We start from the raw sequence: 55,164 nt of genomic DNA, 5'->3' as shown, positions 1-55,164 counted from the left end.
CGCAGCATTGCATACATAAAACTGCTATTTAGTATTTTTATCTTGAGATGCTCTCGCGGATCGGTTCTTGTCGGCGAAGATGCTTTCCCGGCGCGGCCCGCCGGGATCGCCTTTTCCAGCGGAGGCCCCATGCAGCGAAGCCATCACCATGCAGTCGTCATCGTCGGGGCGGGGCAGGCCGCCTGCCAGCTGGCGATCAGCCTGCGGCAGAAGGACTATCCCGGCCCCATCGTCCTGGTGGGGGACGAGCCGTTCCTGCCCTACAGCCGCCCGCCGCTGTCCAAGACCTATTTCAACGAGGGCGAGCCCCAGCGCCTGCTGCTGCGCAAGGCCGAGTTCTATGAGATGAACGGCATCACCGTGCTGACCTCCAGTCGCGTGGAAAGGATCGAGCGTGCCGACCATGCCGTCGTGCTGTCGGACGGCCGGCGGCTGGGCTATGGGCAGCTGGTCCTGGCCACCGGCGCCCGCAACCGGCTTCCCCCTGTCGAGGGCGCGGACCTGCCGGGGGTGATGGCGCTGCGCGGCCTGGACGACGCCGACCGGATGCGCAGCCTGGCCGCGGCCGCGCGACATGTGGTGATCGTCGGCGGCGGCTTCATCGGGCTCGAGGCGGCGGCGGTGTTCCGTGCCGCCGGCCTGCGGGTCACGCTGCTCGAGGCGGCCGGGCGGCTGATGGCGCGGGCGGTTTCGCCGGCGGTGTCGGACCATTTCCTGCGCGCGCATCGCGACGCAGGGGCCGAGATCCACCTGGACGTCACGGTCCGGCGTATCCTGGCGCGGCCGGACGGTGCTGCCGGCGCGGTGGAGCTGGCGGATGGCCGGACGATTGCCGCGGATGCGGTGCTGATGGCGACCGGGGTGGTACCCAATGCGGAACTGGCGCGCGAGGCCGGGCTTGCGGTGGACAACGGCATCCTTGCCGATTGCTTCCTGGCGACCTCGGACTCGGCCATTTCGGCGATCGGCGATTGCGCCGCCGTGGCGCAGGGGCCGGGCGGGCCGCATCTGCGGCTGGAATCCGTGCAGGCCGCCGTGGATCAGGCGAAATGCCTGGCCGAGCGGCTGGCGGGCCAGCCCGTGCCCTTTGCCAGGACGCCCTGGTTCTGGAGCGACCAGGGCCCGCACAAGCTGCAAATCGCCGGATTGCGCGATGGCGCCGACCGGACCGAGATCGAGCCCTCGCCCGACCCGGCGCGGCTTCTGGTGCGCAGCTATCGCGGCGAAAGGCTGGTCTGCGTCGAGACGGTGAACCTGCCGGCCGAACATATGCGCGCGCGCCGGGCGCTGGAAACCGAAGCCGCGGCCGCATAGCGGCGCGGGGACAAGGGCAGGGCGGGCTAATGCCCGCCGGTGCCCAGGTAATGCGCGATCACGCCGTCGTCCTGCGCCAGCCTGCGGCTGGGCCCCTCGGCCACGACATGGCCGTGTTCGATGACATAGGCGCGGTCCGAGACCTGCAAGGCCTTGCGCGCGTTCTGTTCCACCAGCAGGATCGTCATGCCGTCGCGGCGCAGCTGCGCCAGCGCGTCGAAGACCTGCTGCACGATGACCGGGGCAAGCCCCAGGCTGGGCTCGTCCAGAAGCAGCAGGCGCGGCCCGCCCATCAGCGCGCGACCGATGGCCAGCATCTGCTGCTGGCCCCCGGAAAGCGAGCCGGCCAGCTGTTCCTGCCGCTCCCGCAGGATCGGGAACAGGCGGAACACCGCCTGGATGTCATGGGTGGGCCGGCGGCCGTGCAGGGCGTTGGCGCCGACCCGCAGGTTCTCGATCACCGACATGTCGGGCAGCACCTGCCGTCCCTCGGGCGATTGCAGGATGCCCATGCGCGCGATGGCCCAGGCGGGCTTGCGCACCAGCTCGGCCCCCTCGACCCGGATCTGGCCGGCACCGGGCCGGACGATGCCGCTGATGCAGTTCAGCAGCGTCGATTTCCCGGCGCCGTTCGGCCCGATCAGCGCCACCATCTCGCCCTGCGCGACGTTCAGCGAAACCCCGGCCAGCGCGCGGATGCCGCTGTAGGAGGCATGGAGGTCCGTCACCGTCAGCAGCATCATTCCTCTCCCAGATAGGCGGTGATGACGGCGGGATCGGCAACCACGTCGCGGGGCTTGCCCTCGGCGATCAGCCGGCCGCCGTCCAGCACATAGACGTGGTCGCAAAGCTCCTGCACGAAGCGCATGTTGTGTTCGATCAGCAGGATCGCCTTGCCCTCGTCGGCAAGCTCGCGAAAGATCCGGCCCAGTTGCAGCGCCTCGACGTCGTTCATGCCGGCGACCGGCTCGTCCAGCAGGATCAGGTCGGGATCGGTGGCGAGCGCCCGCATCATCTCGACCTTGCGCTGGTGGCCATAGGCCAGGCTGCCCGCCGGGCTGTCGGCATGCCCGGCCATCCCGAACCGCCCGAGCAGCGCCATCGCCTTTTGCCGCAGCAGCGCATCCTCGCGCCGCGACGAGGGCAGGCCCAGGATCGCCGCGACCAGCGAACAGGTCTCGTGCCGGTGAAAGCCGACCATGACATTGGCCAGCACGCTCGCCTCCTTCTGCAGGCGGATGTTCTGGAAGGTGCGGCCCATGCCGGCGCGCGCCACCTTGTCGGCCGGCTCGGCCGAGATGTCGCGCCCCCCGAACAGCACCCTGCCCGAACTGAGCGACAACATGCCGGTGATCAGGTTGATCAGCGTGGTCTTTCCGGCGCCGTTCGGCCCGATCAGGCCGGTGATCCGGCCCGCCGGCACCCGCATGCTGACATCGTTCGAGGCGATGACGCCGCCGAAATTCTTGTGGACATGCTCAAGGACAAGATCGGTCATCCCTTCACCTCTGCCTGGCGGACCTCGGGGTTGGCGGCGCGGGCGCGGCGGGCGACCAGCGTGTCGACGATGCCGCGCGGCATGAAGTTCATCACCGCTATCAGGATCAGGCCATAGATCATGATCCGCGCATCGGCGAGCGGACGCGAGATCTCGGGCAGCGCGATCAGCAGGGCGACGCCCACCAGCGGCCCCCAGACGCTGCGCCGCCCGCCCAGCACGACATAGGACAGGATCACGATGATCAGGTGAAAGCCGAACTGGTTCGGCTCGACCGCATAGGAATGCAGCGCCTCGAGACTGCCGAAAAGCCCGGCCAGCAGGCCTGAGATCATATAGGCGATGGCCTGCGTGTGCGCGGCGTTGATGCCCAGCGACACGGCCATGCCCTCGTCCTCGCGCACGGCGTCGAAGGCCCGGCCCAGCCGCGAGCGCGAGATCGCCAGCATCACATGGATCGTCGCCAGGGCAAAGACCAGCAGCGTCCCGGTGCCGACCAGCTTGGGGATGCCGGAAAAGCCCATGGCGCCGCCGGTGACGTTCTCGGCATAAAGATTGGCCGACAGCACGATCTGCACGAAGGCCAGCGAGGCGATGGCCTGGTAGACCCCGCGCAGCCGCGCCAGCGGGATCGCCAGCAGCGCGCCGAAGGCCAGCCCGGCAAAGGCCCCGGCCAGCAGCGTCACCGGCAGCGGCAGGCCGTAGTTCACCGTCAGGATGGCCGCGGTATAGGCGCCGATGGCCGACAGGCCGACATTGCCGATGGAAAAGGCGCCGGCGCGCAGCACGATATATTGCGAATAGGCAAAGCCCAGGTGGATCAGGAACAGGTCGAAAAGCGGGCGAAAGCTCAGCAGCGTGTCCATCAGCGGCGCCCCCTCAGCACGCCGGCCTCGTCCTGCCCGAAAAGGCCGTTGGGGCGCAGCAGCAGCACAGCAAAGAGCAGGCCGAAGATGATGATGTCGGACAGCCGCGAGGACAGGTAGGCGACGCTCAGCGTCTGCAGCACGCCGAAGCCCAGCGAGGCGACCAGCGCCCCCGCGACCGAGCCCAGCCCGCCCAGGATCACCACGACGAAGCCGCGCAGCAGGAAGGGGTCGCCCATCATGAAATGGATCGAGTTGAAGGCCAGCCCGACCAGCACCCCCGCCGCCCCTGCCAGCATGCCCGACAGCATGAAGGTCTGGAAATAGATGACGCTGGGCCGGATGCCCGCCAGCAGCGCCGCGCGCTCGTTCTGCGCCACGGCGCGGACCTGGCGGCCAAAGCCGGTCCGGTAGAGATACCAGGAAAGCCCCGCCACCAGCAGGATCGCCAGCACCGCCATCGCCAGCTGCAACGCCGAGACCCGCAGCCCCCAGACCTTGAAGATCACCACCGGGAAGGTGTCGAAGGGAAAGCGCAGCACCTGAGTCTTGGACAGCATCTGCGCGATGGACACCAGCACCAGGTTCGCCCCGATGGAGGAGATCAGGGCGCTGAACTCGACCTCGCCGCTTTGGCGCAGGCGGCGAAAGGCCGTGACCTCGATGATGACCGAGACGAGGCCGGCGCCGATCATCGCCAGGATGAAGGCCAGCCAAAGCGGCAATCCCGCCTGGACCGAGTAAAGGCCGATGAAGGCCCCGGTCATGAAGATACCGCCATGGGCGAGGTTCATGATCTTGTGGATGCCGAAGATCAGCGTGAAGCCAAGCGCGAACAGCGCATAGACCCCGCCGATCACCAATCCGTTGACGATTTGTTGCAGGAACACGAGCCTCTCCCTTCCCGGCCGGGGTTCTTCGGATTCTTCCGTCCAATAATTCATAGGCACATATTTTTGTATACAACAACTGTGAATTTGTGTTCATTTACCGATATGCACGAATCGACGACCGCCCGCCGCTTTGCCGGCGCGGCCGTGTCGGGCGCAGGTTTCAACAGGGGCAGCCGGATTGCCGCGCCAGGGCGCGGCGGCAGCGCGCCCAAGGACGGGAGGAACGAATGTCACTGAGAATCCTGATGGGCACCGCGCTTGCCGCCTCTGCCGCCTTTGCGCCGATGGCCATGGCCAAGGAGGTCAAGGTGGCGATCATCCAGTCGCTGACCGGCAGCCCGGCCTTCATCGGCCGCGGCATCGCCGACGGCGCGGTCATGGCCATCGAGGACATCAACGCCAAGGGCCTGGCGGGCGAGGGCGTCACCATCCAGTATACGCTGGACGACGACGCGGGCGACCGCGGCCAGGCGCTGGGCCTGATCGGCCGGCGCGCCGCGGATTCGGAAAACATCGCCATCATCGGCCCGACCACCGGCGCCATCGCCCCGGCGGCTGCGGCCGCGGCCAACGATCTGGGCATCCTGGCCTATATGCAGTCAAACAACGACGCCGTGCCGCAGGCCGGGCCCTGGTCCTTCCCGTTTTCGCAGCCGGCCTCGATCGCGACGCCGCCGATCGCCGATTATGCCGCCGAAAAGCGCGGCGTGCAGGACTGCGCGGTCATCACCGTGCTGGACAACGAAGCCTATGTCGCCATGGCGAATGTGTTCATGGAGCGGGTAAAGGAACACGGGGTGAAGGCGCAGCTCGACGGCGTCAAGCTGTCCGACATCGACTTCTCGGCCCTGGCGGTGAAGGTGGCGCAAAGCGATGCCGACTGCCTGTTCATCGCCACCCCGGCCGCGCTTGGCGCCAATGTCATCATGCAGTTCAAGCAGGCGGGCCTTGACCCCGAGGTGCAGATCTTCGGGCTGCAATCGCTGGCCTCGCCCGAGTTCCTCAACACCGGCGGCAGCGCGGTCGAGGGCGTGACCGTGATCGGCGAATGGACCCCCGGCGGCTTCGACGAGCCCTCGCGCGCCTTTGCCGAAGCCTACAAGGCCAGGCACGGGGTCGAGGCCGACAACTGGGCGCCGCAGGGCTATTCGACGATGATGGTCTTTGCCGACGCGCTGCGCCGCGCCGGGCCGGATGCCACGCGCGAGGAGATGCGCGACGCCCTAGCCAATATCAAGGACGTGCCGGTGATCGTAGGCGAGGGCGTCTACAACTTCACCCCGGAACGCGCCGCGACCTTCGGCATGGGCATCCTGACCGTCAAGGACGGCAGCTTCGCGCGCCCCGAGGATCTGTAAGGCACCGCAGGCGCGCGCGCCGGCAGGGGCGCGCCCGTTGCGCAAGGAGGACGCAATGCGTTTCGACAGCGAGTTCGACTTCATCGTCTCGGGCGCCGGTTCCGCGGGCTGCGCGGTGGCCGGACGGCTGGCGGAATCGGGGAAATACCGTGTCCTGCTGCTCGAGGCGGGCCCGCGCGACAGCGCCTTCTGGATCAAGGTGCCGATGGGCTATCCCATGCTGTTCACCAATCCCAAGGTGAACTGGATGTTCGAATCCGAGCCAGAGCCGGAACTGAACGGGCGGCCGATGTACAACCCGCGCGGCAAGGTTCTGGGCGGCACCAGCTCGATCAACGGCATGCTGTATATCCGCGGCCATCCGACCGATTACGACAACTGGGCGCAGCTGGGAAATCCCGGCTGGAGCTGGCAGGACGTGCTGCCCTGGTTCAAGAAGGCCGAGGACCAGGCGCGCGGTCCCGACGATTATCACGGCACCGGCGGGCCGCTGGCCGTCTCGGACCAGCCCGACCCGTCGCCGGTGGCGCTGGCGATCATCGAGGCCGCGAAACAGGCCGGCATCCCCGCAAACCCCGATTTCAACGGTGCCCGGCAAGAGGGGGCGGGCCTGTTCCAGACCACCACCCGCAACCGGCGGCGCTGCAACTCGGCCCGCGCCTACCTGTCGGCGGCGGGCCGCAACCTGCGCATCGACACCGGCGCCCATGCCACGCGGCTGCTGTTCGAGGGTCGCAAGGCCGTCGGCATCGAATACCGCCAAGGCGGGCGCATCCTGCGGGCGCGGGCGCGGCACGGGGTCGTGGTCTGCGGCGGGGCCTTCGGCTCGCCCCAGCTCTTGCAGCTTTCGGGGATCGGCCCGGCCGATCATCTGCGCGACCACGGCATCGAGGTGCTGCACGACCTGCCCGGCGTCGGCGCCAACCTGCGCGACCATTTCTATTGCTCTCTGATCTTTCGCTGCCGCGAGCCGGTGACGATCAACGAACTGGCGCGCAGCCCGCTGCGCAAGGCCATCGCCGGGGCGCAATATGTGCTGGCCCGGCGCGGGCCGCTGGCCGCGAACGGCATCTTTGCCGGCATCTTCACCCGCACGGACGAGACGAGGGACCGGCCCAACCTGCAGATCAACACCAACATCTGGTCGGTCGCCTCGCGCGACAGGCGGGGGATGCGGGTCCACGACTTTCCCGGCTTCACCATGAGCCCGGTGCATCTGGACCCGGTGGCGACCGGCGAGGTGCGGCTGCGCGCGCCCGACCCCTTTGCCGATCCGGTGATCCGGCACAATTTCTTTCGCGACGAGGTGGACCGCATGGCCATGGCCAATGCCGTCCGCATCACGCGCCATATCGCCGGCCAGCCGGCGCTGGCCCGCTATATGGCCGAAGAGATCCGCCCCGGCCCCGCGGTGCGGACCCAGGCCGAGATCGTCGACTGGCTGCGCGGCAACGGCATCGCGAACCTGCATCCCGTGGGCTCCTGCGCCATGCTGCCCTTGGCCGCGGGCGGCGTGGTCGATCACCGGCTGCGCGTGCATGGCATCGGCGGGCTTTACGTGGCGGATGCCTCGATCATGCCGCGGCTGCCGGCCGGCAACACCAACGCGCCGTCGATCATGATCGGCGAGAGATGCGCCGCCATGGTCCTGGAGGACATGGCCCAGGGCGCCGCACCGGGGATGAAGGGAGCAGCGTGATGGACAGGGATTACGACGTCATCGTGGTGGGCGCCGGCGGGGCCGGGCTTGCGGCGGCGCATATGGCCGCCCAGGCCGGCGCCCGCGTGCTGATGGTCGAGGCGGGCGACAAGGCCGGCGGCTCGACCGCCCTGTCGGGGGGCGTGTTCTATGCGGCGGGCACCTCGCTCCAGCGCCGGGCGGGGATCGAGGACACGCCCGAGGCGCTTTACCGCTATTACCTGCATATCAACCAATACAAGCTCGACCCGGCGCTGGTCAGGCGGCTGTGCCACGACGCGACGCCGGCCTTCGAATGGCTGGTCGGGCTGGGCGTCGATTTCCCCGAGGAGAACCTTTATTGCTCGGGCGTGGACAAGATCCGGCGCGGCCATCGCGCCCGCGGCCATGGCGCCGAGATCGCCGAGGTGCTGGAGGGCTCGCTGAGCGGCCTTGCCGTGGACATGGCGCTGCGCAGCCGGGTGCAGGAGCTGCTGGTCGAGGATGGCCGCGTCGCCGGCATCCTGGTCGAGGGCGACCGGGTGACGGCGGGGGCGGTGGTGCTGGCCAGCGGAGGCTTCGGCGCCAACCGGCAATTGCTGGCCGAGCTTTACCCCACGGCCGCGGCGCAGGGCGAGCTGTCCTGGTATATCGGCTCGCCCCATTCCCAGGGCGACGGCATTCGCATCGGCCGCCGCCTTGGCGCCGGCATCACCCGGCCGGATCGCGGCCTTCTGCTGATGACGCCGGGCTGGGAAAAGGAGCTGGAGACCTATCTGCCGCCCTGGCTGATCCATGTCACGCATGAGGGGCGCCGCTTCGTCGACGAATCCTGCGAGTATTCCATCCTGTCCGAACTGCTGAACGAACAGACCGCGCGCGAATGCTTCGCGATCTTCGACGAGGCGGCGCGGCGCGAGGCCCGCTCGGCCACCGCGCCGAACTGGTCGGCGGACCGGCTGGCGCATTTCGCCGCCCGCGGGCAGGTCGCGCAGGCCGATACGCTGGAGGGGCTGGCGGCGCAACTCGGCATCGACGCGGCGACGCTGGCCACCACCGTCGCCGCCGCCAACCGCGCCGCCGAAACCGGGCGGGATGCGCATTTCTTCAAGCCGGCCGAGCATCTGAAGCCGATTTCGACCCCGCCCTTCTACGGCGCGCGCATCCGGCCGGCCATCGTGTGCTGGACCGGCACCGGGCTGAGGATCGACACCGAGGCGCGGGTGCTGGACCAGGCCGACCGGCCGATTGCCGGCCTCTATGCCGCGGGCGAGACGACGGGCGGCATGTTCGGCCCCTGCTATGCCGGCGGCGGCGCCTCGATCGGCAATGCCATCGTCTTCGGCCGGGTGGCGGGCAGCAATGCGGCGGCCGAGGCGCGGCCATGATCCTGGGCATCCACCACGCCGCCATCTCGACCCCGGACCTGGACCGGGCGCTGGATTTCTATTGCAACGTGCTGGGCTTCACCGTCGCCTCGCGCATGGACTGGGCGCAGGGCGCGGCGCTGCCCGACACGATCATGGGCCTCAGGGGATCGGCGGCGCGCCAGGCCAAGCTGCGCGCCGGCAACTGCTTTCTGGAGCTTTTCGAGTTCTCGAGCCCCGCCCCCAGCCGGCCGGACCGCGGTATCCAGGACCACGGCATCACCCATCTTTGCCTGCATGTCCGCGAGTTGGCGGCCGAGGTCGCCCGGCTCGAGGCGGCGGGCATCCGCTTTCGCTCGGCCCCGCAGCGCCGGGCCAGCCATGCCTCGGTTTACGGCCACGATCCCGACGGCAATGTGCTGGAACTGCTGGAGGTGACGGATGACAGCCACCCCTTTTCCTTCGCCACGCTGGGGCCGGGCCGGGATGGCCGGCCGTAGCGCCGCCGCGGCGCAGATCGCACCAACCACCCGCCACCAAGGAGGAAAAGCATGAGCCGCCATTACGGAACCCTGTTCCAGCACGGATATGTGGTCCCCGATGCCGATGCCGCCGCCCATGACTGGGCCGGGCGCATGGGGGTCGGGCCCTTCTTCGTCTATCCGGTGCCGATCCCGTTCCAGGTGCTGAAGATCTGGGACGAGCCGGTCTCGGTCCAGATCCACAGGCGGGTGCTGATGGGCTATACCGGCCCGGTGCAGATCGAACTGATCGAGCCGGCCGACGCAGCCTCGCCCTATCGAGACTTCCTGGAAAGGCGCGGCGCCGGGCTTCAGCATTTCGGCTTTCTCTGCGACGATTTCGACGCGCAGCTGGCGGCGGCCGAGGCGCGCGGCATGGTCCGCGCCATCGAGGGCCGCCAGGCCCTGTCGCGCATGTGCTATCTGTGCGACCCCGCCGATCCCGATGCGCCGATGATCGAACTGGTCGATCTGAAGCCCGAGCGGCGGCAGATGTTCGACCGCATGCGCCTGCCTTCGGTGGGCTGGGACGGGCGCGACGTGATCCGCGAACTCTAGAAAGGTGCAAGCATGGACTATCGCAAGCTGGGCCGCTCGGGCCTGACCGTCTCGGCGGTCGGGCTGGGCTGCAACAATTTCAACTGGACCACGGACGAGGCGCAATCGCGCCGCGTGGTCGATGCGGCGCTGGATGCCGGGATCACCTTTTTCGACACCGCCAACATCTATGGCCGTTCCGGCGGCTCGGAAGAGTTCCTGGGCCGCGCGCTGGGCCCGCGGCGCGGCCGGGCCGTGGTGGCGACCAAGTTCGGCATGCAGATGGCCGACGGCAGCCGCGGCGCCGACCGCTCCTATATCATCCGCTGCGTCGAGGACAGCCTGCGCCGGCTGGGCACCGACTGGATCGACCTTTACCAGCTGCACGAATCGGACCCGACCACCCCGATCGAGGAGACGCTGGACGCGCTGGACCGGCTGATCGCCCAGGGCAAGGTCCGCTATATCGGCACCTCGAACATGGCGGATTGGGAAATCGCCCATGCCCACCACCTGGCGCGGGAACTGGGTGTGCAGCATTTCATCTCGCTCCAGGCGGAATATTCGCTGATCCGGCGCGAGGCCGAGGCGACGACGATCCCCTGCCTGAACGCGCTGGGGCTGGGGTTGCTGCCCTATTTCCCGCTGGCCTCGGGGCTCTTGACCGGCAAATACCGCGGCGGCGACACGGGCGAGGGGCGTTTCGGCAAGATCGCGCGGCTGGCCGACCGCTATCTGACGCCCGAGAACCTGGCCTGCGTGGACCGCATCGCCGATTGGTGCGACCAGAACGGGCTTGCCATGACCGAGGTCGCCTTTGCCTGGCTGCTGTCCAGGCCCGTCGTGGCCTCGGTCATGGCCGGGGCGACCAAGCCCGAACAGGTGATTGCGAATGCGAAGGCCGCCGAATTGCGGCTGAGCGAGGCACAGATCGGCGAGCTGGAGGCGCTGCTGCAAGATGAATGACACGCGGGACAAGGTCGCCGTCGTCACCGGCGCGGGCTCGGGGCTGGGCGCGGCGACCGCCCGCCGCTTTCACCGCGACGGCTGGAGGCTGGTCCTGGGCGACCTGCGGCCCGAGGGCGTGCAGGCCCTGGCGCAGGAGCTTGGCGCGACCGCCCTGGCCTGCGACGTGGCCGACGAGCGCCAGGTCGAGGCGCTGGTGCAGGCGGCGCTGGACCGTCACGGCCGGCTGGATTGCATGATCAACAACGCCGGCATCCTGGGCGCCATCGGCCCGATCGGAACGACCGCGGCACGGGATTTCAACCGCGTGCTGGAGGTCATGGTCAGCGGCGTTTTCCATGGCACCAAGCACGCCGCGAACGCCATGGGCAACCAGGGCGGCGTGATCCTGAACACCGCCAGCCTGGCGGGGGTCGGGGCCTGGGCCAACCATTCCTATACCGCCGCCAAGCACGCGGTGGTGGGGCTGACGCGCTCGAGCGCGGTGGAGCTGGCGCCGCGCGCGATCCGGGTGAATGCGCTGGCGCCGGGCAATGTGGTGACGGGCATGACCAGCAGCCTCAGCGGTGGCGAGCAGGCGGCCTATGACCGGGCCTTGGCGCGCAATCCCATCCCCTATGTCTGCACGGCCGAGGACATCGCCGATGCCTTCGCCTATCTGGCCGGTCCCTCGGCCCGCGGCATCACCGGGCAGGTTCTGGTGATCGACAGCGGGCTCGACGTCGCCGTGGTCCCGCCCGCCTATCACCAGGCGCCGGGCCGTTTCGTCGAATGAAGCAGGGCGCCGCGGCCGTTCAGGCCGTGGCGTCCAGCACCATGGTTTCGACCTCTTCGCGGATGATCTTGCCGCTGGTGCTGCGCGGAAAGCGCTCGACCGGGACGAAGACCACGTCCTTGGGGCGCTTGTAGCCGGCCAGGCTGGCGCGGCACAGCGCGATCACCCCGGCCTCGTCCAGGCTGTCGTCGCAGCGCGCCACCACCGCCACCGGCACCTCGCCCCAATGCGGATCGGGGCGGCGCACGACGATGGCGTCGGCGACGCGCGGATCGGCCAGGATCACCCGCTCGATCTCGGCCGGATAGATGTTCTCGCCCCCGGACTTGATGAGATATTTCGAGCGCCCGGCGAATTCATAGCCCGCGGGCGTGCGGCGGAACAGGTCGCCCATGTGGAACCAGCCGCCGCTGAAATTGTCGCGGTTGACCTCGTCGGCGTTCCAGTAGCCGCTGAAAAGCGTCGGCCCCCTGACCCAGGCTTCGCCGGTCTCGCCCTGGGCCACGTCGCGGCCGTCGGGGCCGACAAGGCGCAGCTCGGTCAGCACGCTCAGCTTCTTGGCAAGGCTGCGCGGCATCTCTCCGGGCCGGATCAGGTCGCCGGAGAGCGGCGGCATCCCGGTCTCGGTCGCGCCGAAGGAATTGAGATAGGGCGCGTCGAGACGCCGCGTCACCTCGTCGATGACCGCGGCCGGCGTCATGTCCGCCATGGCTCCGACCACCCGCACGCCCTTGATCCGGGGCCGGCGCGTCCGCAGGCGGGCCAGCAGAAGCTCGGTGGTGGCGGGCACGATCATCAGCCAGCCGATGCGCTGCTGCTCCAGCGTGTCGATGATCCGGTCGGCGTCGAACCCGTCCATCACGGTGACGGCGCCGCCGATCAGCAGGGTCGAGAACAGATGCTCGGTGCCCCCCATGTGGAACATCGGCGCCCATGAGATATAGCCGTCCTCGCGCGCGAGCCCCAGGTCCAGCCGAAAGGCGCACATGCGCGCGATCTGCGCCCGCTGGCTGATGACGGCGGCCTTGGGCCGGCCGGTGGTGCCCGAGGTATAGATGATGATGAACCCGTCCTCGGGCCGGGCCTGGTCGGGGGCCTCGCCCTCGCATCCCAGGCTGCGCAGGTCCAGGGCCTTGCGGTCGGGGCAGGCGGCGCGGGCCAGGTCGCGGTGGCGGGCCGAGCAAAGCATAAGCCGCGGCTGGACCAGGTCGATGCACCAGGCCAGTTCCGGCGCCACCAGCCGCCAGTTCAGGCAGGCGACCATTGCCCCCAGCTTGGCGCAGGCCAGCTGCGTCAGGCCGTATTCGATGCAGTTCTCGGACAGGACGGCCACGCGGTCGCCCCGCGTCACGCCCCGCGCCGCCAGGTCGGCGGCGATGCGGTCGGCGGCGGCGATCATCCCGGCATAGCTCAGCACCCGGTCGCCCTCGATCAGCGCCGGCGCCTCGGGCCGGTCATGGGCGCGCCCGGCGATCAGGCGCCAGACCGTCGTGCCGCTTGCCGTCAGGATATCGGACATCAGTCATGCTCCTTGAAGCTGAATTGGACCCGCAGGACCGGCGCCGCGCGCCCCTCGGCGTAAAGTGTGCCGCCGGGCTCGGGGGTCAGCCGGGCGGCAAGCCGGTCGCCCTCGAAGACGTTGTCGGCGAAGAAGGCGGCGATCTCGGCGAACTCGGCCTGCGGATGGGCGGCCATGGCGGCGCTGATGACATAGGCCAGGTTGGCCGGGCCGGGATTGACGCGCCGGGGGCCGAAGCCCGCCGCCTCGGCGGCCTCGCGCCGCAGGTGGATGGTGTTGTCGTCGCGCAGAAGCGCGCACCATTCCGCCATGTCGGGGCCGCTGACCGGGCCGAAGCTCCAGCCGGTTTCGTCCTGCCTGTCAGTCATCGGCCACCACCGGGGTAATCATCCTGAATTGCAGCACGCTGGCCGGGCTGGCCTGGTCCGACAGCGTGATGGCCAGCGCCAGATGGTCGGCCTGGCCAAAGCGGCGGCTGGGCTTGCGCGTCAGGTCCAGAACCTCGACCGTGGCGTCATAGGCTTGGCCAACCCGCAGCCGGCCGGGAAAGGACAGCCGGCATTCGCCCAGCACCGGACCGGCATCGAAGGCCAGCCCCAGGTTGCGGCTGAAATCGCCGATGGGCGCCGGCATTGCCGCCAGCGCGCCCAGGTAGGCGTGGATCGGATGCGCCAGGTCGCCCTGCCGCGGCGGGGCGGCGCAAAGCGCGCGCACCCGGTCGTCCAGCGCGGCGGTCAGGTCGTATCGCCTGCCGGGGATGGGGGGCTGGCTTGCCATCAGCGGCCGATGCGCGCGAAGCGGCGCTCGATCTCGGGGCCGATGCGGTCGAAATAGGTGGTGTCGGCCAGCGCGTCCATCGCCATGACCTTGAAGAGCGCGCGGGCGTTCATCACCGGCCGGTCGCCGACGCTGCATCGCATCTGGGCAAAGACCAGGTTGCGGGTCTTGCGCGTCACCTCGATGTCGCCGCGCACCCAGTCGCCGAGGTGGACGATGGACAGGAAGTCGATGTTCATCGAGATCGTGGGCACCACCGCCGCCGCATAGCCGACCAGATGCTGCACGCCGTAAGCCTGCATGTCGGTAAAGGCCGCCAGCGCCGCGCCGTGGCAATAGCGCGATGGGTTCAGGTGGCGTTCCGCGCAGCGAAAGCCTACCGCGAATTGCCCCGCCCCGTCGCGCGTCGCATGCACGGGGCCGAAGGTGTCGCAGAACCCGCCGGGCGAGGGCAGCTCGATCCAGCCCTCCGGTGCGGGCGGGGTGCTTTCCGAGGCCTTGAGAGGGTGGAACGCGTCAAGGGTCATCAGCGGATCCCGAACTGGCTGCGCGATATATTTATACACAAACAATAAAACTATATAATGAAAACCGAGTCAATGTGTGCAATAACAGTTTTACTGCTGTAAGGGAGAGACAAGTTGACCGATCTGGAAACCCGGCTGGACCGCCTGGAATCGCGCGCCGAGATCCTGGCGCTGATTTCGCATTACTGCAAAGCCTGCGACGACCGCGACGTGCCCCTGTTGCGGTCGCTGTTTCGCGAGGATTCCTGGGTGCGCTCCGCCGACGGACGCATGAAGGGCGAGGGGCTCGGGGGCATCATGCAGATGTATCGCAAGCGGTTCGAGGTGCTGGGCCTGTCGGTCCACTGGACCCATGACACGGTCGTCACCTTCGATCCCGCCGACCCGGACCGCGCCACCGGCGAGGTGTTCTGCCATGCCGAGGCGGTGCGCAACCAGCAGGTGCTGGTCGGCTCGCTGCGCTACGAGGACGAATACCGCCGCCGCGACGGGAAATGGTATTTCGCCTCGCGGCTGCTGAAGTTCCTGTATTACGTCCCGGTGCAAAGCTATGCCGAGGCGCTGGCCTCGCCGCTGCGCCAGCGCGGATACGAGGCGCCGATGCCCGGCGACTATCCTGAATCGCTGCCCAGCTGGACCGGCTGGCTGCGGCATTACCAGCCCGAGGAACAGCGGGCGTGATCCTGGGGGTTCATCACGCGGCGATCTCGACCCATGACATCGAAAGGCTGATCGGCTTCTATACCGAGGTGCTGGGGTTCGAGCTGGTCCACCGCCAGTCCTGGACCGCCGATGCCGAGGTCCAGAACGCGCTGCTGGGCGCCAGCGGTTCGGCCGCCCAGCTGGCGATGCTGCGGCACCGGAACTGCTATCTGGAACTGTTCCAGTTCGAGGCGCCGGCCCCGGAACGGCGCAGCCCGCATCAGCGCCTATTCGGGGCCGGGCTGACGCATCTTTGCCTGGCGGTGCAGGATCTGGACGCCGAATACGAACGGCTGCAGCAGAAGGGCGTGGTGTTCCATTCCTCGCCCCTGCCGCGGCCGACCTTCAACGCGGTCTATGGCCATGACCCGGACGGCAATGTCGTGGAACTGCTGGAGCTTTACGACGCCTCGCATGCCTTCGCGGCGCATTGGCCCGTCCCCGAATAGGAAAGGCCCCCGAAAGGGGGCCTTTGCCGCGCCGGGATGCGGCGTCACATCACCAGCGACATCGGCGCTTCGATCCGGGCCTTCAGGGTGGACAGGAACTGCGCGGCGACCGCGCCGTCGATGCCTCGGTGATCGGCCGACAGCGTCAGCGTCGCGACGCTGGCGAAACGCAGCCCGCCATCGGCGGTCTCGCGCGCCTCGCGCCGGGGGCCGCCCACCGCCAGGATCGCGCCCTGGGGCGGGTTGATGATCGCATCGAAACTGTGCACGCCATACATGCCCAGGTTGGACAGGGTGAAGGTGCCGCCGCGCAGATCCTCGGCGGTCAGGCTGCGGTCGCGGGCGGCGGCGATCAGCCGGCCCGCTTCGGCCGAGATCTCGGTCAGGGGCCGCTGGGCGGCATTGCGGATCACCGGCGTGACCAGCCCGGCGTCGATGGCGACCGCGACGCACAGATCGACCTGGTCGAAGCGGGTGATGCCGCTGTCCGAGACGTGGATGTTCACCTCGGGATGGGCCGCCAGGGCCAGGGCGGCGGCGCGCAGCAGGAAGTCGTTGACCGAAATTCTCGCGCCCTCGCGCCCGCTGTTGAACTGGCTGCGCAGCGCCATCAGCGCGTCCATCTCGACATCCATGGCGGTGTAGAAATGCGGCACGGTCTGCTTGGAATGGCGCAGCGCGTTGGCGATGGATTTGCGCATCCCGGTAAAGGGCTGCTCGACCCCCTGCGCCGCAGCCGTTGCCGGCGCTGCCCCAGGCGCGGCGGGAATCGCGGCCGCTGGCGGCGACCACAGGCCGGCCGCCTGGACCGCTGCCTGCACATCGGCCAGCGAGATGCGCCCGCGGTAGCCGCTGGGCTTCAGCCCGGTCAGGTCGAAGCCAAGCGCATTGGCGAAATTCACCCCGACCGGGCTGGCATGGGCGCCCGCATTCCGCCTTGCCGCCTCGTCGGGGGCAAGCGCGGCGGGGCGCGGCGGCAGGTCGGCCTTCCTGATCTTGCCACCCCAGCCCGAACCCTCGACCCCGGCCAGGTCGATGCCGTCCTGCTCGGCGATGCGGCGCGCCAAGGGGGAGGCCTTCGGCGCGGCGCCGGCATCCGCAGGAGCATCGGCGGCGGGGGAGGGTTCGGGCCCTGCGGATTCCGCCCGTCCCTCGTCCTTGGGTTCGAACGAGGCATCGACGGGCACATAGGAGGCGATGAATTCGGCCAGTTCGGCCTCGCTGGCATCGGCTTCGGCCAGCACGGCGATCAGCGCGCCGACCGGGGCGGTCTCGCCCTCGGGTACCAGGATGCGGCGCAGGGTGCCGCCCCTGTCGGTGTCCAGCGTGTTGACGATCTTGTCGGTCTCGATGTCGACCAGCTCGGTGCCCGGCTCGACGCTGTCGCCCTCGGCGACGATCCAGCGCGAGATCTGGCCCTCGGACATTTCAAGGCCCCATTTCGGCAGGGTGACGGGGTGGATCCGGGCCATGCTCACTCTCCTTTCACGGCTTTGCGGATGGCCGCTTCGATCCGGTCGGGACCGGGGACATACATGCGCTCCAATTCGCGGGCGAAGGGCACCGGCGTATGTGGCGCCGTGACCCGCACCACCGGCGCATGCAGCGAGGCGAAGCCTTTCTCGGCCGCGATGGCGGCGATTTCCGAGGCGATCGAGCAGACCGGGTTGGATTCGTCCACGACCACCAGCCGCCCGGTCAGCGACAGGCTTTCCAGGATCATCTCTTCGTCGATGGGCGAGGTGGAACGCAGGTCGATCAGATCGACGGTGATTCCGTCCCCGGCCAGCTTCGCCGCCGCCTTTGCGGCAAAGGAGACCATGCGGCCCAGCGTGACCACGGTCGCATCCTTGCCCGATTGCACCAGGCTCGCGCCATGCAGCGGCGCCACGTATTCGTCGTCCGGCACCTCGCCCTTGCTGGAATAAAGCGCCTTGTGTTCCAGGAAGATCACCGGGTCGTCGTCGCGGATCGCCGCGGCCAGCATGCCCTTGGCATCGGCCGGGTTCGACGGCACCACCACCTTCAGCCCCGGCACGGCCGAAAGCATGGAATAGATGGTCTGGCTGTGCTGTGCGGCGGCGTTCATGCCGGCGCCCATGGACATGCGCACGACGATGGGCGCCTTGGCCTTGCCGCCGAACATATAGCGGAACTTGGCCATCTGGTTATAGATCTGGTCCATGGCGACGCCGACGAAATCGGCGAACATCAGCTCGGCCACCGGGCGCATGCCGGCCAGCGCCGCGCCATTGGCCAGGCCGATGATGGCGCTTTCCGAAATCGGCGTGTCGATGACGCGCTGGTCGCCGAACTCGCCCATCAGCCCCTTGGTCACGCCGAAGATGCCGCCGGCCGCATCGCGGCTGCCCGACGACCCGCCGGCGCCGCCCGACACGTCCTCGCCGATGACGATGACGCCGGGATCGCGGCGCATCTCCTGAAACAGCGCCTCGTTCAGCGCCTCTCGCATAGTCTTCACGGTCATGATGCGGTCCTAGTAATCGGCATAGACGTCAGAGAGCATGATCTCGACCCCCGGCGCCGGCGCCTTGCGGGCCGAGGCCACGCAATCCTCGATGAAGGCCGCGATCTCGGCGTCGATGGCATCCAGCTCGGCCGCCTCGATCAGCTTGGCCTCGGTGACTTTCCGGCGGAAACGCAGCAGGGCGTCCTGGGTCTCGCGCAGGGTCTTGACCTCGTCCTTGGCGCGGTAGTTCTGCGGATCGCCCTCGAAATGGCCGAAATAGCGCGTCGCCTCGGCGATCAGGGCGCAGGGGCCCTTGCCTGCGCGCACATGCTCCAGCGCATCCGCCATCGCCTGGTGGACCGAGAAATAGTCGAAGCCATCCGCCTCGAAGACCGGCAGGCCGAAGCCTCGCGTCCGCCCGGCCAGGTCCGAGCCGATGCCATAGCCTTCGCCGGTATGTTCGGAATAGCCGTTCAGTTCGAAGACGAAGATCTTGGGCAGCTTCAGCACGACGGCCATGTTCATCGCCTCGAAGACCGTGCCCTGGTTCGACGAGCCGCCGCCGCCGAAGGACACCGCCACGCTGCCGTCGCCGCGCGCCTGGCAGGCCAGCGCCGCCCCCACCGCGATGGGCGGGCCGCCGCCGACGATGCCGTTCGCGCCCAGCATCCCCTTGTCGATGTCGGCGATGTGCATCGAGCCGCCGCGGCCCTTGCACAGCCCGTCGGCGCGGCCATAGATCTCGTGCATCATCAGCCGCGGGTCGCAGCCCTTGGCGATGCAATGGCCATGCCCGCGATGGGTCGAACTGATATAGTCGCGGTCGGTCAGATGCTCGCAGATGCCGACGGCGATCGCCTCTTGCCCCGCATACAGATGCGTGAAGCCGGCGATCTCGCCGCTGCGATTCTCGATATGCAGTCTTTCCTCGAATTCCCGGATCATCCGCATCTGCCGATAGGCCTTCAGGATGTCGGTGCGGCTTTGTTGCATGGCCCTCTCCCGCTCGTCTTGCCCCCGGAAACTGGTCGATTCTTGCGGGCGTGTCAATTTATATATGTTCAAACGATGGCCTTTACGTATACTAAGAAAGCATAAACTGTATTTTTGGAGGAGAGGATGGATTTCCGGCTGACCGAGATCCAGCGTGACCTGCAAGAGGCGGCGCGCAAGTTCGCCCGCACCGAGCTGGTGGATCTTGCCCGCGACCTTGAAGAGAAGGCAGAGCCCGTCCCGCATGAATGGGTCAGGCGCTATGCCGAGCTGGGCTTTCTTGGCATCAACGTGGCCGAGGAATACGGCGGCATGGGGCTTGGCAACCTGGAGGCGCTGCTCGTCGTCGAGGAGTTCGCCAAGATCAGCTCGGCCGTGGCGTTTCCGGTCTTCGAATCCTGCGTCGGCCCGGTGCGCGCCATCGAGCGTTTCGCGCCCGAAAGCCTGAAGGCGCGGGTGATCCCCGCCGTCTGCCGCGGCGAGAAGGTCGTCGCCATCGGCATGTCCGAACCCGATGCCGGCTCGGCCCTGACCGACCTGAAGACCCGCGCCCGCGTCGAATCGGACAAGGTGGTGCTGAACGGCGCGAAGCGCTGGTGCTCCGGCGGCGGCCATGCCCAGGGCTACCTGGTCTATGCCCGCTTCGACGACAGGCCGGGCGCGGGCTCGATCGGTGCGGTCTATGTGGAAAAGGGCACGCCCGGCTTCAGCTTCGGCCCGCAAGAGCGGCTGATGGGGTTCCGCGGCGTGCCGTCGAGCGACCTGTTCTTCGACAATGTCGAGCTGCCGCTGGAGAATGTCGTCGTGCCCGGCGGCGGCTTCAAGCGGCTGATGGAAGCCTTCGACCTGGAGCGCTGCGGCAATGCCACCATGTCGCTGGGCCAGGCTTCCGGCGCGCTCGAGGATGTGCTGGGCTATGTCCAGGAACGCCACCAGTTCGGCCGGCCGCTGGTCGATTTCCAGGCGGTGCAGATCAAGCTGGCCGAAATGCGGCTGCGCGTCGATGCGGCGCGGCTTCTGATCCATCGCGCGGCGCAGAACGCCCAGGACGGGATGCCCTCGATCCTGGACAGTTCGCTGGCGAAATGCTTTGCCAACGAGATCTCGCGCGAAGTGACCGGCAATGCCGTGCAGCTGATGGGCGGCTACGGCTATTCCAAGGAATATCCGATGGAACGCCGGCTGCGGGATTCCTGGGGCTGGGGCATCGCCGGCGGCGCGGTGGACATCCAGAAGGTGAACATCACCGCCGCCATGATCGGCCGCCGCTTCGACCAGCGCCGCGCCTGAGCCATGCGCCGGGCCGGTTGACCGGCCCGGCGTTTCCCTTGAAACCTGCCGCAAGAAGGGAAGGGCAGAGAATGATCCCCAGAGGATTTGGCGCCGATGCCGAGGAATTCGTCGATGTCGGTGCGGTCATGCAGGTGCCGAGCATGGGGCCCTGGTTCGTCACCGCGGGCGGGCGCGAGGTGATCCTGTGCCGCCGCGACGGCGAGATCGTCGCCTTCTCGGGCAATTGCACGCATAACTTCGCCCGCCTGTCCGAGGGCGAGGTGGAAGGCAACGTGGTCATCTGTCCCAAGCACGGCGCCCGCTTCGACTGCTCGACCGGCAAGGCCATGTCCTCGCTTTGCAGCGACCTGCCCAGGGTCGAGGTCAGGATTTCCGGCCGCCGCGTGCTGGTGCGGCGCAGCTGAAGGCCCGGCCCTTCACAGCCGATAGCGCAGCAGCGCCCGTTTCAGCAGTTGCGCGCGGGCGATGGGGTCCAGCCCCTGTTTCTCAAGCCGCAGCATCGGCACCTCGACATCCAGCGGCAGGCCGGGATCGGTGGCGTCCAGCAGGGCTTGCAGCGGCAGTTCGCCCTCGCCCGGTATCTCGCGATCCTCGACCGCCTCGCGAAAGGCGTCCTCGGGCGGGGCCAGCATCGCGTCGCAGAATTGCAGCGCGCCGATGGTGTCGGCCAGGGCGCCAAGCTGGGCCGGGCTGCCGCCGGTGCGCGCCAGGTGCAGCGGATCGACCAGCAGGCTCAGGTTCGCGTGGCCGCTCTGGCGCACGAAATCCGCCGCCTCGCCCACCGTGCGCAGCGAGGAAAACGCCATGAACTCGATGGAAAGGGCGATGCCGCGCGCGGCTGCCGCGTCGCAGGTCTGCGACAGCCGGTCCGAGGCGCGGGGCAGGTCGCGATCATAGACCAGCGCGGTGGCGCGCCGCGCCCCGATCTCGGCGGCATGGTCCAGCACCGGCAGGTAATCGGCGGGATCGGTGCGGCCGGAAAAGGGCAGGGCCTCGACATTGTGGACCTGCACGCCCTCTGCCCCCAGCGCCTGCACGAAGGCCCGCGTGGGCGCGCCGGGCAGCAGCCGCGGAAAGATGTCGAGCTGCGGCGCCGGCGGGTGCAGAAAGACCGTGACGAAGGGAAAGCCCGCCGCGGCGGCGGCCCGGACCAGCGCCACCGGATCGGTGTCGCGCAGGCTGAGCTGGTGCAGGGTCAGGATGCGCTCAGCCATGTCCGCTCAGGCGCCCAGATAGCTTTCGATCACCCGCTGGTCGCGCATCAGCACGTCCGAGGCGCCCTCCATCACGATCCGGCCGCGATCCAGAACATAGGCCCGCTGCGTGCATTCCAGCGCGCGATAGGCGTTCTGCTCGACCAGCAGGATGGTCAGCCCCTCGCGGTTGAGCCGGGTCAGCGCGTCGAAGACCTGGTCGCCCATCAGCGGCGACAGGCCCAGCGACGGCTCGTCCAGCAGCAGGATTTCCGGCGCGCCCATCAGCGCGCGGCCGATGGCCAGCATCTGCTGCTGGCCGCCCGAGAGCGTGCCGGCGATCTGGTCGGCGCGCTCCTCCAGGATCGGGAAGATGCCGTAGACCTGTTCCAGGCTGTATCGCGCCGGCCGCTGGCCCAGGGCCAGCATGCCCAGCTGCAGGTTTTCCCAGACCGACATGTCGGCCAGCACCTGCCGCCCCTCGGGGACATGCAGCAGGCCCTGGCGCGAGACCTGGAAGGCGGCCATGCGGCCCAGATCCTTGCCGTCGAAGACGACCTGCCCCCTTTGCGGCACCACGGTCCGGCTCAGCGCGTTCAGAAGCGTCGATTTCCCCGCTCCGTTCGAGCCGACCAGCGCCACCATCTCGCCGCGGTTCACATGCAGGCTGACATCGCGCAGCGCCTGGATGCCCTTGTAGGAGACGCTCAGATTCCTGACTTCAAGCAGCATCGGCCTTGCCTCCGATATAGGCTTCGATGACCTTTGGATCGCGGGTGACGGCCTCGGGCGGCCCCTCGGCGATCATGCGGCCGGAATCCAGCACATAGACCTGGCTGCACAGGCGCGAGACGAAGGCCACGTTATGCTCGATCAGCAAAAGCCCCATGCCCGAACGCGCCAGATCCTCGAAGATCTCGGCCATTTCGGCGGATTCGACCTCGTTCATGCCGGCCACGGGCTCGTCCAGCATGACGATGCGCGGCGCCGCGGCGATCGAACGGGCCATCTCGACCCGGCGCTGGTGGCCATAGGGCAGGCTGCCCGCCTCGTAATCGGCATATTTCTGGATGCCGAAGCGGCCCAGCAGCTCCCAGGCCTGCTCGCGCAGGCGGCGGGTCTCGGCCAGGGCGGCGGGCAGGCCCATCAGGCTGGACATGACCCCGCTGCGCTGCTTGCGGAAATAGCCGATGACGACATTGTCGAGGACGCTTTCCTCGGGCAGCAGGCGGATGTTCTGGAAGGTGCGGGCGATGCCGCAGCGGGCGACCTCGTCCACATGCAGCCGCGTAAGCTGTTGCTCGTCCAGGTAGACCTCGCCCCTGGTCAGGCTGTAGACGCCCGAGATCATGTTGACGACGGTGCTTTTGCCGGCGCCGTTCGGGCCGATCAGCCCGGTGATCCGGCCGGCGGGGACGGTCATGTTGATGCCGTCGACGGCCTTCAGCCCGCCGAAATACTTGCAGGCGTCCTCAATCCGCAGCGACGACATCGGCCCCCTCCTTCCGCTTGGACATGGTTTTGGGCGCGCGGCGCAGGCGGCGGCGCAGCCAGTAGACCAGCTCATCGCCCACGCCGTTCGGCAGGAAGGTGATGACCAGGATCAGGATCACCCCGTTCAGGATGCCGCGGTTCTCGGCCAGCGGGCGCGCCAGTTCGGGCAGGATCGCCATGATCAGCGCCCCGGCGATGGGGCCCAGGAGCGTGTTGCGCCCGCCCAGCACCACCACGGTCAGGCTGGCGACCATGGCGTGAAAGCCGAAATCCACCGGCTCGATGTTGAAGACGTAAAGCGAACGCAGCGCCCCGAAGACCGCGCCGATCAGCCCCGACAGCACGAAGGCCAGCGCGTAATAGGACTTGATCGGCACGCCGAGCGAGGCGGCGACGGAATCGTCCTGGCGCAGCGCGTTGAACACCCGGCCGACCGAGGTGCGGTTGATCGACCAGATCACGTAGATCGTGACCAGCACCGCCAGCAGCAGCCAGCCGGTATTCATCACCCGCGGGATGCCCGAGATGCCGATGGCGCCGCCGGTAAAGCTTTCGAAATACAAGAGCAGCGCGATCACCACCTGCACGAAGGCCAGCGTGGCGATGGCCTGGAAGGCGCCGCGCAGCCGCGCCAGCGGCACCGACAGCACATAGCTGACCGCCATCCCCACCACGGCCGAGACCAGGATGGCCGCCGGCACCGGGACGCCGTATCGCGTCACCAGGATCGCCGTGGCATAGGCGCCAAGCGCCGAGAAGCCCGCCGTCGCGATCGAGAACACGCCCGCACGCAGTGCCAGCTGCTGGCTGTAGCCCAGCCCGACCGCGATCAGGAAGAAGTCGATGAGCGGCTGATAGGAATAGTAAAAGGACATCATCTGCGGCTTCCTCCTGCATAGTTGCCGGCGCGTCCGAACAGGCCGTTCGGAAAGAACAGCAGCGTGACGAACAGCAGCGCGAAGATGATCGCGGTGGACAGTTCGCTGGACAGATAGGCGATGGTCAGCGACTGCACGATTCCGATCAGGATCGCCGCGACCACCGCGCCCTGAAGCGAGCCCAGCCCGCCGATCACCACCACGACGAAGGCTTGCAGCAGGAAGGGCTCGCCCATCATGAAGTGGATCGAGTTGAAGGACAGGCCGATCAGCACCCCCGCCAGCCCCGCCAGCGCCCCGGCGATGAAGAAGGTCTGGCGATAGACCGCCGCGGCCGAGATGCCCAGCAGCGCCGAGGCATGTTCGTTGCTGGACACCGCCCGGACCTGGCGGCCGAAGCTGGTGCGGTTGATGTAATAGGCCAGGGCCAGCACCAGGACCAGCACCAGCCCCAGGATGGTCAGCTGCAACAGCGAGATGCGCATCCCCCAGAAGCTGAAGAACTTGACCGGGAAGGTGCCGAAGGGAAAGCTCAGCACCTTGGTGTTCGAGACCTGCTGGGCGATGTTCATCAGGATCAGGTCCACCCCGATCGAGGTGACGATGGCGGCGAATTCGGCATGGCCCGACTTGCGCAATTGCCGGAAGGCCACGAAATCCACCACGACCGAGATCGCCCCGGTCGCGATGGTCGCCAGCAGCAGCGCGAACCAGAAGGGCAGCCCCTGCGCCGTCGCGTAATAGGCGATGAAGGCACCGGCCATGAAGATCGCGCCATGGGCGAGGTTCAGCAGTTTCTGCACGCCGAAGATCAGCGTGAAGCCAAGCGCGAACAGGGCATAGATCGCGCCGGACACCGTTCCATTGAGTATCTGTTGCAGTAGCATCCCGGTGGTCCGTCCAAAAGGGTTGCGGCCAGGGCGCCCGGCGCCCCGGCCCATGGCGCGCGGGCGATCAGCGCGGAGCCTGGACGAAGGCGCCGTCCTGCACCGTCAGCACGTTCATGCCCACATGCGGATAGCGTTTCTCGTCCACCGAATAGCTGCCCTGGCCGGCGGCCACGCGGACCTCGCTGGTCTTGCCCAGCTGGTCGCGCAGCGCCTCGCGCGTGGGTTCGGGCATGGACTTCAGCGCATTGGCCATCACCAGCATCCCGCCGTAGCCGACGGCGTTCCAGTTGTCGGCCTCGTGGCCGAACGTCTCGCTGAACTCGGTGGCGAAGGCCTTGGTGAAATCGTCATAGCCGCCCGGCACCCAGTCGGCGATGAAGGTGACGCCCTCGACGCCCGCGCCGCCGCGGTTCAGGAATTCGGGCGAGGCGAAGGCATTGTGGCCGAAGACCGGCGTCGCCGGGTCCAGTCCGGCCTGGCGCAGCTGGACGATGATGTTCGCCCCCTGCGAGGCCGAGGCCGAGACGAAGACGCAATCCTGCTGCGAGGTGGCGATCTTGGTCGCCACCGACGAGAAGTCGGAATCGGTGCCGCCGACCTGTTCGACGGTGGTGATCCTGACGCCCTTGTCGGTCATCAGCTTCTCGAACTGCTTTTGCAACGCGACATAGGCCTCGATGTCGCGGATGCCGATGACGGCGCATTCCTTCACGCCTTTCACATCGGCCGCGTAATCCACCAGATAGGGGATGGTGATTTCCGGCGGCTGGGTCAGGATGAACGACCAGGGCCCCTGATCCAGCACCTCGGGCGTGTTCGTCGTGGTGACGACCGGCACCTTGTATTGGTTGCCCGAGGACGCGCCGGCGATGGCGACCGCGCCGCTGGTCGGACCCAGGATCCCCAGGATCGAGGGATCGTTGGCATAGCGCGCGATCAGCGACATGGTCTGCGTGCGATCCGTGGCGTCATCGGCATAGGTGACCTTGAGCGTGTTGCCCTCGCCCAGAAGGCCCTGTTCGTTGATCTGCTGCTCGGCCAGGCGCATGCCGTCGGCGACGGCGGTGCCGATGAAGGCTGCGGGGCCGGTCAGGGCTTGCAGGACGACGACGTGATACTCGTCGGATTGGGCGGCCATGGCGGGCAGCAACGCCATTGCGGTGCAGGTGGCGAACAGATTGGACAGTTTCACGACGGTTTCCTCCCCAGGAATGTGAACGGCGGGTTGACCTGGCGGTCGCCCGGTATCGGATCGCGATCCTTCGCGATCCGTGACGGATTCTCGGCTTCCTCCACAATACTATGTATATCACAGATGGATATAAAAATATTGTAGAACGAAGTAAAAATACTTGTGATGGATTATTGGGCGGCGCAGCTATCCGCCGCCATCTCTTGCACCATGTCGCGCAGCTTGAATTTCTGGATCTTGCTGGCGGACATCGGCCATTCGGCGATGAAATGGACGTCGCGCGGCACCTTGAAGCTGGCGATGCGCGTCTTGCAATAGGCGATCAGCGCGGCCGGGTCCACGCTTTGGCCCGGCACCAGTTCCACGAAGGCCACCGGCACCTCTTGCAGCCGCGGATCGGGCTTGCCGACGACCTGGCAGGTCTTGACCGCGGGATGCTGGGCCACGACCATCTCGATCTCCAGCGCGGCGACGTTTTCGCCGCCGACCTTCAGCATGTCCTTGGCCCGGCCGTGGAACATCAGCGTGCCGGCAGCGTCGAGCGAGCCGAGGTCGCCGGTATGGAACCAGCCGTCGCGCTTGGCCTCGGCGGTCTTTTCGGGATCGCCGTAATATTCGGTGAAGATCGAGAAGCCCTTGACGCAGATCTCGCCGATCTCGCCCGGCGCGGCCCCGGTGCCGTCCTCGCGCGCGATGCGCACGGACAGCCCGTCGAAGGGACGGCCAAGGCGGTTGAAGCGCTCGGCCTCGCTGTCGGCGGGGTCGCTGGTGGTGACGGTGCCGGCGGTTTCGGTCATGCCATAGGTGCCGACGAAGACCGCGTTGGGAAAGCTCTTGCGCATCAACTCGCGGAACGGCTCCGGGCTCAGCGCCATCGAGCAGTTGATGAGCCGCAGCGATGCCATGTCCTCGGCGCGGAAATCCGGGTGATAGACCATGTCCGACAGGAACAGGGCAAAGCTGGGATAGCCGATGGTCGGCCGCGCCTCGCGCACCAGCCGCAGCGCAGCGGCGGCGTCGAAATGCTGCATGCCGATATAGGTGGCGCCGGCATGATAGGCCGCGCATAGCGGGAAAAGCGCGCCGACATGGAACATGGGCAGGGGCGACCAGAACGCGTCCCGATCGGTCATCCCGTAGCGCTCGGCCAGGCCCATGCCGGTGCGGACCAGCGCCTCGTGGCTGATCATGCAGCCTTTCGGATTCGAGGTCGTCCCCGAAGTATACAATATCAGCGCCGTCTGCCGCAGCGTGACGGCGCGGCGCAGCCGGTCGATCAGCGCGTCCTCGACATCGGCGGCGAAGCGCTGGGACACGGACTGGCGCAGGCATCCGGCCGAGGGTTCGTCGGTCAGCAGGGTGATGCCGCGCAGGCGGGGGGCCTCGGGCAGGCTGATCGGCTGGTCCGGGGGCGCGTCGCGCAGGGCCGGAAAGGCCTGGTGCAGCCGCGCCCGGAAGTCCAGCCCCTCGGCCACCTGCGTTGTCGAGATGATATGCACCAGGTCGGCGTTGACGGTCTGGTAGCGCAGCTCGTGTTCGCGATAGCGGGCATTCATCGGCACCGAGACCGCGCCCAGATAGGCCAGCCCGAAGTAGTATTCCAGGTATTCGATGCAGCTGGGCAGGAAGATCCCGACATGGTCGCCGGGCCGCACGCCCAGGCCGTAAAGTTCGCGGGCCCGCAGCATGGCGGCCTGGTGCAGCTGGCGAAAGCTGCGGTTCTGGTCGGGAAACCGGATCGCGTCCTTGTCCGGCGTCCGTGCCGTTGCCCGGACCAGAAGATCGCCGACCGTGGTGGTGGCCGTGTAGTTGAGCGTAGCTGACATCTTTCCCCCCGGCCCGTTCGCGCCGGGCCCCTCATTGCTGCGACGATTGCGGCTATTCCTCGGGTGCCAGCGTCACCTCGAGCCCGGCAAGGTCGTCGGTCACGGGGATCTGGCAGCTCAGCCGCGATGTTTCGCGATAGGTTTCCATGAATTCCAGCAGTTCCCGTTCGTCGGGCTGTTGTTCCGGCAGGCGGTCGAGCCAGCCGGGCGCGACATAGATGTGGCAGGTCGCGCAAGAGCAGGAACCGCCGCAGATCGCGGCGACGTCAAGGCCGGCCACGTCGCGCAGGGCCTCCATCAGGCTGGTTCCGGGTGCTGCGTCGAACTCCTTCACGCTTCCGTCGCGGTCCGTGGCTGTGATTCGTGGCATCTGGCGTCCTTGTCTGTCGATCTGGGGCTAGAGATGGCGGATGGGCTGCGAACCGTCCCAATCGGCCGCCAGCGCCTCCAGCCGGGCAAAGAATTTCACGAGCCCGGCAGAGGGCTGCACGATCTCGACCACCCGGCCCTGGTCCAGCGGGTCGCTGTCCAGATAGGCAAAGGGAATGCCGGCCGCGGTGCGCCCGCCCATCAGCACCCCGATGCCCTCGGCCTGCCAGGCGGCAAGGTCGGCGTCCAGATCCCTGGATAGCAGGCAGACGTGATGCAGGCCGCCGCCGCGCCGCGCGATGAAATCGGTGAACATCGAATCGTCGCCGCCGGTCTGCTGGATGATCTCGATCTGCATGCCGCCCCAGGAAGCCAGCGCCACCGCGTTCTCGACCTGGATCGGCCGGCCGCGATAATGCAGCTCGGCATAGTCGATTCGCGGGGTGACGAGGAACGGGCCCACGCCCAGCGTCTGCGTCCAATGCGCCAGCGCGCACTCCAGGTCGGGCACGACATAGCCCATCTGGACGATGGCGCCCTGGCGCGACCTGGCCTTGGTTCCCACGGGATCGAAGCTGTCCGGCATTGATCCTCCCCCTCCGTGGCGGCATCATTGTGTATTTTTTACCGCATTTCAATATACAATTCTTGCCAATGCAAGATTTTCATCCTGAAGGCCCGCCCGGACGCGAAAACGGGCTGCTTCCAGCCGGTGTGGCCACCTTGCCATCGGCAACAGTATTGCAGAGCGACTCGGGCTTGGAATACGCTGGGCGTGAAGTGTAAGCATACAATCTGCTGCCACCTGGCGTATATGGGAAGCCTGTTTCGACCGGGTCAAGCTCATGGGCAGAGAAGGAGAAGAAAAATGGCACGATCTGCCGGAATGACGCATTCGGAGAAGGTTCGGCTTGCGCTCGAACAGGACATCTTCTCGGGCGCCATCGCGCCGGGAAGCTCGCTGGACGAAGAGGAGCTTGCCCGCCGCTTCGAGGTTTCCCGCACCCCCGTGCGCGAGGCCATCCTGCAACTGATCGAGTCCGGCATCGTGGAAAAGCGGCCCCGGCAGGGCGCAGTCGTCACCATGACCGATGTCACCGACCTGATCCGGCAGTTCGAGGTGATGTCCGAACTGGAATCCATCTGCGCCAAATACTCGGCCCGGCGGATGACCCCGGAAGAGCGCGCGACGCTGAAGGAGGTGCATGAACAGTCCGAGCGCGCCTTCGCCGCCGGCGACCAGGACAACTATTATGCGCTGAGCCGCAAGTTCCACCTGCTGGTGATCGACGGCACGCATAATAAGGAACTGATCGACATGACCAACAAGCTCGGCAGCAAGCTGGTGCCTTATCGCCGCTTCCAGCTGGGCTATCCGGGCCAGTCGCAGTCGAACCTGGAGGATCACCGCGCGATTCTGGAGGCGATCCTGGCCCAGGACGTCGAGCGGGCGGCCGAACAATTCCGCAAGCATACCAAGGTCCAGGGCGACATCCTGGCCGATTACATCGCCATGAACGAGGAGCGCGTCCGGGCCAGCTGATCTCCCCGCCGATCTCAATCCACAAATTTTGTTCTTGCGTATGCAGTAATGATCTATAAAAATACATACTAATCGGCCGGGTCGGATGCTTTCCGCCCCATGGCCTGATCGCATCAGCGTCTTCTGGGGAGGAATGGCGATGAATCCGCAAGAAAAGCAGCGTATCTTGGATCAGCAGGCTTACGAAAGCGCGCGCGGGGGTCCACCCGAGGGGTTCCCGCAGTTCCCCGACCTGCCGGGCCTGCGCTATACCGATCCCGCCTTCTTCGCGCTGGAGATGGAGCATCTTTGGCGCAAGACCTGGCTCTATGCCGTCCATGCCGACGAACTGCCCGAGGTCGGCTCCTACATCCAGTGGTCGCGACTGGGCGAGCCGCTGTTCTTCATCCGTGGCGAGGACCAGAAGGTCCGCTGCTTTTACAACACCTGCCGCCATCGCGGTGCGCCCGTCGTGACCGAGCCGTCCGGCAAGTCCCGCGGCGTGTCCTGCAAGTATCACGGCTGGACCTACAACACGCGCGGCGAGCTGATCAACCTGCGCGACCGGCGCGATTTCGTCGGGCTGGATCTCAGCTGCCGTTCGCTGGTCGAGGTGCGCTGCGAAAATATCGGCAACCTGTATTTCGTGAACCTCGATTCCGACGCCATGGCCCTGCGCGACTATCTGGGCCCGGTGGCGCAGGCGCTGGACGAGATGAAGCCCGACACGCTGGCACTGATCGACAAGTCCACGATCCAGGTGAAATGCAACGTCAAGATCCTGATCGACGCCTTCCTCGAGGTCTATCACCTCAAGTCGATCCACCAGAACACCGTGGACCGTTTCCTGGACCACCGCGGCTCGGCCATCACGCTATACGAACACGGGCATTCCCGCATGGTCACGCCCTTCAAGCGCGAGGGCTGGAAAGACCCCGGCGTGCGCGGCCTGCCCGAGATCGACGGCGTCGATCCCTGGTTCGGCGACACCAACCTGTCGCTGATGGCCTATCCGAACCTGGTCACGCCGGTTTCGCCCTGGGGGATCCCGGTCCTGGCCTTCTGGCCCGAAACCATCGACACCATGTCGATCGACGTCTACTGGTTCGCGCCGCATTGGGGCGAGGGGCCGCGCCCCGAGGTCTGGGACATGCGCATCCGCAATTTCGCCGCGATCCTGGAAGAAGACCTGCAATTCGCCGACAAGATCCAGATCGCCGCCATGTCCAGCGGGCTGCGGGACTTTCCGCTGAACTACCAGGAACGGCGGATCTATCACTGGCACGAGGAACTCGACCGCCGCATCGGTGCCGACCGCGTGCCCCCGGCGCTGCGCATCAAGCCGTTGTTGCAGCCTTATTGGGACAGCAACTGGAAACCGGCCGAGGCACCCTCGGAAACCGAGCGGGCCTGAGCCATGCCGGACCTGCCCGTCCTTCCTCCGACCGTTCGCTATGAACGGCGCGGCGCGGTGGCGATCATCCGCATCGACCGGCCCGAACTGCGCAACGCGGCCGACCGCGCCACCTCCTACGGCGTCCACGAGGCGCTGTGCCATGCCGAGGCCGACGAAAGCGTCGGCGCCATCGTCCTGACCGGCACCGGCGAGCGCGCCTTCTGCGCCGGCATGGACCTGAAGGAGGCCGGCCGCATGGGCTCGGGCACCGGGCTGGTGCCGGGCGCGGGCTTTCTGGGCGTGACCGAGCGGCGCTGCCCCAAGCCGCTGATCGCGGCCGTCAACGGCGCGGCCGTCGCCGGCGGCTGCGAGGCGGCGCTGGCCTGCGACCTGGTCGTCGCGGCGGACCACGCGGTCTTCGGCCTGCCCGAGATCCGCCGCGGCATGGTCGCCTTTGCCGGCGGCGTGCAGCGGCTGGCGCAGATCCTGCCGCGGCAGAAGGCCTTCGAGGTGATCTTTTCGGGCGCCCATTACCCGGCGCAGGCTTTCGCCGCGCTGGGGCTGGTCAATCGCGTCGTGCCGGGCGACCGGGTGCTGGACGAGGCCGTCGCCCTGGCCGAGGAGGTGCTGGCCAATTCCTGGCACTGCCTGCGCCTTGCCAAGCAGCTTTACGAGGTGGCGCGGGACGAGACGCTGCAAGCCGCGATCGACTGGGGCCACCGGCACGGCCCCGCGCTGATGAACTCGGCCGACAGCCGCGAGGGGATCGCGGCCTTCAACCACGGCCGGGACGCAAATTTCGCCAATGGGACACGGATATGAACGAAATGGCACAGCCCTCGGCGGCAGGCCCGCACGGGTTTCAATGGTTCCTGACCGATGAGGAACTGGCAAGCCGGCCGACGATCTACGCCCCCGATCTTTTCGCGGGCAAGCGCTTCCTGATCACCGGCGGCGGGACCGGCATGGGCCGGGCGATGACCTTCCTGCTGGCCCGGCTGGGCGCGAAGGTCATGATCGCCGGCCGGCGCGAGGAGGTGCTGGCCGATGCGCAAGAGGCGGTCGGGCGCCTGACCGGCCAGCATGTCGACTACATGCCGATGTCGATCCGCGACCCCGACCAGGTCGATGCGCTGCTGGACCGGGTCTTCGGCGACTGGGGCGGGCTCGACACGCTGGTGAACAATGCCGGCGGCCAGTTCCCGCAGGACGCCATCGGCTTTTCGCGCAAGGGCTGGAACTCGGTCATCGACCTGAACCTGAACGGGACGTGGTGGATGATGCAGGGCGCCGCCCAACGCTGGCGCGACCGGGACGAGGCCGGCAACGTCATCTCGATCGTGGCCCATGTCGGGCGCGGCATGCCGCAGGCCGCGCATACCTGCGCGGCGCGGGCGGGGGTGATCTATCTCAGCCGGACGGTGGCGACGGAATGGGCGCCGCTGAACATCCGGGTGAACTGCATCGCGCCGGGCGCCATCGCCTCGGAAGGGCTGTCGAAATATCCCGCAGAGGCCACCGCGCGCTTTCGCAACGTCAACCCGCAGCGGCGCATGGGCAACGGCTGGGACATCGCGGAAGGCGTGGCCTACCTGTCCTCGGATGCGGGCAATTTCATCACCGGCGAGGTGCTGACCATCGACGGCGGCATGCAGATGTGGGGCACGGTCTGGCCCGCCGGCGTGCCCGAGCATTTCAACGTGGTATGACGGCAGGCGGGGCATGGGCGTGGACAGGGCGATAGGCACGGGCTTTCGGTTGGGCGACCCGGTGATCGGCGCCGCCCTGGCGGGTGCATCCTGGGGCGACCTGCCCGCGCATGTCGCGCAACAGGGCGCGACCAGCCATGCGGCGATGCGCGACCGCATCCTGCGCCTGGCCGCCGGGCTGCTGTCGGCCGAGCTTCGCCGCGGCCAGCGGGTCGGCGTCTCGATGCCGCCCTCGGCCGACCGCACGGCGCTTTGCGCGGCGATCTGGTGGCTGGGCGGCGTGGTGGTGCCGCTGGAGCCCAGCCTGCCGCAAGCCCGGCTGACCATGGCGCTCCAGGGCTCGGGCCTGCGGTTGCTGGTGCATCATTCGCAAGGCGCGGGCCGCGGCACGAGCCTTGCGGCAGTGCGCCATCTCGCCTGCGACGAGCTGCTGGCCCAGGGCGATGCGCCCGACCTTGGGCAACTGGCCGAACGCGCCGGGCGCGTCCTGCCCGACCATCCCGCCGTCGTCCTTTACGGCGAGGGCCAGCAGGACACGGCGCGCGGCGTGGTGCTGAGCCACCGGGCGCTGCTTTGCGCCGCGCGGGGCCTGGCCGCGCGCTATGGCATGGGGCCGGGGTCGCGGCTGGCGGTGCCCTTGCCCCTGAACCACGCCGTCCGGCTGACCGCCGAGCTGGCCGCACTGCTGGCGGGCGCGGCGCTTTGCGACCTGCCGGCCTTTTCGGCGCCCGCAAGCCACCTGATCCTGGCGGACGCGGCGCCGGTGCCGCCGCAAGCCCCGCCCGCGGTGCAGATGCAGCCGGGCATGGTCCTGCTCAGCGGCGATGCAAGGCTGGTCCGCGGCTGGCAGCGCGCCTTGCCGCACAGCCGCATCTTCAACAGCTACCAGCGCGCCGAGCTGGCGGGGATCGCCATCTGCTCGGACCCGCGCGACCCGCCGCATACCGCGCATGCCACCGCCGGCCGGCCCCTGCGCGGGGTCGAGGTGATGATCGTCGATCCCCGCACCTCGATGGACATGCTGCTTTACGAGATCGGCGAGATCTGGATTCGCGGCGCGCCGCTGATGCTGCGCTATCACGACGACCTGCGCGCCAGCCGCAAGGTGCTGGACCGCAGCGGTTTCTTCAAGACCGGAGACATGGGCTATCTCGATTCCGAGGGCCGCGTGATCGTCTGCCGCGACGCCTTCGCGCAGATCTGAACCCGCCGGTTTTCTTTCCCTTGGCCGTTGCGCGAGGCGCGTGCAGCGGGCGGACAATCCATGAAGGAGGCAAGGATGACCCAGACAGAAACCTGCGACGTCCTGGTCATCGGCTCGGGGGCGGGGGCGCTGACCTCGGCAGTGACCTGCGCCAAGGCCGGGCTCAAGGTGCTTGTCACCGAAAAGGCCGGGCAGTTCGGCGGCACCACCGCGACCTCGGGCGGCGTGCTGTGGGTGCCGGGCAGCCGCCATGCCAAGGCGCTGGGCGCCCGGCTGGGGGTCGAGGACGACGGCGACCTGGTGCGGACCTATCTGCGGCACGAAACCGGCAATTGCTATGACGAGGCCCGGATCGAGGCCTATCTGGAACATGCCCCGCGCATGGTCGAGTATCTGGAAGACCATACCGAGGTGAAATTCTATCCGATGGAGTTTCCCGACTATCACCCCGAGGCCCAGGGCGGCTCGCGCATCCGCTCGGTCGGGACGATGGATTACGACGCTGCCAAGATGGGCGAGCTGATGAAGACGCTCAAGGGCGAGCTGCCGCAGACGCTGTTCCTGGGGCTGGCCATCGGCTCGACGCTGGAGATGAAGCAGTTCCTGGCGGCGGGACGCTCGCCCAGGGCCATGGCCTATGTGATCCGCCGCATGGCGCGGCATTTCATGGACCTGGCGGTGAAAGGATCGTCGCAGCGCATCGTGCGCGGCCGGGCGCTGATCGCGCGGCTGGCGCGGACGGCGCATGACCTGGGCGTGCCGTTCTGGCTGAACGCCCCGGCAGAGCGGCTGATCCGCGAGGGCGACCGCGTCGTCGGGGCCGAGATCCTGCGCGACGGCAAGCCGGTGCGGGTGCTGGCGCGCCATGCCGTCGTGCTGGGGGCGGGGGGCTTTCCGCGCGACAAGGACCGCCGCGCCCGGCAATATCCCGGCCATGCCCGGACGATGGAGCCGGTGACGCCCGCGCCCGTCACCAATGTCGGCGACGGCATCCGCATGGCCGAGGAGGTCGGCGCGCAGTTCAATGCCGAGCTGCTGCAGCCCGCCGCCTGGCTGCCGACCTCGCGCCTGCCGGGGGCGGTGGACCAGAACGGCGTCTGGCCGCACCTGACCGACCGCAACAAGCCGGGCTTCATCATGGTGCTGCCGGACGGCCGGCGCTTTGCCAATGAAAGCGCGCCCTATCACGACCTGGTGCCCGCCATGCTGGACGCCTTCGAAAGCCGGGGCGCCGACCGCGCCTTCCTGATCGGCGACGACCGGGCGATCCGGCGCTGGGGCATGGGCTTCGTCCGCCCCTTCCCGATCCCCAAGGGGCGTTACCTGCGCAACGGCTACCTGACGCGCGCCGCCACGCCCGAGGCGCTGGCGCGCAAGCTGGGCATCGACCCCGAGGCGCTGGCCCGGACCATCCGCGATTTCTCGCGCCATGCCGCCGAGGGGCGCGACCCCGAGTTCCACCGGGGCGAATCCGCCTATGACCGCTATCAGGGCGACGAGAACCATCGCCCCAACCCGGCGCTGGGGCCGCTGGACAAGGGCCCCTATTACGCGGTGCGCATCTATCCGGGCGAGATCGGCACCTACAAGGGCCTGAAGACCGACGAACATTCGCGGGTGATCGGGCAGGGCGGCCGACCCATCGCCGGGCTTTACGCGGCGGGCAACGACCAGTCCAACGTGTTCGGCGGCTCTTATCCCGGCGCGGGTGCGACCATCGGCCCGGCCGTGACCTTCGGCTGGATCGCCGCGCGCGACATCGCCCGGCAGGCGGGGCTCGAGGTGCCCGGCGGCGCCTGACGAAGCCGCCGGGGCCGGGACCATCCGCGCCCCGGCCGGCGGCGGCCGGTCAGATGTTGATCGCCCGGCCCATGGCGGCGAGAACCGCCTCTTTCATCGTCTCGGAAAGGGTCGGGTGCGGAAAGACCGCCTCGGCCAGTTCGCGATCCGTCGTCTCAAGCTCCATGGCCAGGACGAAGCCCTGGATCATCTCGGTCACTTCGGCCCCGACCATATGCGCGCCCAGAAGCTCGCCGGTCCTGCGGTCGTGGATGACCTTGACCAGCCCCTGCTCGGCGCCAAGCGCGATGGCCTTGCCATTGGCGAGAAAGGGGAACTTGCCGACCGCGATGTCCCGGCCCTCGGCCCGCGCCCGTTCCTCGGTCAGCCCGACCGAGGCGATCTGCGGGTCGCAATAGGTGCAGCCGGGAATGCGGTCGCGGTTCAGCGCATGGGGGTTCTGGCCGGCGATGGCCTCGACGCAGATCACCGCCTCGTGCTCGGCCTTGTGCGCCAGCATCGGCCCGCCGGCCAGGTCGCCGATGGCATGGATGCCCGCAACATTGCTGCGGCCCAGGGCGTCGGTGCGCACGAAGCCGCGCTCCAGCGCCACGCCGGCCTCGGCCAGGCCCAGATCCTCGCTGTTGGGCTCGACCCCCGCGGCGACCATGACATGGCTGGCCTCGATGCTGTGCGTCTCGCCCTTGCCGTCCCGGAGCGTGGCGGTCACGCCTTCTGCGCCCCGGTCAAGCTGCGTCACCGTGCAGCCGGTATGAAAGGCGATGCCGCGCCGGGCGAATTGCTGGCGGGTGAAATCCGCGATCTCGGCATCCTCGGCCGGCAGGATGCGCCCCGCCGCCTCGACCACCGTCACCTGCGCGCCAAGCGCGGCAAAGAAGGATGCGAACTCGATGCCGATGGCGCCCGAGCCGACCACCAGCAGGTGGCTGGGAAGTTCGGGCGCGGCCAGCGCCTCGAAATAGGTCCAGACGCGCCGGCCGTCGGGCTCCAGCCCCGGCAGCACGCGCGGGCGCGCGCCCGTGGCCAGGATGACATGCCGCGCGGTATAGCGGCCGGCCCCCAGCGCACCCTTGGGCGGCCTGGCCGCCGCGTTGCGGGGATGCGGCTGGGCGGGTTCGACCGTCACGGCGCCCGGCCCGTCCAGCCGGGCCTTGCCCCAGATCACGGCGATGCGGTTCTTGCGCATCAGCATGGCGACGCCCCCGGCCATGCGGCCCGCGACCCCGCGCGAGCGCTCGACCATCGCCGCAAGATCGGCGGTGATCCGCCCCTCGACCCGGACGCCGTAATCCGCCGCGCGGCGGGCGGTTTCCAGCGCCTCGGCCGATTTCAGCAGCGCCTTGGTCGGGATACAGCCCCAGTTCGAGCAGATGCCGCCCAGATGCTCGCGCTCCACGATGGCGGTTTTCAGGCCCAGCTGCGCTGCGCGGATCGCCGCGACATAGCCCCCCGGTCCGGCGCCCACGACGATGACATCATAATCCTGCATGGCTTCCTCTGTTTCAGGCGATTCTGCGGATCGTTATACAAAGAATGCAGTAATTGTATATTGCAATTCCTTCCGATCCGGTGCAGTTTTGGCTCGATCTGCGGCGGCCGGCCGGAATCGCACCGGCCTGCCCCATTGGCGCGTATGCCCGCGGCGCGCGCGAAACCAAGGAGGAATGTATGGATCTGGGACTGAAGGGCAAACGAGCCATCGTCACGGGGGCGACGCGCGGCATCTGCCGCAGCCTGGTCGAAATCCTGGCGCAGGAAGGCGCCGATGTCGCCTTTTGCGCCCGCAAGCAGGACGAGGTCGATGCCACAGTCGAGGCGCTGAAGCCCTATGGCACGCGGATCATCGGCGGGACCGCCAACGTCAAGGATGCCGAGGGCTACAAGGCATGGCTGCAACAGGCCGCCGAGGAGCTGGGCGGCGTCGACATCTTCGTGCCCGGCGTTTCGGCCGGCGGCGGCATGGATGGCGAGAAAAGCTGGTACAAGGCCTTCGAGATCGACCTGATGGGCTGCGTGCGCGGCTTTGATGCGCTGTTCCCGACCTTCAAGGCGCAGGGCTCGGGCAATGTCGTCTTCATCTCGACCACGGCCGCGGTCGAGACCTTCATCGGCCCGATGGCCTATAACGCGCTCAAGGCCGCGCTGATCACCTATGGCAAGCAGCTGTCCCAGGCCCATGCCAAGCGCGGGCTGCGGGTGAACACGGTCTCGCCCGGCCCGATCATGATCGAGGGCGGCTCCTGGGACCAGGTGCGCCAGCAGGACGAGGCGTTCTTCCGCTCGATCCTGGCCCAGCAGCCCGACGGCCGCATGGGCGAGGCGGAAGAGGTGGCCCGCGCCATCGCCTTCCTGGCCTCGGACGCGGCAAGCTGGATCAACGGCGTCAACCTGGTCGTGGACGGCGGCTTCACCAAGCGCGTCCAGTTCTGACGGCCGCGCCCATGCTGATCCGCTACGATGCCAAGGTGAGGCTTTTGGTCGTGACCAAGGGGCATCCCTATGATCGAGCGGCCTTTTGCGCGCTTTTCGATTCGCTCAAGGGCATCAGCTGGACGCATGTGGAACAGCCCGCCGCCGCGCAGCTGATCGCCTGCGGCGGCGGGCAGGACCATGACCTGATCCTGTTCTACGACGTGCCGGGCATCCAGTTCCGCACCCCGAACCCGCCCGACCTGATCGAGCCGGACGAGGGCTTCAAGGCCGGGTTCCGCGCGCTGCTGGCCAGCGGCAAGCCGCTGCTGTTTCTGCACCATGCCATCGCGGGCTGGCCGCTGTGGGACGAATATGCCGAGGCGATCGGCGCGCGGTTCTTCTATCAGCCGGGCCGCTACAAGGGTCGGGCGCATCCCGATTCCGGCTATCTGTTCCCCGTCACCTACCGGGCCGAGCCGGTGGGCGCGCATCCCGTGACCCAGGGGCTCGAGGACGGTTTCGAGCTGACCGACGAGCTTTACCTTTTCGAGCTGCTGGAAGAGGTGGTGCCGCTTTTGCGCGCCAAGGCCGATTTCGACCCCGCGCGGTTCCATTCCGCCAGGAATGCGCTTGCGGCGCGGATGTGGACCTCGGACGGCTGGACGCCGCCGCGGGGCACCGACCTGATCGGCTGGGCCAAGGTTTCCGGCCGGTCGCCCACGGTCACGTTGCAATGCGGCAACGACGGCGCGACCTTCGCCAATCCGGCCTTCCGCAAGCTGCTGAGAAACGCCCTCGACTGGCTGCTGAGCCCTGCCGCGCGTGAATGGGCGGCGGGCGCGCCGGCCCAAGTTTAAGGAAAGACCATGTCGCAAAGCGAAAACACCCTGACGCCCCCGGCCGAAGTCGAAGCCGCGGGGCAGCACACCAATGCGCGGGTGCTGGCGCAATCCGCAAGCCGCTGGCCCGACCGGCCGCTGCTGCTGCTGGACGGCGAGCGGCTGAGCTATGCGCAGATGCTGGCCGAGGCCGAACGCTATGCCGCGGCGCTTCTGGCGCAGGGGGCGGGGCCGGGCACGCGCATCGGCATCCTGGGGCCGAACTCGGTGGAATACGTCAAGCTGCTTTACGCGGCGGGCATGATCGGGGCCTGCGCCATCACGCTGAACGCCCGCTTCAAGGAGGCGGACCTGGTCTATGCGCTGGACCATGCCGAGGCCGGTTTCCTGTTCATCGGCGGCCAGGCCAGGTCCTTCATGGACTTCCGCGCCATGCTGGTGCGGATCTATCCCGAATTGCAGGGCTGGGACGGCAAGGCGCCGCTGTCGCTTGCGGCCGCGCCGCATCTGCGCCGCCTGTTCAACTTCGGCGACCCCGACGAGACGGCTTGGCCAGACGAGGCCGCCTTCCTGGCTGCCGCGACGCCCGCGCATCTGGACCAGGCCCGGCGGCTGCGCGACGAGATCCCGTCGCAAAGCGATGCGCTGATCATCTATTCCTCGGGCACGACGGCGCATCCCAAGGCCTGCATCCTGAGCCACCGCAACCTGTCGCAGATCGGCATGTCCTTTGCCCGGCGCTTCCGGCTGGGCCCCGAGGACGTGGTCTATAACCCGATGCCGTTCTTCCACATGTCCTCGATGCTGCCGATGGCCGCCTGCCGGGCCGCGGGCGCGATGCAGATCTGCACCGGCCATTTCAAGCCGCACGAGGCGCTGCGCCAGATGCAGGACGAGCGGGCGACATTCGCCTATGTGTCCTTCCCCACCATCGTTGGCGGCATCCTGAACGATCCGGGCTTTGCCGAGGCCGACCTGTCCTCGGTCCGGCTGTTGCATTGCGTGGGGCCGGCGGACCTGTTGCGGCGCTATGCCGACAGCCTGCCGGGGGTGCGCTTCGTCAATGCCTACGGGCTGACCGAGGGCAGCGGCGTTCCGGTCTGGTCCGATCCCTGGGATCAGGCGGACGATCCCTTCACCCATTCCGGCAAGGCCTTCGACGGGCTCGAGATCGCCGCCTTCGACCCCGAGACCGACCGGCGCCTGCCGCCCGACACCCGCGGCGAATTGCGGCTGCGCGGCTTTTGCCGGTTCAGCGGCTATCTCAAGGACGAGGCGGCGACGGCGCAGGTGCTGCGCGCGGACGGCTGGCTTTGCACCGGCGATCTTGGCTATGTCGATGCCGGGGGGATCGTCACCTATGACGGCCGGCTCAAGGACATGCTGAAGATCGGCGGCGAGAACGTCGCCGCGCTGGAGATCGAAAGCTATCTCTGCACCCACCCGGACATCGAGCTGGCCCAGGTCATCGCCGTGCCCGACGGCCATCTGTTCGAGGTCGCGGCGGCCTATGTCGAACTGCGGCCGGGCGCGCGGCTGACGGCGGCGGAGGTGGTGGATTACTGCCTGGGCCGCATCGCCAGCTACAAGGTGCCGCGCTATGTGCGCTTCGTGACCGAATGGCCGATGTCCACCACCAAGATCCAGAAGTTCCGGCTGTCGCGCGAATTCGCGGCCGAGGAATATTTCGACATCAAGCAGATGATGGCCGCGCGCCGCTCGGCCTGCATCGCTGGCTGACGGCTGGCCGTCCCACCCTTGCGCATAAAAAAGGCCCCGGTCCATCGGATCGGGGCCTTGAAGTGCCGTCGGGCGCGATGTGCGGCCCGCCGGCGGAGGGAACTATTGCGCGGCGGCGCGGGCGGCCTTCGCGGCCCGCACGGCGCCTGCGATCTCGGCATTGGTGGGGTTGCGGCGCAGCGTCAGCCCGCCGTTGACTTGCAGGTTCTCGCCGGTCAGGAAACAGGCATCGGTGCAAAGCCAGGCGATCGCTTCGGCCGTGTCCTCCAGCGTGCCCACGCGGCCCAGCGGGTATTCCCGCGCGAATGCGCCGACAACCGCATCGTTCCTTGCCGCGCGGCCGGTCATGGGCGAGGCGGTAAAGCCCGGCGAGACCGAATTGGCACGGATGCCGCGCGCGCCGAACTCGTTGGCGATGCAGCGGATGACGTGGTCCATCCCGGCCTTGGTGCCCATATAGGCGGCGTGGTCGTCCATCATGATCCGCGCCGTGGCCGAAGAAACCTGGACGATCGACCCGCCATCCGCCATCCGCCGCAGCATGGACTGGAAGAACTCGAACGGGCCGACGAATTGCAGCCGCGTCATCTGCTCAAGCTCGTCGCGGGTAGTGTCGAGGAAGGGCACCAGCAGCCCCCAGCCGGTGCAGTTCACGGCGATGTCGATGCCGCCCATCCGCGCCAGGGCCGCCTCGGCCAGGGCCTCGTTGTCCTGGGTCCGGGTGATGTCGGCGGTGACGGCATGGCCGCCGATCTCGGCCGCCAGTTCCGCCAGCACGTCCTGGTGGCGGCCGGCGACGGTGACTTGCGCGCCCTCGGCGGCAAAGCGGCGGGCCAGCACCTGGCCCAGATTGTCCTTGCCGGCGGCGCCGATGATGACGGCACGCTTTCCCTCGAGTCTAGGCATTCGCTCTCCCCTGGTTTGCGATGGCTGTTTCGCGGTTGCGGACCAGGTTCAGGAAACGGTCCAGATCGCCCGCGAATTGCGAGTTGTTGTCGCCCACGACCATGTGCCCGGCATCGTCGACGTGCCAGACCAGCGCCTCGGGCGCGCTGCGGCGAAAGGCGGCCTCGGCCTCGTCCGTGACCAGGTTGCTGTCCAGCCCGCGCAGCAGCAGGACCGGGCAGGTGATGTTGCGCAGGTCGCGGTCCAGCCGCTGCGCCAGGTCCGGCGTCAGCCGTCCGTGGCGCCTGCCGCGCACGAAGGCCGGATCCCAATGCCAGACCAGCCGCCCGTCGTCCCGCCTGCGCAGATAGCGCGCCAGCCCCGAGGCCTGGCCGGCCGGGCGCGGCGCCTGCTTGCGATAGGCCGAGACGGCGCGCGATGCCTCGTCCAGGTCGGCAAAGCCCTGGTCCAGGTGGCTGCCCATGAAGCCCAGCACCTCGGCCACGCCGGTCTTGTCCACCTGCGGCACCACATCGACCAGCACCAGCGCGCGAAACAGTTCGGGCGCATAGCGGCCGACCGCGGCCAGCGCTGCGTTGCCGCCCAGAGAGGCGCCGACGTGATAGATGCCGCCGCCCAGTTGCTGCGCGACCTCGGCAATGTCGCGGCCATAGCGTTCCAGGCTGTAGTCCCCGGCCGGATCCCAATCGCTGGCGCCATGGCCGCGCAGATCCAGCGCGACGGTGCGCCAGCCCTTTTCCGCCTGTGCCTGCGCGACGCCGCGCCAGGAATAGCGGGTCTGCCCGCCGCCATGGGCCAGCAGGATGGTGGGCCCCGCGCCATAGCTTTCCGCCTCCAGGCGCAGCCCGTCCGAGGTGCGGAACTCGAGGATCTCGGGCTTTGTCATGGCAGGGTCTCCGGCAGGTCGCGGTCGAGCCAGGCGATGCCGCGCCGGATCAGCCGGTGGAACACCGGCAGGATCCAGGCGCCGCGCTCGACGAAGGGATAGGTGTCGGCCAGGGGCTGCATGTCATAGCGCCCCCTGGCATGGCCGGGGGTCAGATACAGCACGCCGCCCCTGCCGCGCGGGCGCAGGTAAAAGCTCTGATGCTGCCCCTTGGGCCAGTCGCGGGTCTGGAACAGCGCTGTCTCGCCCTGGAACTCCGAGGCCAGCAGGACCAGGTTCCCCTCGGCATGGCGCTGGAGATAATGCTCGTCCTCCAGGAAGAATGCCTCGATGCCTTCGGTCAGCGGATGGGCCTCGACCGGGCGGATGCGATAGCGGCCGGGCACCGGATGGGCCAGGAACTGGCTGCCCAGCAGGTCGAACAGCAGCGGCTCCATCGGCGGGGTCAGCACCGTGCCGTCGGGCCGGATCTGGATGGCCGAGTTCGTGCCGTGCAGCGCGAACCAGCGCCCGCCGCGCCCCACCCAATTGGCCAGCGCCGCGGTCTGCGCCGCGTCGGGCAAAAGCGCGGCGGTATAGGTGATCAGCGCATCGCAACGCTCCAGCGCGTTCAGGTCGGAATAGTCGTGGCGCAGATCGACGCGCAGATGCTCGCGCCGGGCCAGATGCGCCAGCAGTTCCAGCCGGACGAAGTCGAAGTCGTGGTAAAGCCCGCCGACCACCAGCAGAACCCGGCGCATGGGGCGCATCGCCTAAGCCTCCCGCCGATAGACCATGTCGGTCGAGACAAAGGAAAACACCGTCTCGCCGTCCTGGTTGGTAAGCGCGTGGCGCAACGTCGCCAGCCCCACGGTGGGCCGCGAGGCCGAGGGGCGCAGCGCCTCGATTCGGGAATGCGCCACGATCCGGTCGCCCGGCCGCACCGCGCGCGACCAGCGCACATTGTCCCAGGCGACGCCGCAGACCCAGGCGATGTCGCCATTCACCTCGTGATCCAGGATGCGCCACAGGCAGGCGGTGTAAAGCCCGCTGGCGATCACGCCGCCGAACAGCGACTGGTCCGCGGTTTCCGGGTCCATGTGAAAGAATTGCGGGTCGTAGCGCGTGGCGAACGCGATCATCGGCTGTTCTTCGACCAGCATCTCGCGCGAGCGGGTTTCCTCGCCCAGGGTCAGGTCTTCCCAGCGGCGCGGGGGCTTGGCGTCACGATCCGACATAGGATTCCAGCACGTGATGGAAATGGCGGATGCGCAGTTCCTGGTCGCCGATCCACAGCCCGCCGAAACTGTCCGAGTTCATCCCCGCCTGCACCCCCGGCAGGTTGTAGGCGTCCTGGTCCAGCACCAGGCCCAGCGATTTCTCGCCATGCCTGAACTGTTCGTGGCGCGGCTTTTTCGGGCGCGGCTCGTTCTTCTTCAGCAGTTTGAAGATGAACAGGTCGAAGAACATCTTGTTGGGATCGGTCGGATGCGGGCGCTGGCGGAACAGCATCAGGTCGTCGGCATGGGTGTTCAGCGTCAGGTTCGGGAAGATGTTGTAGTGGTAATCATCCGTCAGCTGGTCGTCGTTCAGGTCGCTGTAATCCAGCCCCATTTCTGGGCCGTGCTTGCGCTTGAAGGCTTGCAGCGCCTTGCGCACCTCGGTCACGCGGCCGTCGAAATCGGCGGGGTTCATGCCCGCCTCTTTCATCGCGTGCTTGATGAGATGCGGGATCTCGGTGGTTTCCTCGACCCGGTGCGAGATGGTCGAGAAGGGCACCAGATAGCGGTTGTGCCTGCCGTAGCAGTCGATCTGGACGTCCTTGTCCTCGATGAAATACAGCAATTCCGGGTGGATGCCCTGCACGTGATAGGATTCGTTGAAGGCATCGACCGAGGTCTTCCAGTTGCAGTCCCATTCCACGGTCATGTCGGCGACCTTGACCATGCGCTCGAAGTGATAGGGTTCCAGGTGCTCGGGCAGGGGCGCAAGATAGTCCAGCAGCGGCTCGGCCTCGGGGTCCAGCGAGAACCAGACGAAGCTGTTCCAGCTGTCGCATTTCACCTCGCGCAGGCCCTTGCAGGGCGGCGCGCCCTGCGGGAAGGTCTCGAGGTCGGGGATGTTCTCGAACGCGCCGTCCAGCCCGTATTCCCAGAAGTGATACTGGCACTTGAAACTGGTCGCGTTGCCTTCGCCAACCATGATGCGGTTTCCGCGGTGCAGGCAGACGTTGTAGAAGCCGCGCACCGACATGTCCTTTTGCCGGACCAGGATGATCTCTTCCTTGCCGATGGTGGTGACGTGGTAGTCGCCGGGATTCGGGATGTCGTCCGTCCGGCAGCCCAGCAGCCAGACCTTGGTCCACATGCGTTCCCATTCCAGGCGCATGTATTCGGCCGAGGTATAGCGTTCCTTGGGGATCATCGCCGTGCCGAAATCGGGTTTCGCGGCAGGCGTGGCCGGCGTGCGGGTGAAATCGGTCGGCTTGATGCGTTCGATGGCCATGAAAGGAACCTTCCTGAGATTCAAAACGGGACGCGCTTGGAAAAGCCGCCGTCCACCAGCAGATGCGATCCGTTGCACCAGGACGCGGCCGGGCTTGCCAGGAACACGGCCGAGCGCGCGATCTCCTCGGCGGTGCCCATGCGCCGGGTGGGCTGCTGGCGGACGGCGTTGTCATAGATGCGCGACCGCGCGACACGGATCATTTCCCAGTTCGAGCCCTTGAACATGGTGGGGCCGGGCGACAGGCAGTTGACGCGGATGCCCTCGGGGGCAAGCTGCTGGGAAAGCTGCTTGGACCAGGTGACGAGCGCCGCCTTGATGGCGTTATAGGCCATGGGCGCGACGAAGGTCTCGGACGCGGCCATGGTCGCCAGGATCAGGATCGAGGGGCTTTGCGACCGGCGCAGGGCGGGCAACGCCTCTTCGACGCCGCGGACGGCGGACATCAGGTCGATCTCGAAATTGCGATACCAGTAGCGTTCCTCGTCCGTGCCGCCGCCGGCGGACAGCGAGGCGATGAAGATGTCGAGCCCGCCCAGGGCCTCGACCGAGTTCCTCATCCAGTTGCGCATGGCCTCGCCGTCGCGTCCCTGGACGGTTTCGCCATGGAAACGGACTCCGGCGGCGTCCATCTGTCGGCGCAGCGATTCGATGCGCTCGGGCGCGCGGCCGCAGGTGGCAAGGGCGCAGCCTTCCTCGGCCAGAACATGCACGATCGCATTGCCGATTCCCCGAGTTCCCCCGGTCACTGCCGCCTTCAGGCCCCTCAACCGCAGATCCATTGCGCTCTCCGCTGACGTTCTTCGCTTGCTGCCGGAATATTACATGCCCGCTAGAGAAAAACAATAACAATACTTTTCTTGTATAATGAATCATTGCTATTGTATATTCAATCAAGCGGAAGTTGCTTGGCATAGCCTTGGGCAGAGGAACCATGACCCTACAGACAGACATGCAAGAACTCGACATATGCGCCACCGATGCGACGGTCGGCCAAGGCCGGATCGACTGCCGGGGCGTGCTTTCGGGCATCCGGGTGCTGGACCTGACGCGGGTCGTGGCCGGACCCCTGGCGGCGCAGACCCTGGCCGACCTGGGCGCCGACGTCATCAAGATCGAGCGCGTGGGCGATGGCGACGACCTGCGCACCCTGGGCCCGCCCTGGGTCGAGGGCCGCCCCGGCGCGCCCGAGCAATCGACCTATTTCCAGATGGTCAACCGCAACAAGCGCTCGATCGGGCTGGACTTCTCGCGCCCGCAGGGGGCCGCGCTTCTGCGCCGGCTTGCCGCCGAATCGGACGTGTTCATCGAGAATTTCCGCACCGGCACCCTGGCGCGATACGGGCTGGGCTACGAGGATCTGCGCAAGCTCAACCCCCGGCTGATCTATTGCTCGATCACCGGCTTCGGGCAGACCGGGCCCTATAACGACCGTTCGGGCTATGACTACCTGGTGCAGGCCATGGGCGGGCAGATGGCCGTCACCGGCCAGCCCGAGGCGGATGGCGGCATCCCGACCCGCGTGGGCGTGCCCATCGCCGACATCACCGCCGGCAACAATGCCGCCATCGCCATCCTTGCGGCCTTGCTGCATCGCCAGAACGGCGGGCAGGGCCAGCATATCGACATCGCGTTGTTCGACAGCCAGGTGGCGCTGCTGATGAACAATATCGGCTCGTGGCTGAACGCGCGCGCACCGCTGCCCCGCACCGGCAACGAACATCCCACCGCGGTGCCGAACGGCGTCTTCGAATGCGCCGACGGCTTCATCCTGATCGCGACCTTCAACGACCGCGAGTTCGCCCGGCTGGCCGGCGCATTGGGCCACCCGGAATGGGCCGAGGATCCGCGCTTTCTGCGCTCGCGCGACCGGCTGGAGAACCGCGTGGCGCTGACGGCCGAGATGAACGCGGTGCTGTCCACCAACCTGCGCGCGCATTGGATGGAAAGGATCCTTGCCGCCAAGGTCTCTTGCGGGCCGATCAACGAGATGCCCGACATCGAAGAGGATCCCCAGCTCCAGGCGCGCGGCATGTTCGTGACCATGGAGCATCCCGTCACCGGCACCGTGCGTCTGGTCGGCAGCCCGCTGCGGCTGTCCGAGACGCCGGTGAGCTATCGCTCGGCCCCCCCGCTTGCCGGAGAGCATAGCGACGAGGTGCTGCGGCAATGCCTCTCGCTTTCCGCCGAGGAGTTGGAGAAGCTGCGCGACGAAGCGATCATCTGAGGGCAGGCATGGCATCACCATCCACAGCGTCTTTGGGCCCCGAGGCCGAATATCTGCAAGCCCTGCGCGATGGCCGCTTCTGCTATCAGCGCACGGCCGAGGGGCGGGCGGTCTTTCCGCCCCGCCTAGCCGCGCCCGGCGACGGGGCGGCGCTGGAATGGGCGCAATCCTCGGGCCGGGGCCGGGTCCATGCCGTGACCGAGCAGCCGCAAAAGCCGCCCGCGCCCAGCCGCATCATCGCCATCGTCGAGATGGACGAGGGTTTCCGCCTGCTGTCGCGGATCGAGGCCGTGGCCCCGGTCGCGATCGGCCAGCGCCTGCGCGCGGTGATCGCCGGCGAAAGCGATCCGCCGCATGTGTTCTTCGTGCCGCAAGGGGAACAGGATGAAGGATAAGGCCTTTCCGCGCGCCGCCTGCGCCATCGCCGGGGCCGCCACCTTCGGCATCGGCCTGTGCGAGGGCTACAGCGCGCTCGAGATGACCGCCAGGGCCGGGCTTCTGGCGCTCGAAGATGCGGGCCTGGGCCTTGCCGACGTGGACGGGCTTTTCACCTGCCTGCCCGAGGATCTGCTGGGCGGGCTGGCGGTTGCGGAATATCTGGGTGTCGGCGCCCGGTTCGTGGACAACAACCGCACCGGCGGTTCGTCCTTTCTGAATCACCTGATGACGGCCTGCTTCATGATCTCGGCCGGATACATGGACACGGCGCTGATCTGCTATGGTTCGAACCAGCGGTCGGCGGCGGGACGGCTGGTCTCGGCCCTGCGCGGCTCGGTCTACGAGGCGCCGCATGGCGCGCGCATGCCCATCGGCGGCTATGCGCTGGCCGCCAGCCGCCACATGCACGACTATGGCACCACCAGGGAGCAGCTGGGCGCGGTGGCGCTGGCCGCGCGCGCCTGGGCGCAGCTGAACCCCGAGGCATTCCGGCGCGAGCCGCTGGACATGCAGGAATACCTGGCCGCGCGTATCGTCTCTTCGCCGCTGGGGGCCCTGGACTGCTGCCTGGTCACGGACGGGGCGGCGGCGGTGGTCGTGACCTCGCGGGCCCGCGCCCGCGACCTGCGCAAGAAGCCGGTGGCGGTGCTGGGCGCCGGGGCCGAGACCACGCACAAGGAAATCGCCGCCATGCCGGATCTTTGCGTCACCGGCGCCAAGCTGTCGGGCCAGCGCGCCTATGCCGCCGCGGGCTACGGCCCCGCCGACATGGACATGGTGCAGCTTTACGACGCCTTTACCATCAACACGATCCTGTTCCTCGAAGACCTGGGCTTTTGCCCCAAGGGCGAGGGCGGCCGCTTCGTGCAGGACGGGGCCATCGCGCCAGGCGGCGCGCTGCCGGTCAACACCAATGGCGGCGGGCTGTCCTGCGTGCATCCGGGCATGTATGGGCTGTTCACGCTGGTCGAGGCCGTGCGCCAGATCCGCGGCGAGGCGGGCGAGCGCCAGCTGGCGGCGGCCGATCTTGCGCTGTGCCACGGCAACGGCGGGGTGCTGTCCTCGCAGACCAGCGTCATCCTGGGCAGCATGGATACGGTCTGAGCCCGCTCGGCCCAGGCGAAAGGACCAACCTCGCGAAAGGACAAGGCCCGCCGGCATGGCGGGCCTTGGTGTTTCAGAAGGTGAACTTCACCACGCCCTGCAGGCGGGTATTGTCGAAGCTCGCCCCGTCGAACTGCTCGCGCTCGACATAGGCCGCCTCGGCCGCCAGCATCACGGATTTCGTTGCGAAATAGCGATAGGTCACGTGGGTCGAGTTGATTTCCTTGGTATGGCTGCCCAGGGCGCCGGCAAAATCGTCGAACCGCTGGAAGCCATGCGCCAGCGAAAGGTCGCTTTTCTCGCCCAGCTTCTGGGTGACGCCCAGCTTCACGCCCTTGGCCTTGACCGGGTCGCCCGCGGCATCGACGTCAAAGGCGTATTTGCCCGCGGTGCCCACTTCCAGCCCCGAGAAGCCGGCGTTGTTCAGCAGGGTCGAGATCCCCTTGCCGCCGATATATTGCGCATGCAGCTTGCCGCCCTGCCAGGCCTCGTAATCGGCGCCGATGGCATAGCCGAAGCCGGTGACGTCGCCGAAGCTGCTGGTCTCCAGCCCGCGCGAGATCGCGCCCATGCCGATCTTCAGCGGTCCGTTGGCATAGCCCGCGAAACCGGACACGGCGACGCGCGAGGCGGTGCCGGGCGCGTAATCCTCTTCCAGCGCGACGGCGAAGCGCCACTGGTCGTTGGGCCGGAAGGTATAGCGGACCTGCGGCGTGCGGTAATAGCTGCCGCCCGCCAGCCCGTTGAAGTCCTGCACCGCGGCGGGGCCGCCTTCGGCCGGCACCCAGTTGGTCCAGGTCTGGCCCGCCAGCAGCGGCCCGACCTCGCCATAGGCGTGGCGCAGGCGGAAATTGCCGCCGCTGCCGAAGAAGTCCCCTTCGAGCGTAAGCTTCACCTCGCCGATGTCGGTGTCGATGCTGGCGCGCAGGCCCAGCCGGCTTTCATAGGCATGGGCATTCGAGCCCGAACCCTCCAGCGGGCTGCCGGCCGTCACCCCGGCCATGGCCCCGGTGGTCGCGCCCAGATCATAATTGTTGTCCGTGATGAGGTCGAGTTTCGTATACCCGTAAAACGTCAGTTTTACACCGGGCGCCAGGGTCAACTGGCCGCTTTCGGCCTGGCGGTTCTCCAGCGCGGCAATGCGTGCCTCCAGAACCGTCAGATCCTGCGCGGCTGCCGCGCCTGTCCCTCCGATCAGGACTGCCGCGGCCATCTGGCTGACGGAGCCGATCTTTCCCTTGATTTTCATTCCATTCCTCCCAAACCGTCCTTGCCTGGACATGGCGGTGTCGTCGATCCGCTGGAACGGTCACGCCCGAATTGCGGGCGGCGGTCCTTTGTCGAATCTCCCCAGTTACGCATACAAATATTCATATTGCGCATACTGAAACTGACAAAAATGTGTTCAACGGGCAAGGATTATTTGCAGGACGAATGAGAATTATTGATGTTATTTCAATCGGTTGTATGAAACGGAACGACCAGGCAGGCCGCGTTTCCACGCAGCCTGCATCAAATTCCAGGGTCCGGTTTCGGACCCTTCAGTTCATCTCGATGGCCAGGGCGATGCCCTGTCCGCCGCCGATGCACATCGTCACCAGGCCGCGGCGCCCGCCGATGCGCTTGAGTTCGTTGATTGCCTTGACCAGCAGGATGCTGCCCGTCGCGCCGACCGGATGGCCCAGGGCGATGGCGCCGCCGTTGGGATTGACGCGGGCCGGGTCCAGGTCCAGCGCCCGCGTCACCGCAACCGCCTGGGCGGCAAAGGCTTCGTTCGATTCGATCACGTCGAAATCGGCGGCCTTCAGCCCGGTGCGCTCAAGCAATTGCCGGACCGCCGGGACCGGGCCGATGCCCATCACCTCGGGCCGCACCCCGGCGATCGCATGGTCCAGGATGCGCGCGATCGGCGTCAGACCCAGCCTTTCGGCCGCATCCGCGCGGGCCAGAACCAAGGCCGCCGCGCCGTCGTTGATGCCCGAGGCATTGCCGGCCGTGACCGAACCGTCCTTGCGGAACACCGGCTTCAGCTGCTCCAGCGCGGCCAGCGAGGTTTCCTTGGGGTGTTCGTCGCGGTCGAACAGCTCCACCCCGCGCCGGCTCTGCAGCTCGACGGGCACGATCTGGTCCCTGAAATGGCCCGCGGCGATGGCCCGTGCCGCGCGCTGCTGGCTTTCCAGCGCGAAAGCATCCTGATCGGCGCGCGAGACGCCATGCTCGGCTGCGACGTTCTCGGCGGTGACGCCCATATGGCCGGTGCCGAAGGGGCAGCTGAGCGTGCCGACCAGCATGTCCACCATCGCCGCATCGCCCATCTTTTGCCCAAAGCGCGCCGCCTGCACGGCATAGGGCGCCCGCGACATGCATTCGGCGCCGCCGGCCAGCGCGAAATCCGCCTCGCCATGGCGCAGGGCCAGCGTGGCCGAGATCACCGCCTGCACACCCGAGCCGCAAAGCCGGTTCACGTTCAGGGCCGGGGTGGTGTCGGGCACGCCCGCGCCGATGGCGGCAAGGCGGGACAGGTACATGTCCTTCGGCTCGGTATTGATGACATGGCCGAAGACGGTCGTGCCGATCCGGGCGGGCTCGATGCCGGCGCGCTCGATGGCGGCGCGGGCGGCGATGACGCCCAAGGCGTGCGGCGCAAGCCCCGAAAGCGCTCCGCCGAAGCCGCCGATGGCGGTCCGAACCCCGGACAGGATGACGATGTCGTTCATGGATGATCCCTTGTTGCGACCCTTCCGCGGCGATGCAGCAGGGCCGGCTGGCAGCAATTGTGTATGTATCAACTATCATATGAATACATAGAATCAATGAAAAATATTATATAGCTGCGGCGCAGAAGCTGCTGCTGTCGCAGGATCGCTCCGATAATTGTATTTTTATAGGAGATGTTTGTATATATTTACCTTGCCCAGCCGCGCCGGCCATGGCAATCAGGGCGCGGCAGGAGGGGCTTTCCAGCCCGCCGCCATTGCGGGCTTTTGCAAGGAGTTGCGATGACCGAACCTCTTCGACTGCATCTCGACGCCGCACTGGGGCGCATCGTCTTCGACCGGCCCCAGGCGCTCAATGCCATCGACCAGGCCACCGCGCGCGCCTTCGAGGCCGCCGTCGCCCAGGCCCTGGACGCGGGGGTGCGGGTGCTGACGCTTTCGGGCAACGGCCGGGCCTTCATGGCGGGGGGCGACCTTGCCGCCTTTCGCCGTGCCGAGGATCGCGCCGCCGAGGCCGAGGCGATCATCGCGCCGATGAACCGCGCCCTGGCGCGGCTGGCCGAATCGGATGCGCTGACCGTCGCGCTTCTGCACGGGCCGGTCGCGGGGGCGGGCCTGTCCCTGGCCCTGGCGGCCGATCTTGCGCTGGCCGCCGAATCGGCGGTGCTGAGCTTTGCCTATCTGGGGGTCGGCGCGCCGGCGGATTGCGGCATCACCTGGGCCTTGCCCCGCATCGTCGGGCTGCGCCGCGCCGCCTGGATCGCCTTGGAAGGCAGCGCCGTGCCGGCCGGGCAGGCGCTGGACTGGGGGCTGGTGAACCGCGTCGTCCCCGACGCGGCGCTGCAAGAAGAAGGTGCAAGGCTTGCCGCGCGCCTCGCCGGCCTTGCCCCCGGTGCCTCAGGCGCGCTCAAGCATCTGCTGCGCGACAGTTTCGGGCGGGATTACGCCGCGACGCTGGAGGCCGAGAAGCAGGCCTTCAAGACCTGTGCCGCAACCGCGGATTTCGCCGAGGCGCTTTCCGCCTTTTTCGAGAAACGGCCGGCCCGGTTCACCGGCAACTGAGGGGGAAACAGACATGACCAAGATGATGGCCAGCCAGGCATTCTGGGCCGGGTTGCCGCGCGACATCGCCTGCGTCGCGGTGATCGGCGCCGGGGCGATGGGGGGCGGCATCGCCGCGCAATTCGCCAATGCCGGGCTGAAGGTCATATTGCTGGACATGCCGGGGCCCGAAGGCGGCGCGCCGGATGCCCCCGCGCAGGCGGGGCTGGCCCGGCAGGTCAGGATCCAGGGCTTCATGGGGCCGGCCGGTCCGGGCCGCGTCGTCACCGGCAATGTCGTTCGCGACCTGCCGCTTCTGGCCGAGGCCGACTGGATCGTCGAGGCGGTGGTCGAGCGCCTGGACATCAAGCGCGACCTTTACGCGCGCATCGACGCGCTGCGCAAACCGGGGTCGATCGTGTCCTCGAACACCTCGACCCTGCTGCATTCGCAACTGGTCGAGGGCATGTCCGACGCCTTCCGCCGCGCCTTCCTGATCACGCATTTCTTCAACCCGCCCCGGCTGATGCCGCTGCTCGAGATCGTCTCGACCCCGGAAACCGATCCGGCGCTGCTGCAGCGCGCGCGGCAGGCGGCCCAGCAACTGCTGGGCAAGACCGTCATCGACTGCCGCGACACGCCCGGCTTCGTGGCCAATCGCATCGGCTGCTTCTGGATGGCCGCCGCCGCGCTGCTGGCGCGCGAACACGGCCTGACCGTGGAACAGGCGGATGCCGTCCACCAGGCGATGGGTATCCCCCGCACCGGCGTCTTCGGGCTTTTCGACCTGATCGGCCTCGACCTGGTGCCGCAGGTCTGGCGCAGCCTGGTCGATGGACTGCCGGCGACGGACCGTTTCCACCGCTATGACATCGCGGCCGATCCGCTGTTTCGCACCCTGGTCGGGCAGGGCCGCTTCGGCCGCAAGCCGGGCGGCGGCTTCTTTCGCAAGACCGAGGCGGGGCTCGAGGCCAGCGACCTTGCGACCGGCGACTGGCGTCCCGCCGCGCCCGTCGCGCCGGGCGAGCTGCCCGGCGGCGGCAAGGACCTGGCGGCGCTGCTGGCCGATCCCGGCCGGCATGGCGGCTATGCCCGCGCCGTGCTGGGCGAGGTGGTGGCCTATGCCGCCGATCACGCCTCCGAAATCGCCGCCGACCCGTCGGATGTCGATGCCGGCATGCAGCTGGGATATGCTTGGCGGCAGGGCCCTTTCGTGCTGGCCGACAGGTGGGGGCTGGATCGGGTGGCGGCGCATCTGCATTCGGCCGGCCTGCCCGTTCCCACGCTGCTGGCGCAGGCGACCGAGAAGGGCGGCTTTTATCGCGACGGGCATTTCCTTGCCGCACCCGCCGCGGGCGCGGCGCGGGATGTGCCGCTGACGGCCGCCGGGCTGCGGGCGCAGGGCAGGGCCATCCTCGGCAACGGTTCGGCTTCGCTGCTGGATGCGGGCGGCGGCATCGGCCTGTTGCAGGTCCACACCAAGATGAACAGCCTGCACCCCGAGGTGCTGGATGTGATCGAAGAGACGCTGCCCCTGCTGGGCGCGCGGCTGCAGGGGTTGGTGATCGGCAATGACGATCCCCGCGCCTTTTCGGCCGGGGCGGACCTGCGCTTCATCCTCTCGCTGATCGAGGGCGGGCGCCGCGACGAACTGGAAGCCTTCATCGACCGCGGCCAGCGCCTGTTCCTGGGCCTGCGCCATGCGCCCGCGCCGGTCGTCGCGGCGGTTCACGGCTTTGCGCTGGGCGGCGGTTGCGAGTTGGCGCTGCACGCCGATTGCATCGTCGCCCATGCCGAGGTGCATATGGGCCTGCCCGAGGTGCTGGTCGGCCTGATCCCGGCCTGGGGCGGCTGCACCAGCCTGCTGGCGCGCGGATTGCAGGCCGGGTTGGTTCCCGACGATGCGGCGCGGCGTGCGGCCGCGACGATCTTTGCGGCATCCCAATCCGGCTCGGCCGAAGAGGCGCTTGCGGCGGGCATCCTGCTGCCGCAGGACCGGCTGGTGATGAACCGCGACCTGCTGCTGGCCACCGCGCACCGGATGGCGGTCGAAATGGCCCGGCAGGGCTATGCTCCGCCCGCGGGGCTGGCGGTGACGCCGCCCGACGGGCTCGATCTTTCCGACCTGGCCGGCGAGGGTTCGGATTACGACCGCCATGTGCTGCGGGGCCTGGCCCGCGTCCTGGGCGGCGGCGGCAGCCGCAGCGATGCCGAGAACATGGCGATCGAGCGGCAGGTGCTGTTCGAGCTGGTCGACCGGCCCGAGACGCGGGCGCGGATGGAACACATGCTCGGGACCGGCAAGCCGCTGCGGAACTGATCCGCGACGGCATGCGAACAAGGAAGGGAAAAACCATGAAGCTTCTCGTCCCCGTGAAGCGCGTGATCGACTAC

General features: G+C 67.9%; 55 protein-coding genes. 26 read left to right on the top strand and 29 right to left on the bottom strand.

Going from position 1 to position 55,164, the window contains the following annotated elements; translation table 11 throughout:
- Positions 1–129: 129 nt before the first annotated feature.
- Entirely contained in the window at positions 130–1,314 is a 1,185-nt protein-coding gene (locus FE811_RS08845) for an NAD(P)/FAD-dependent oxidoreductase (protein WP_140847251.1), read from the top strand.
- Between the two features lie 26 nt (positions 1,315–1,340).
- On the opposite strand, the gene FE811_RS08840 is transcribed toward FE811_RS08845, so the two are convergent.
- Genes FE811_RS08840 through FE811_RS08825 form a run of 4 tightly spaced genes read right to left on the bottom strand, consistent with a single transcriptional unit; the run spans position 1,341 to position 4,568 of the window.
- The gene (locus FE811_RS08840) at positions 1,341–2,051 is read right to left on the bottom strand and encodes an ABC transporter ATP-binding protein (RefSeq protein WP_214275237.1); all 711 of its coding nucleotides are present in this window, start codon (positions 2,049–2,051) and stop codon (positions 1,341–1,343) included.
- A 2-nt stretch (positions 2,052–2,053) separates the two neighbouring features.
- Positions 2,054–2,812 (bottom strand): ABC transporter ATP-binding protein, encoded by a 759-nt coding sequence (locus tag FE811_RS08835; RefSeq protein WP_036757259.1) that lies wholly within the window; start codon positions 2,810–2,812, stop codon positions 2,054–2,056.
- The gene (locus tag FE811_RS08830; RefSeq protein ID WP_140847248.1) at positions 2,809–3,678 is read right to left on the bottom strand and encodes a branched-chain amino acid ABC transporter permease; all 870 of its coding nucleotides are present in this window, start codon (positions 3,676–3,678) and stop codon (positions 2,809–2,811) included. The genes FE811_RS08835 and FE811_RS08830 overlap by 4 nt, the downstream gene beginning before the upstream one ends.
- Positions 3,678–4,568: a branched-chain amino acid ABC transporter permease gene (locus FE811_RS08825; protein WP_036757308.1), complete on the bottom strand. Its 891-nt coding sequence runs from the start codon at positions 4,566–4,568 to the stop codon at positions 3,678–3,680. The genes FE811_RS08830 and FE811_RS08825 overlap by 1 nt, the downstream gene beginning before the upstream one ends.
- 230 nt (positions 4,569–4,798) lie before the next feature.
- On the opposite strand from FE811_RS08825, the gene FE811_RS08820 reads away from it, so the two are divergent.
- From FE811_RS08820 to FE811_RS08790, 7 genes are read left to right on the top strand one after another with little or no spacing between them, the layout of a single operon-like run.
- A complete protein-coding gene (locus FE811_RS08820) occupies positions 4,799–5,929 on the top strand; it encodes an ABC transporter substrate-binding protein (protein WP_140847244.1) in 1,131 nt (376 codons plus the stop codon).
- A 55-nt stretch (positions 5,930–5,984) separates the two neighbouring features.
- Positions 5,985–7,628, top strand: a complete 1,644-nt coding sequence (locus tag FE811_RS08815; protein WP_140847241.1) for a GMC family oxidoreductase — start codon at positions 5,985–5,987, stop codon at positions 7,626–7,628.
- Positions 7,628–8,995: an FAD-dependent oxidoreductase gene (locus FE811_RS08810; protein WP_181180839.1), complete on the top strand. Its 1,368-nt coding sequence runs from the start codon at positions 7,628–7,630 to the stop codon at positions 8,993–8,995. Before FE811_RS08815 ends, FE811_RS08810 begins: the two co-directional genes overlap by 1 nt.
- Entirely contained in the window at positions 8,992–9,474 is a 483-nt protein-coding gene (locus FE811_RS08805; RefSeq protein WP_072463240.1) for a VOC family protein, read from the top strand. The genes FE811_RS08810 and FE811_RS08805 overlap by 4 nt, the downstream gene beginning before the upstream one ends.
- Positions 9,475–9,525: 51 nt before the next feature.
- The gene (locus tag FE811_RS08800; RefSeq protein ID WP_036757250.1) at positions 9,526–10,053 is read left to right on the top strand and encodes a VOC family protein; all 528 of its coding nucleotides are present in this window, start codon (positions 9,526–9,528) and stop codon (positions 10,051–10,053) included.
- A gap of 12 nt (positions 10,054–10,065) precedes the next feature.
- Positions 10,066–10,998 carry an aldo/keto reductase gene (locus tag FE811_RS08795; RefSeq protein WP_140847235.1) on the top strand — a complete coding sequence of 311 codons (933 nt, stop codon included), beginning with the start codon at positions 10,066–10,068 and terminating at the stop codon, positions 10,996–10,998.
- On the top strand, positions 10,991–11,773 hold the full coding sequence (locus tag FE811_RS08790; RefSeq protein ID WP_140847232.1) for an SDR family NAD(P)-dependent oxidoreductase: 783 nt from the start codon (positions 10,991–10,993) through the stop codon (positions 11,771–11,773). The genes FE811_RS08795 and FE811_RS08790 overlap by 8 nt, the downstream gene beginning before the upstream one ends.
- A 19-nt stretch (positions 11,774–11,792) precedes the next feature.
- Here FE811_RS08790 and FE811_RS08785 read toward each other — a convergent pair whose 3' ends face one another.
- Genes FE811_RS08785 through FE811_RS08770 form a run of 4 tightly spaced genes read right to left on the bottom strand, consistent with a single transcriptional unit; the run spans position 11,793 to position 14,596 of the window.
- Positions 11,793–13,292 (bottom strand): class I adenylate-forming enzyme family protein, encoded by a 1,500-nt coding sequence (locus FE811_RS08785; protein ID WP_140847230.1) that lies wholly within the window; start codon positions 13,290–13,292, stop codon positions 11,793–11,795.
- Positions 13,292–13,660, bottom strand: a complete 369-nt coding sequence (locus FE811_RS08780; RefSeq protein WP_140847227.1) for a MaoC/PaaZ C-terminal domain-containing protein — start codon at positions 13,658–13,660, stop codon at positions 13,292–13,294. Before FE811_RS08780 ends, FE811_RS08785 begins: the two co-directional genes overlap by 1 nt.
- Positions 13,653–14,069: a hypothetical protein gene (locus FE811_RS08775; RefSeq protein ID WP_140847224.1), complete on the bottom strand. Its 417-nt coding sequence runs from the start codon at positions 14,067–14,069 to the stop codon at positions 13,653–13,655. Before FE811_RS08775 ends, FE811_RS08780 begins: the two co-directional genes overlap by 8 nt.
- Complete coding sequence (locus FE811_RS08770; RefSeq protein ID WP_140847221.1) at positions 14,069–14,596, bottom strand: PaaI family thioesterase; 528 nt, start codon at positions 14,594–14,596, stop codon at positions 14,069–14,071. Before FE811_RS08770 ends, FE811_RS08775 begins: the two co-directional genes overlap by 1 nt.
- A 114-nt stretch (positions 14,597–14,710) precedes the next feature.
- Between FE811_RS08770 and FE811_RS08765 the strand changes: the two genes are divergently transcribed.
- Both FE811_RS08765 and FE811_RS08760 read left to right on the top strand, forming a co-directional pair.
- Positions 14,711–15,277 carry a nuclear transport factor 2 family protein gene (locus tag FE811_RS08765; RefSeq protein WP_036757242.1) on the top strand — a complete coding sequence of 189 codons (567 nt, stop codon included), beginning with the start codon at positions 14,711–14,713 and terminating at the stop codon, positions 15,275–15,277.
- The gene (locus FE811_RS08760; RefSeq protein WP_181180838.1) at positions 15,274–15,747 is read left to right on the top strand and encodes a VOC family protein; all 474 of its coding nucleotides are present in this window, start codon (positions 15,274–15,276) and stop codon (positions 15,745–15,747) included. The genes FE811_RS08765 and FE811_RS08760 overlap by 4 nt, the downstream gene beginning before the upstream one ends.
- Positions 15,748–15,791: 44 nt before the next feature.
- Here the strand turns inward: FE811_RS08760 and FE811_RS08755 are convergent, their stop codons facing one another.
- Genes FE811_RS08755 through FE811_RS08745 form a run of 3 tightly spaced genes read right to left on the bottom strand, consistent with a single transcriptional unit; the run spans position 15,792 to position 19,210 of the window.
- Entirely contained in the window at positions 15,792–17,219 is a 1,428-nt protein-coding gene (locus tag FE811_RS08755; protein WP_140847216.1) for a dihydrolipoamide acetyltransferase family protein, read from the bottom strand.
- A 2-nt stretch (positions 17,220–17,221) separates the two neighbouring features.
- Complete coding sequence (locus tag FE811_RS08750; RefSeq protein ID WP_140847213.1) at positions 17,222–18,235, bottom strand: alpha-ketoacid dehydrogenase subunit beta; 1,014 nt, start codon at positions 18,233–18,235, stop codon at positions 17,222–17,224.
- Positions 18,236–18,244: 9 nt separating this feature from the next.
- On the bottom strand, positions 18,245–19,210 hold the full coding sequence (locus FE811_RS08745; RefSeq protein WP_072463249.1) for a thiamine pyrophosphate-dependent dehydrogenase E1 component subunit alpha: 966 nt from the start codon (positions 19,208–19,210) through the stop codon (positions 18,245–18,247).
- A 126-nt stretch (positions 19,211–19,336) separates the two neighbouring features.
- Between FE811_RS08745 and FE811_RS08740 the strand changes: the two genes are divergently transcribed.
- Both FE811_RS08740 and FE811_RS08735 read left to right on the top strand, forming a co-directional pair.
- Entirely contained in the window at positions 19,337–20,500 is a 1,164-nt protein-coding gene (locus FE811_RS08740) for an acyl-CoA dehydrogenase family protein (protein WP_072463250.1), read from the top strand.
- A 71-nt stretch (positions 20,501–20,571) separates the two neighbouring features.
- On the top strand, positions 20,572–20,907 hold the full coding sequence (locus FE811_RS08735) for a Rieske 2Fe-2S domain-containing protein (protein ID WP_074990666.1): 336 nt from the start codon (positions 20,572–20,574) through the stop codon (positions 20,905–20,907).
- A 12-nt stretch (positions 20,908–20,919) separates the two neighbouring features.
- Here FE811_RS08735 and FE811_RS08730 read toward each other — a convergent pair whose 3' ends face one another.
- The 9 genes from FE811_RS08730 to FE811_RS08690 all read right to left on the bottom strand — a co-directional run bounded on the left by FE811_RS08730 (position 20,920) and on the right by FE811_RS08690 (position 28,931).
- Positions 20,920–21,717, bottom strand: coding sequence for a sugar phosphate isomerase/epimerase (locus FE811_RS08730; RefSeq protein ID WP_140847210.1), 798 nt, complete (start codon positions 21,715–21,717; stop codon positions 20,920–20,922).
- A 6-nt stretch (positions 21,718–21,723) separates the two neighbouring features.
- A complete protein-coding gene (locus tag FE811_RS08725) occupies positions 21,724–22,428 on the bottom strand; it encodes an ABC transporter ATP-binding protein (protein ID WP_036757230.1) in 705 nt (234 codons plus the stop codon).
- Positions 22,418–23,188, bottom strand: coding sequence for an ABC transporter ATP-binding protein (locus FE811_RS08720; RefSeq protein WP_036757227.1), 771 nt, complete (start codon positions 23,186–23,188; stop codon positions 22,418–22,420). Before FE811_RS08720 ends, FE811_RS08725 begins: the two co-directional genes overlap by 11 nt.
- Positions 23,169–24,068 carry a branched-chain amino acid ABC transporter permease gene (locus tag FE811_RS08715; protein WP_024844832.1) on the bottom strand — a complete coding sequence of 300 codons (900 nt, stop codon included), beginning with the start codon at positions 24,066–24,068 and terminating at the stop codon, positions 23,169–23,171. The genes FE811_RS08720 and FE811_RS08715 overlap by 20 nt, the downstream gene beginning before the upstream one ends.
- Positions 24,065–24,955, bottom strand: coding sequence for a branched-chain amino acid ABC transporter permease (locus tag FE811_RS08710; RefSeq protein WP_036757225.1), 891 nt, complete (start codon positions 24,953–24,955; stop codon positions 24,065–24,067). Before FE811_RS08710 ends, FE811_RS08715 begins: the two co-directional genes overlap by 4 nt.
- Positions 24,956–25,022: 67 nt before the next feature.
- Entirely contained in the window at positions 25,023–26,150 is a 1,128-nt protein-coding gene (locus tag FE811_RS08705; RefSeq protein WP_036757221.1) for an ABC transporter substrate-binding protein, read from the bottom strand.
- 170 nt (positions 26,151–26,320) lie between these two features.
- Positions 26,321–27,976 carry a class I adenylate-forming enzyme family protein gene (locus tag FE811_RS08700; protein WP_140847207.1) on the bottom strand — a complete coding sequence of 552 codons (1,656 nt, stop codon included), beginning with the start codon at positions 27,974–27,976 and terminating at the stop codon, positions 26,321–26,323.
- A gap of 52 nt (positions 27,977–28,028) precedes the next feature.
- Positions 28,029–28,346, bottom strand: coding sequence for a 2Fe-2S iron-sulfur cluster-binding protein (locus FE811_RS08695; RefSeq protein WP_072463255.1), 318 nt, complete (start codon positions 28,344–28,346; stop codon positions 28,029–28,031).
- 27 nt (positions 28,347–28,373) lie between these two features.
- Entirely contained in the window at positions 28,374–28,931 is a 558-nt protein-coding gene (locus tag FE811_RS08690; protein ID WP_140847204.1) for a VOC family protein, read from the bottom strand.
- 282 nt (positions 28,932–29,213) lie between these two features.
- On the opposite strand from FE811_RS08690, the gene FE811_RS08685 reads away from it, so the two are divergent.
- From FE811_RS08685 to FE811_RS08660, 6 genes are all read left to right on the top strand, one after another.
- Positions 29,214–29,888, top strand: a complete 675-nt coding sequence (locus FE811_RS08685) for a GntR family transcriptional regulator (RefSeq protein WP_028710204.1) — start codon at positions 29,214–29,216, stop codon at positions 29,886–29,888.
- A gap of 166 nt (positions 29,889–30,054) precedes the next feature.
- Complete coding sequence (locus FE811_RS08680; RefSeq protein ID WP_255469696.1) at positions 30,055–31,281, top strand: aromatic ring-hydroxylating dioxygenase subunit alpha; 1,227 nt, start codon at positions 30,055–30,057, stop codon at positions 31,279–31,281.
- A 3-nt stretch (positions 31,282–31,284) separates the two neighbouring features.
- Entirely contained in the window at positions 31,285–32,085 is an 801-nt protein-coding gene (locus FE811_RS08675; protein WP_140847199.1) for an enoyl-CoA hydratase/isomerase family protein, read from the top strand.
- Positions 32,086–32,090: 5 nt separating this feature from the next.
- Positions 32,091–32,972 (top strand): SDR family oxidoreductase, encoded by an 882-nt coding sequence (locus FE811_RS08670; protein ID WP_214275235.1) that lies wholly within the window; start codon positions 32,091–32,093, stop codon positions 32,970–32,972.
- Between the two features lie 19 nt (positions 32,973–32,991).
- The gene (locus FE811_RS08665) at positions 32,992–34,176 is read left to right on the top strand and encodes a class I adenylate-forming enzyme family protein (RefSeq protein WP_166436124.1); all 1,185 of its coding nucleotides are present in this window, start codon (positions 32,992–32,994) and stop codon (positions 34,174–34,176) included.
- A 75-nt stretch (positions 34,177–34,251) separates the two neighbouring features.
- Positions 34,252–35,976: an FAD-dependent oxidoreductase gene (locus FE811_RS08660; RefSeq protein ID WP_036757284.1), complete on the top strand. Its 1,725-nt coding sequence runs from the start codon at positions 34,252–34,254 to the stop codon at positions 35,974–35,976.
- 49 nt (positions 35,977–36,025) lie between these two features.
- Here the strand turns inward: FE811_RS08660 and lpdA are convergent, their stop codons facing one another.
- Entirely contained in the window at positions 36,026–37,465 is a 1,440-nt protein-coding gene (gene lpdA / locus FE811_RS08655; protein WP_140847193.1) for a dihydrolipoyl dehydrogenase, read from the bottom strand.
- 179 nt (positions 37,466–37,644) lie between these two features.
- Between lpdA and FE811_RS08650 the strand changes: the two genes are divergently transcribed.
- The 3 genes from FE811_RS08650 to FE811_RS08640 are packed head-to-tail and all read left to right on the top strand — an operon-like array spanning position 37,645 to position 40,967.
- Positions 37,645–38,406, top strand: coding sequence for an SDR family NAD(P)-dependent oxidoreductase (locus FE811_RS08650; protein WP_028710211.1), 762 nt, complete (start codon positions 37,645–37,647; stop codon positions 38,404–38,406).
- Between the two features lie 11 nt (positions 38,407–38,417).
- Positions 38,418–39,245 carry a ThuA domain-containing protein gene (locus tag FE811_RS08645; RefSeq protein WP_072463262.1) on the top strand — a complete coding sequence of 276 codons (828 nt, stop codon included), beginning with the start codon at positions 38,418–38,420 and terminating at the stop codon, positions 39,243–39,245.
- A gap of 9 nt (positions 39,246–39,254) precedes the next feature.
- A complete protein-coding gene (locus FE811_RS08640) occupies positions 39,255–40,967 on the top strand; it encodes a class I adenylate-forming enzyme family protein (RefSeq protein ID WP_140847190.1) in 1,713 nt (570 codons plus the stop codon).
- Between the two features lie 102 nt (positions 40,968–41,069).
- Here FE811_RS08640 and FE811_RS08635 read toward each other — a convergent pair whose 3' ends face one another.
- The 6 genes from FE811_RS08635 to FE811_RS08610 are packed head-to-tail and all read right to left on the bottom strand — an operon-like array spanning position 41,070 to position 46,025.
- Entirely contained in the window at positions 41,070–41,873 is an 804-nt protein-coding gene (locus FE811_RS08635) for an SDR family NAD(P)-dependent oxidoreductase (protein ID WP_028710214.1), read from the bottom strand.
- Positions 41,866–42,759, bottom strand: a complete 894-nt coding sequence (locus FE811_RS08630; protein ID WP_051419585.1) for an alpha/beta fold hydrolase — start codon at positions 42,757–42,759, stop codon at positions 41,866–41,868. Before FE811_RS08630 ends, FE811_RS08635 begins: the two co-directional genes overlap by 8 nt.
- Positions 42,756–43,499 carry a ThuA domain-containing protein gene (locus tag FE811_RS08625; protein WP_181180837.1) on the bottom strand — a complete coding sequence of 248 codons (744 nt, stop codon included), beginning with the start codon at positions 43,497–43,499 and terminating at the stop codon, positions 42,756–42,758. Before FE811_RS08625 ends, FE811_RS08630 begins: the two co-directional genes overlap by 4 nt.
- A 12-nt stretch (positions 43,500–43,511) precedes the next feature.
- On the bottom strand, positions 43,512–43,976 hold the full coding sequence (locus FE811_RS08620; protein WP_028710216.1) for a MaoC/PaaZ C-terminal domain-containing protein: 465 nt from the start codon (positions 43,974–43,976) through the stop codon (positions 43,512–43,514).
- Positions 43,963–45,243 carry an SRPBCC family protein gene (locus tag FE811_RS08615; RefSeq protein WP_181180836.1) on the bottom strand — a complete coding sequence of 427 codons (1,281 nt, stop codon included), beginning with the start codon at positions 45,241–45,243 and terminating at the stop codon, positions 43,963–43,965. The genes FE811_RS08620 and FE811_RS08615 overlap by 14 nt, the downstream gene beginning before the upstream one ends.
- A gap of 20 nt (positions 45,244–45,263) precedes the next feature.
- Entirely contained in the window at positions 45,264–46,025 is a 762-nt protein-coding gene (locus FE811_RS08610; RefSeq protein WP_028710218.1) for an SDR family NAD(P)-dependent oxidoreductase, read from the bottom strand.
- Between the two features lie 152 nt (positions 46,026–46,177).
- Here FE811_RS08610 and FE811_RS08605 point away from each other — a divergent pair, with 152 nt between their 5' ends.
- The 3 genes from FE811_RS08605 to FE811_RS08595 are packed head-to-tail and all read left to right on the top strand — an operon-like array spanning position 46,178 to position 49,012.
- Positions 46,178–47,470 carry a CaiB/BaiF CoA-transferase family protein gene (locus tag FE811_RS08605; RefSeq protein ID WP_231493205.1) on the top strand — a complete coding sequence of 431 codons (1,293 nt, stop codon included), beginning with the start codon at positions 46,178–46,180 and terminating at the stop codon, positions 47,468–47,470.
- Between the two features lie 8 nt (positions 47,471–47,478).
- Positions 47,479–47,865, top strand: coding sequence for a Zn-ribbon domain-containing OB-fold protein (locus FE811_RS08600; protein WP_072463268.1), 387 nt, complete (start codon positions 47,479–47,481; stop codon positions 47,863–47,865).
- Complete coding sequence (locus FE811_RS08595; protein ID WP_072463269.1) at positions 47,855–49,012, top strand: acetyl-CoA acetyltransferase; 1,158 nt, start codon at positions 47,855–47,857, stop codon at positions 49,010–49,012. The genes FE811_RS08600 and FE811_RS08595 overlap by 11 nt, the downstream gene beginning before the upstream one ends.
- Positions 49,013–49,085: 73 nt before the next feature.
- On the opposite strand, the gene FE811_RS08590 is transcribed toward FE811_RS08595, so the two are convergent.
- Complete coding sequence (locus FE811_RS08590; RefSeq protein ID WP_072463270.1) at positions 49,086–50,261, bottom strand: DcaP family trimeric outer membrane transporter; 1,176 nt, start codon at positions 50,259–50,261, stop codon at positions 49,086–49,088.
- A 292-nt stretch (positions 50,262–50,553) separates the two neighbouring features.
- Positions 50,554–51,729 carry a beta-ketothiolase BktB gene (gene bktB / locus FE811_RS08585; RefSeq protein ID WP_140847181.1) on the bottom strand — a complete coding sequence of 392 codons (1,176 nt, stop codon included), beginning with the start codon at positions 51,727–51,729 and terminating at the stop codon, positions 50,554–50,556.
- Positions 51,730–52,011: 282 nt separating this feature from the next.
- On the opposite strand from bktB, the gene FE811_RS08580 reads away from it, so the two are divergent.
- Entirely contained in the window at positions 52,012–52,791 is a 780-nt protein-coding gene (locus tag FE811_RS08580) for an enoyl-CoA hydratase/isomerase family protein (RefSeq protein WP_072463272.1), read from the top strand.
- Positions 52,792–52,804: 13 nt separating this feature from the next.
- On the top strand, positions 52,805–55,090 hold the full coding sequence (locus FE811_RS08575) for a 3-hydroxyacyl-CoA dehydrogenase/enoyl-CoA hydratase family protein (RefSeq protein WP_219848869.1): 2,286 nt from the start codon (positions 52,805–52,807) through the stop codon (positions 55,088–55,090).
- Positions 55,091–55,164 lie beyond the last annotated feature (74 nt).

Origin of the sequence: Paracoccus sp. FO-3 (assembly GCF_006386455.1) — a bacterium.
GTDB lineage: Bacteria > Pseudomonadota > Alphaproteobacteria > Rhodobacterales > Rhodobacteraceae > Paracoccus > Paracoccus versutus.
The sequence above is the reverse complement of the archived record's forward strand: the minus strand, read 5'-3'. Positions and strand labels throughout refer to the sequence as shown.

Excerpts from the sequence above, each read along its gene's own strand:
- FE811_RS08715 (WP_024844832.1), bottom strand. The coding sequence starts at position 24,068 with ATGATGTCCTTTTACTATTCCTATCAGCCGCTCATCGACTTCTTCCTG.
- FE811_RS08740 (WP_072463250.1), top strand. The coding sequence starts at position 19,337 with ATGGATTTCCGGCTGACCGAGATCCAGCGTGACCTGCAAGAGGCGGCG.
- FE811_RS08805 (WP_072463240.1), top strand. The coding sequence starts at position 8,992 with ATGATCCTGGGCATCCACCACGCCGCCATCTCGACCCCGGACCTGGAC.
- FE811_RS08845 (WP_140847251.1), top strand. The coding sequence starts at position 130 with ATGCAGCGAAGCCATCACCATGCAGTCGTCATCGTCGGGGCGGGGCAG.
- FE811_RS08645 (WP_072463262.1), top strand. The coding sequence starts at position 38,418 with ATGCTGATCCGCTACGATGCCAAGGTGAGGCTTTTGGTCGTGACCAAG.
- FE811_RS08615 (WP_181180836.1), bottom strand. The coding sequence starts at position 45,243 with ATGGCCATCGAACGCATCAAGCCGACCGATTTCACCCGCACGCCGGCC.
- FE811_RS08635 (WP_028710214.1), bottom strand. The coding sequence starts at position 41,873 with ATGCCTAGACTCGAGGGAAAGCGTGCCGTCATCATCGGCGCCGCCGGC.
- FE811_RS08605 (WP_231493205.1), top strand. The coding sequence starts at position 46,178 with ATGACCCTACAGACAGACATGCAAGAACTCGACATATGCGCCACCGAT.
- FE811_RS08595 (WP_072463269.1), top strand. The coding sequence starts at position 47,855 with ATGAAGGATAAGGCCTTTCCGCGCGCCGCCTGCGCCATCGCCGGGGCC.
- FE811_RS08675 (WP_140847199.1), top strand. The coding sequence starts at position 31,285 with ATGCCGGACCTGCCCGTCCTTCCTCCGACCGTTCGCTATGAACGGCGC.
- FE811_RS08685 (WP_028710204.1), top strand. The coding sequence starts at position 29,214 with ATGGCACGATCTGCCGGAATGACGCATTCGGAGAAGGTTCGGCTTGCG.
- FE811_RS08590 (WP_072463270.1), bottom strand. The coding sequence starts at position 50,261 with ATGAAAATCAAGGGAAAGATCGGCTCCGTCAGCCAGATGGCCGCGGCA.
- FE811_RS08830 (WP_140847248.1), bottom strand. The coding sequence starts at position 3,678 with ATGGACACGCTGCTGAGCTTTCGCCCGCTTTTCGACCTGTTCCTGATC.
- FE811_RS08770 (WP_140847221.1), bottom strand. The coding sequence starts at position 14,596 with ATGACCCTTGACGCGTTCCACCCTCTCAAGGCCTCGGAAAGCACCCCG.
- FE811_RS08815 (WP_140847241.1), top strand. The coding sequence starts at position 5,985 with ATGCGTTTCGACAGCGAGTTCGACTTCATCGTCTCGGGCGCCGGTTCC.
- FE811_RS08790 (WP_140847232.1), top strand. The coding sequence starts at position 10,991 with ATGAATGACACGCGGGACAAGGTCGCCGTCGTCACCGGCGCGGGCTCG.
- FE811_RS08795 (WP_140847235.1), top strand. The coding sequence starts at position 10,066 with ATGGACTATCGCAAGCTGGGCCGCTCGGGCCTGACCGTCTCGGCGGTC.
- FE811_RS08780 (WP_140847227.1), bottom strand. The coding sequence starts at position 13,660 with ATGACTGACAGGCAGGACGAAACCGGCTGGAGCTTCGGCCCGGTCAGC.
- FE811_RS08775 (WP_140847224.1), bottom strand. The coding sequence starts at position 14,069 with ATGGCAAGCCAGCCCCCCATCCCCGGCAGGCGATACGACCTGACCGCC.
- FE811_RS08625 (WP_181180837.1), bottom strand. The coding sequence starts at position 43,499 with ATGCGCCGGGTTCTGCTGGTGGTCGGCGGGCTTTACCACGACTTCGAC.
- FE811_RS08660 (WP_036757284.1), top strand. The coding sequence starts at position 34,252 with ATGACCCAGACAGAAACCTGCGACGTCCTGGTCATCGGCTCGGGGGCG.
- FE811_RS08710 (WP_036757225.1), bottom strand. The coding sequence starts at position 24,955 with ATGCTACTGCAACAGATACTCAATGGAACGGTGTCCGGCGCGATCTAT.
- FE811_RS08690 (WP_140847204.1), bottom strand. The coding sequence starts at position 28,931 with ATGCCGGACAGCTTCGATCCCGTGGGAACCAAGGCCAGGTCGCGCCAG.
- FE811_RS08610 (WP_028710218.1), bottom strand. The coding sequence starts at position 46,025 with ATGGATCTGCGGTTGAGGGGCCTGAAGGCGGCAGTGACCGGGGGAACT.
- FE811_RS08745 (WP_072463249.1), bottom strand. The coding sequence starts at position 19,210 with ATGCAACAAAGCCGCACCGACATCCTGAAGGCCTATCGGCAGATGCGG.
- FE811_RS08650 (WP_028710211.1), top strand. The coding sequence starts at position 37,645 with ATGGATCTGGGACTGAAGGGCAAACGAGCCATCGTCACGGGGGCGACG.
- FE811_RS08600 (WP_072463268.1), top strand. The coding sequence starts at position 47,479 with ATGGCATCACCATCCACAGCGTCTTTGGGCCCCGAGGCCGAATATCTG.
- FE811_RS08640 (WP_140847190.1), top strand. The coding sequence starts at position 39,255 with ATGTCGCAAAGCGAAAACACCCTGACGCCCCCGGCCGAAGTCGAAGCC.
- FE811_RS08810 (WP_181180839.1), top strand. The coding sequence starts at position 7,628 with ATGGACAGGGATTACGACGTCATCGTGGTGGGCGCCGGCGGGGCCGGG.
- FE811_RS08835 (WP_036757259.1), bottom strand. The coding sequence starts at position 2,812 with ATGACCGATCTTGTCCTTGAGCATGTCCACAAGAATTTCGGCGGCGTC.
- FE811_RS08700 (WP_140847207.1), bottom strand. The coding sequence starts at position 27,976 with ATGTCAGCTACGCTCAACTACACGGCCACCACCACGGTCGGCGATCTT.
- FE811_RS08720 (WP_036757227.1), bottom strand. The coding sequence starts at position 23,188 with ATGTCGTCGCTGCGGATTGAGGACGCCTGCAAGTATTTCGGCGGGCTG.
- FE811_RS08755 (WP_140847216.1), bottom strand. The coding sequence starts at position 17,219 with ATGGCCCGGATCCACCCCGTCACCCTGCCGAAATGGGGCCTTGAAATG.
- FE811_RS08820 (WP_140847244.1), top strand. The coding sequence starts at position 4,799 with ATGTCACTGAGAATCCTGATGGGCACCGCGCTTGCCGCCTCTGCCGCC.
- FE811_RS08785 (WP_140847230.1), bottom strand. The coding sequence starts at position 13,292 with ATGTCCGATATCCTGACGGCAAGCGGCACGACGGTCTGGCGCCTGATC.
- FE811_RS08750 (WP_140847213.1), bottom strand. The coding sequence starts at position 18,235 with ATGACCGTGAAGACTATGCGAGAGGCGCTGAACGAGGCGCTGTTTCAG.
- bktB (WP_140847181.1), bottom strand. The coding sequence starts at position 51,729 with ATGAACGACATCGTCATCCTGTCCGGGGTTCGGACCGCCATCGGCGGC.
- FE811_RS08670 (WP_214275235.1), top strand. The coding sequence starts at position 32,091 with ATGGCACAGCCCTCGGCGGCAGGCCCGCACGGGTTTCAATGGTTCCTG.
- FE811_RS08695 (WP_072463255.1), bottom strand. The coding sequence starts at position 28,346 with ATGCCACGAATCACAGCCACGGACCGCGACGGAAGCGTGAAGGAGTTC.
- FE811_RS08730 (WP_140847210.1), bottom strand. The coding sequence starts at position 21,717 with ATGGCTGAGCGCATCCTGACCCTGCACCAGCTCAGCCTGCGCGACACC.
- FE811_RS08735 (WP_074990666.1), top strand. The coding sequence starts at position 20,572 with ATGATCCCCAGAGGATTTGGCGCCGATGCCGAGGAATTCGTCGATGTC.
- FE811_RS08725 (WP_036757230.1), bottom strand. The coding sequence starts at position 22,428 with ATGCTGCTTGAAGTCAGGAATCTGAGCGTCTCCTACAAGGGCATCCAG.
- FE811_RS08580 (WP_072463272.1), top strand. The coding sequence starts at position 52,012 with ATGACCGAACCTCTTCGACTGCATCTCGACGCCGCACTGGGGCGCATC.
- FE811_RS08620 (WP_028710216.1), bottom strand. The coding sequence starts at position 43,976 with ATGTCGGATCGTGACGCCAAGCCCCCGCGCCGCTGGGAAGACCTGACC.
- FE811_RS08575 (WP_219848869.1), top strand. The coding sequence starts at position 52,805 with ATGACCAAGATGATGGCCAGCCAGGCATTCTGGGCCGGGTTGCCGCGC.
- FE811_RS08630 (WP_051419585.1), bottom strand. The coding sequence starts at position 42,759 with ATGACAAAGCCCGAGATCCTCGAGTTCCGCACCTCGGACGGGCTGCGC.
- FE811_RS08800 (WP_036757250.1), top strand. The coding sequence starts at position 9,526 with ATGAGCCGCCATTACGGAACCCTGTTCCAGCACGGATATGTGGTCCCC.
- lpdA (WP_140847193.1), bottom strand. The coding sequence starts at position 37,465 with ATGCAGGATTATGATGTCATCGTCGTGGGCGCCGGACCGGGGGGCTAT.